Genomic DNA, 56018 nt, shown 5'->3' on the forward strand with positions numbered 1-56018 from the left:
ATCCCCGTCGTCACCCTGCCGGGTCCCATCGTCACGGGCCCGGTGGTGACGGGTCCCATCCTCGAGGGGCCGGGCCGCGTCTTCCCGGTGCTGTGATTTCGCCGGTGAAGGCTGACCGCGTGGGCCGTTGAGGCTCATGCAGGGGGGCGCGGGCCGCCTGGAAACGGGCCCGCGTCGTCCTTCCTCTTCTTTTTTCCGATGTGGCGGCCCTCATGACGCAGCCTTCGCGTGACGACCTGGTGGACCTCCTGGGTGTGGACCTGGGCCAGCTGTTGGCGCTCGAGTCCCTGACGCCCGCGCTGGAGGCCGCGGTGTTCCTGTCCGGCTCCCTGGTGGAGGGCATGGGCAACGCCTTCTCCGACATCGACGTGTTCATCGTCGGCGGGGGGGAGCCGAAGGGCACCAGCCTGCACAAGGCGGGGGAGGCGCTCTTCTCCGTGCACATGCTCGGCAAGCGGCGCGTGGACTTCGAGTACTGGAGTGACGCGGCCGTGGAGCGGCTCGCCGCGAAGCTGGCCTCGCTCGACCTGAAGGAGGGGGGGCCGGACAACGTGATGATGGAGCGGCGGATGACGGAGGACGAAATCGTCTTCCTCCACCGCGTGCGCACGGGCGTCGCGCTGATGCACGACAGCCGCCTGGAGCGGCTCCGCGCCCGCTTCGACTTCCCTCGGCTGTCGCGGTGGTTGCAGGAGGTGAAGATTCGCGAGGTCGACGACGCGCTCGAGGACCTCTACGGGATGATGGAGCAGCCGGATGTGGCGCTGATGCGCGCGCGGGAGCTGCTCAACTCCACCTGCGACGCCTTCTGCCACGCGCGGGGCAGCACGAACATCCGCCGCAAGTGGCGCACCAGAATCCTGGGGCAGCTCGCCGCGAGCGGTGACGCGGAGGCACGCACGTTCGAGCAGCGCTTCTGGGAGCTCCAGTTCCCCGACGGCGCGCGGCTGAGGGCGCAACCGGAGGCGCTCAAGGCCTATCTGGAGACGTGCATCCGGCTGTGCAACCAGCTCACGGATGTCATCGAGGGATGAGCGCCATGGACCTGCTCGTTCCCGTCACCCATCTGCGCGTGCGGCGGCGCCGCGCGGAGGGCCAGGTGCACCTCATCCTGGACAACTACTACTTCGACCTGGACGAGGGCACCGATGCCGTCTGGCGCGCCTGTGACGGCGTGAGGACGGTGGTCCAGGTGGCCGAGGTGCTGCATCGCGAGCGGGGCTGGGACCTGGAGCTCGCGCTTGCCGTCACGCGCCACACGTTGGGCGCCTTCGTTCAGCAGGAGCTCGTCTCGCTCGTGGCTCCTGCTTCTTCTTCCAACCCTTCAGCAGGCGGTGAGAACCATGAGTGACAGCAACGGCCACCTTCCCATCATCGGACGTGCCTGGCATCCCTCGACGCGTGAGCCCGGGCCGCTGCATCCCGCGATGCGGCTGTCCCTGGCGAGCTGGGTCCGTCCCGACGGGCTCGCGCGGCGCGAGCTGGTGCTCGGTGGGGCGCAGGGCGAGCCCTGGGAGGTGATGACCATCGACAGCGAGAGCGCGGAGAAGGCCTGGCGCGTGATTCCGCTGTTCGACGGGCAGCGCACGCTCTCGGAGCTGGCGCGGGAGACGAAGCTGGGGCTGGAGCTGGTGTCGTCGGTGGCGCAGGACCTGTATCACCGCGCGGTGCTGGTGCAGACGAGCGCGTTCGAGGTGGACGCGCTGGCGTACTACGAGCACCTGCGCTCGCTGGCGGGCATCGCGCAGCAGCGCTGGGGGCCGTCGGCGATGTTGCACCGGTTCTGGACGGGGCCGGTGTCGCGGCGCCTGGCGGTGGGGTACCTGCTGGAGAACTACCACTTCGCGCTGGCGGCCTCGTCGCACCAGAGCGCGGCGGTGGCGTCGCAGCCGACGGAGCGGCTGAAGACCATCCTGAGCGAGCACCTGTCGTTCGAGTACTGGCACCACGCGTGGTTGAAGCGCGGGTTGCTCGCGGCGGGGTTGACGGAGGTGGATTTGGAGCGGGCGTCTCCGCTCATCTCGATGCAGGCGCTCATCAACCACCTGCGGTGGTTGGGCATGGCGGATCCGCTGTCGTACTCGGCCTGTATCGGCGTGGGGGAGGGAGACCCGACGGCGCTGGCCACGGTGGGGAAGTTCTGGGAGCGCTTCACCGAGCACGGGGTGTTGCCGGTGGAGGCGTACGGGCCCTTCCGGGACCATGACGTGGGGGACTGCAGTGATGACCACGACCAGTTCGGGCGGGAGCCGTTCGCGGACTCGGGGCCGTTGACCGCGGCGGACCAGGCGCGCATCCGTCGCAGGCTCATCACGTTCTGCAGATTGACGATGGCGTACCACCGCGAGCTGCTCGACTTCTACGGTCCGGACGAGGGGCCGCTCGTCTTCACCGTGGAGGATTGAGTGGCGGCGCCATGAGCGTGCTCGCGGACAGCGTCGAGACGTTCGCCCTGGATGCGCGACGTGTGTCCGGGGTGCTGCGCATCCTGCCGGAAGAGGTCCGTCGACATCTGGAGCGCGCGGGGCGCATCCGTGTCTTCGCGCCGCAGGAGTTGGTGGCGACGCACGGACAGCCGTGTGACTCGGTGCTCCTGGTGCTCGAGGGGATGCTCGTGATGGGGCACCTGGGCGCGAGCCACGGTGCGTTCCTCCGGGTGACCCATGTGGCGGCGGGGGAGCTGTACGGCACGCACGCGCGTGACGTGGGGGCGACGCACGGGTTCGATGTGGTGGCGAGCGGCGGCGCGCGGGTGCTGGAGGTCCCGGGTGCTGCGTTCACGGAGGCGCTGGCCCTCGACGAGACGGGTGGACTGAAGGCGCTGCTGTGTCCCGCGCTGCGACGGGCGTTGCTGGACCTGTTCGTGGAGGACGTGGAGCCGGAGGGCGCGCTGCGGCTCGCGGCGTGCTTCCGGGAGAGCACGGTGCCGGAGGGCACGGTGCTCATGCCCGCGGGGGCCACGGCGGCGGAGTGGTGGGTGCTGCGCCAGGGCTCGGTGCGCTACGGCGAGCGGGCCCTCGGGCCGGGCGAGGACTTCGCGCTGGATGCGCTGCTCCTGGATGCGCCCGTCTTCGCCGCGGCGACGGCGCTGGAGCCGAGCACGCTCTTGTCCGCGCCCCGAGGTGCCACGGCCGAGGTGCTGCTGCGCTACCCGGGAGTCCGCCGGGCGCTGGGGCGGCGGGTGGCTCGCAGCAGCGCGCAGTTCAACCGGTGGCCGCACGTGGTGCTCACGGACGTGAGCGCGGCACCCGAGCTGCCCGCGGAGGAGGAGTCCTCCCTGGAACTCCCCGAGCGACCCGGCTCCGCGCCGAGCTGGAAGCCCGTGCCGTTCTACCGACAGCAGGAGCACATGGACTGTGGGGCCGCGTGCCTGCGCATGGTGGCGCGGTACCACGGCCACGAGCTGGACTACCCCTCGCTGATGAAGCTGGCGGGCGTGAGCCGCTACGGCACCAGCCTGTTGGACCTGTCGCGCACGGGGGAGCAGCTCGGGTTCATCACCACGGGCATCCAGGCGGATTGGGAGCTGTTGCGCTCGGTGGACCTGCCGGCCATCGCGCACCTGCAGGACCGGCACCACTTCGTCGTGGTGTGGCGGGTGACGCGCAAGGGTGTCGTGGTGGGGGACCCCTCGTTCGCGACGCGCACGATTCCGCGAGAGGCGTTCGAGCGTTCGTGGAAGGGGATGTTGCTGCTGCTCAAGCCGTCGGACCGGATGACGACAGCGGTGGCGCCGCTGGCCCCGAAGCAGCGCGAGCAGTCCGCGCTCGGGCGCTTCTCGGTGCTGCTGCGTCCCTATCGCTGGGCCATCGCGGAGCTGGTGGGGCTGTCGCTGCTGTTGCAGGTGCTGGCGCTGGCGTTCCCGTTGGGGAGCCAGGTCGTCATCGACCGGGTGTTGATGCGCGCGGACACGGCGCTGCTCGACGTGCTGCTCGTGGGGTTGCTGGGGACGGCGGTGGTGTCCGGGGTGTTGTCCTATGCGCGCAGCTACCTGGTGCTGGAGGCGTCCACGCGCATCGAGCGCGACGTGGTGGAGACGCTGTACCGGCGCATCCTGGATGGGGCCTCGGGCCTGTTCCAGCGCTTCACGACGAGCGACATCCTCAACCGGTTCCTCGAGGTGGGGTTGGTGCGCGGGTTCATCGTCGACAACGCCATCGCCATCACCATTGACGTGGCGTTGGTGTTGAGCACGGCGGCGGTGCTGACGCTGTACTCGCCGGTGCTGGCGGTGCTGGCGTTGGCGTTGATGCCGTTGCACCTGTTGGTGTCGGCGGTGGTGGGGCGGCAGGTGCGCAACCACACGGTGGCGTACCTGTCACAGCATGACCTGTACCAGACGCACCTGATGGACTCGTTCAAGGGCTTCGAGTCGCTCAAGGCGCACGCTTTGGAGCTGCCCTTCCTGCGCACGATGCAGCGCCTGTTGGCGCCGTCGCTGCAGCACGGCTTCAAGGCGGCGATGCACGGGGCGATTGGCGCGAGTGTGTCGCAGACGTTGGACCTGATGGGCAGCGCGCTGGTGCTGTGGGTGGGCTCGAAGGCGGTGCTGCGAGGAGAGCTGACGGTGGGAGCGCTCATCGCGGCGACGCTGTTCGCGCGGCAGATGAGCGGGCCGTTGGTGCGACTGGCGACGCAGTGGCGGGACTACCAGCGGGTGCGAGCGCATCTGGAGCGGGTGGGGGCGGTGCAGGACGTGGCGGGGGAGGGGGACAAGCGGGCCTCGGCGGTGTTGGAGCTGCCGAGGGTGAAGGGGCACCTGCGGTTTCGCGGGGTGAGCTTCCGCTATGGGAGTGGCAGGGAGTCCAACACGTTGGAGCGGTTGGACTTGGAGTTCGCGCCGGGCGAGGTGGTGGCGCTGGTGGGGCCCTCGGGGTGTGGGAAGAGCACGCTGGTGCGGCTGCTGTTGCGGTTGCATGACCCGAGCGAGGGGACGGTCTCGATTGACGGCTACAACCTGCGGGACGTGACGCCCGAGTCGGTGCGTGGGCAGATAGGGATGGTGACGCAGGAGACGCAGCTGTTCTCCGGCACGGTGTTCGACAACATCGCCTGTGGGCGTCCGGTGACGGAGCAGGCGGTGGTGAGGGCGGCGCAGCTCGCGGGGGCGTACGACTTCGTCACGGAGCTGCCGTACGGGTTCCAGACGTTGGTGGGGGAGCGCGGGTTGACGTTGTCGGGAGGGCAGCGGCAGCGGGTCATCATCGCGAGGGCGTTGGTGACGGACCCGCGCATCCTCATCTTCGACGAGGCGACGGCGGCGTTGGACCCGCTGGCGGAGCAGGCGATTCACGACCGGCTGCGAGACATCGTGCGAGGGCGGACGACGCTCATCATCAGCCATCGGCTCCAGACGTTGCAGCACGCGGACCGCATCGTGGTGATGAACGAGGGGCGCATCTCGCAGATGGGGACGCACGAGTCGCTGATGTCGGCGCAGGGCAAGCTGTACAGCGCGCTCGCGCAGGCGACGCCGAACTGGAAGCGCCATGGCACGGAGGTGGGGCATGGCGGTGAGTGAGGACACCTATCGCGAGCTGCTTCCCGTGCTCGACTTCCCGAGGACGCGGCAGGTGTTGCGGACGCTGTACCTGGTGTGCGCGGGGCTGGCGTTGCTGGGCTTCGGCGCGTTGTGCTTCATCGAGCTGGACGTGGTGGTGCGAGCGCAGGCGGTGGTGGCGCCGGTGGGGGAGACAGCGCGAGTGCAGGCACAGCGCTCGGGGGTGGTGGCGGACATCTCGGTGCGCGAGGGGCAGCCGGTGGAGCAGGGAGCGGTGCTGCTGCGCCTGGATGACGCGCAGGTGCGGACGCGCTTGAAGCTGCTGGAGCAGCAGGTGGCGGAGGCGCGAGGACGGGTGTCGATGTTGGAGGCGCTGGTGGCCTCGCGAGCGGACGCGTACGGGGTGCAGGTTCGCGTGCGGAAGGCGACGGCTGTGGAGACGGTGGCGAGGCTGGAGGCGGCGCGAGCGCAGGTGAGCGCGAAGGAGCGGGAGGCGGAGGCGCGAGCGAGGGATGCGCGGCAGGCCGAGCAGCTGAAGGCGAAGGAGTTCGTGGCGCCGGTGGAGGCGGAGAACGCGGCGACGGAGGCGGAGGTCGCGCGCTCCCAGGTGGAAGCGGCGAGAGCGGCGGCGCGCGAGCTGGAGGCGAGCCTGGAGCGGCTGGAGTTGGAGCAGCGGGGGTTGGAGGGGGACGCGAGGGTGGCGTCGTTGGCGGATGGGGCCGCGTTGGCGGCGGCGAAGGTGGAGTTGGAGCGGTACGAGGGGGAGCTGGAAGAGACGCGGCTGGAGGTGGCGAGGTGGGAGGTGGTGGCGCCGCGAGCGGGGACGGTGCAGGGGCTGACGGTGTTCGACCGGGGAGACGTGGTGCAGGCAGGGAGTGTGTTGGGGTTGGTGGTGCCGTCGGAGGATGCGTTGGTGGTGCGCGCGGCGGTGACGTCGGAGGGAATCACGTTCCTGCGAGAGGGGCAGGCGGTGCGCATCAAGCTGGACGGCTATCCGTTCCAGGATTTCGGTGTGTTGTTGGGGGAGCTGTCACGCGTCGCGGGGGACACGACGCGGAGGCAGGACGACACGCTGGGGGCCTCGCCCTATCGAGTGGACGTGAGGGTGCCGGAGGCGCCGCGTTCCACGGCGGGAGTGCCCGTGAAGCTGCGTCCAGGGATGACGGGCACAGCCGAGTTCGTGGTGCGCCGCGAGCGACTCGTCTCCGCGTTGATGCGCCCGCTGCGGGGCGTGGACAGCCTGGGGCACTGACGGGTTTGACAGATGTCATACGGCTGTTTAAATCAGGTTGGCGAATTTAGCGATTTTGAATCGAGTCGAGTGATTCAAACCCCTGAATAAACAGGGATTCCTTTGCTGCTGTAGCGGAGTGCCCGCATGCTGACCAACCTCGACGACCCCGTCGCGCTTCCTCCCGAGAAGCGCCCTATCGCCGAGCAGATCCATCGGCAGCTCACCCAGGGAAAGGCCGCGTCAGGGGCTCGCCCGAAGTCGCCGGTCCTGCTCTTCCCGAACGGCGCTCAGGTCGAACTGCCGCCAGAGGCCGCGGAGTTGCTGCGCACGCTCTTCGCCGCGCTTGCCAAGGGAGAGCCGGTGAGCATCGTGCCTTCGAGGAAAGCGCTGACCACGCAGCAAGCAGCGGACTTTCTCAACATCTCACGCCAGGGACTCGTCAATCTGTGTGAGTCCGGGAAAATCAAATACACCCGAAGCGTCAAGCATCGACGCATCCTTTTCGAGGACCTCCTGCGCTATAAGCAGCAGCGGGACGAGGCAAGGGCGAGTGGTCTTCGAGAGCTCACGCAGCTCAGTGAAGACGACGAGGATTACTACAGCTAGGGCCGGTCGAAGCACGCCGGCCCGCTGCGGGGTGGGGGCGTGTTCCCAGCGGTCTTTCGGGTGTTCATCGACGCGAACGTGTTCTTCTCGGGAGCGACGCGCGACACCCTGTTGCGCGTCGCTTCGGCCGGTCTCATCCAACCGTATTGGAGTGACCGCGTCCTTGAAGAGTTCCGACGGAACCTGATAGCGAAGAGGAACCGCACCCCGGAGTCGATCGACAGGACACTCGCCCTGTTGGGGGTGCATTTTCCCGACTCGAAAGTGACCGGCTACGAGCACCTGGAGTCCAGCATGAGAAATCATCTGGGGGACAGGCATGTCGCCGCCGCTGCCTTCAAGGCGCAGGCGCAGGTCCTGGTGACCAACAATCTGAAGCACTTCCAGAAGGAAGACCTGCCCGACTTCATGGAGGCGCAGTCCGCTGACGGCTTCCTGCGGAATCTCTTCGACCTTGATAGTGAGACGCTGCTCCAGATTCTCCGACAGCACGCCGAGGAGAAGAAAAAACCTCCGCAGACCTTCGAGCAGCACCTCAATGCGCTGTCGAAGCCGCTCCCGGGTTTCGTTCAGGACGTGCGCGACTATCTGCGCTTGCTCGACTCCGACCCGGATGGAAGCGCATAGCGCGCTGCCTCAATCCCTCGCCCTGCGAGCCTCCTCGAGCAGGCTCAAGTCCACCAGCCCGCTGATGTCCGAGGCGGGGATGAAGTGCAGCTCCTGCGCATGCCGCGCGGCCGCCGCCAGCGCGGAGCCCACCGGGTCCAGACTCGGCTCCAGCCGTGAGAACGCCCCCTGCAGAATCGGCGGCTTCAACGGCTTCTGCGTCAACTGCCCGAACGCCGCGTTCACCGCCGTGGCGAACGCCTCCGGCTCCTGCTCCCACCGCTCCGTCAGCTTCACGTGCGCGCGCAACAGCGCGACGATGCGCGGCCGCTGCGTCTCGATGGCCTTCCGCGTCGTCACCACCACCGTCGTCGGATACCGCCCACCCGGCCACAGCGACTTCTCATCCACCAGAACCTGCCCGCCACCCCCCGGCTCCAGCAGCATGCGCGTGCCCCACGGCTCGGGCACCCACGCACCCTCGATTCCCCCGCGCAGGTACTGCACCAGGATGTCCGAGTTGCTCAGCGGCACGATCTGCAAATCCCCCGTGCCGTCCAGGTTCGTCTCGATGCCCTGCTGCTTCAGCCAGTAGCGCAGCGCGATGTCCTGCGTGTTCCCCAACTGCGGCGTGGCCAGCTTCTTCCCCTTCAGCTCCGCCGCGCTCTTCGCCGTGCGCGTCACCAACACCGCGCCCCCGTTCACCGCGCCCGCGATGACCCGCAGCTCGCGCCCCGCCTTGAGGAACGTGTTGATGGACGGCCCCGTGCCCACGTAGGACACATCCAACGAGCCCGCCACCAACGCCTCCATCGCCGCGGGCCCCGCGTTGAACTGCTTCACCTCCAGCTTCCCCACCCCAGGCTCCGACGCGAACGCCCCCTCCGCGTTCCCCACCAGCGCCTGCGCATGCGTGATGTTCGGGAAGAACCCCAGCCGCAGCGCATCGTCAGGCCCGCGCGCCGACTCGCGCTTGCACCCGACGCCCATCAACACCACGACCGCCAGGAAACGAAGAAGACGCATAGGCACCCAGCAGAAGGACGCGAAGCCAGCACTGGCAACACGTGTCACGACACGAGCGTCGGGCGCTTCACATCGCCGGCTGCAAACCCCAGCGCCGGCGCAGCCGCCCCTCCACCGTCTGGAAGAAGACACGGTCCACCGTCACGCCGATGAGCACGATGGCCACCATCACCGCCATCACCTGCGGCACGTCCATCAGCTCGCGCCCCACCGTGAGCAGCTGCCCCAATCCCCCGGACACGAACAGCAGCTCCCCCGCGAGCAGCGCGCGCCACGCGAAGCTCCACCCCAGCTTCAACCCCGTCACGATGCCCGGCAGCGCCGCCGGCAGCAGCACCCCGAACTGGAAGCGCAGCCCGCGCACCCCCAACGTGCTCGCCACACGCAACAGCTGCGGGTCCACTCCCTGGATGCTGTCCTCCGTCGCGATGGCGATGCCCAGCACGCTGCCCATCACCACCACGAACAGGATGGCCCCGTCCGTCAGCCCGAACCACAGGAGCGCCAAGGGCAACCAGCAGATGGACGGCAGCGCCTGCAGCCCCATCACCACCGGCTTCACCGCGTTGCGGAAGAACGCCAGCCTGGCCATCAGCAGGCCCAGCGGCACGCCGATGCCCACCGACATCACGTACGCGCGCCCCAACCGTCCCAATGAGCGCAGCGTCGCGCCCCACAGCTGCCCGCCGGACGCCAGCCGCCAGAGGCTCTCGGCCACCGTCATCGGCCCGGGGAACAGGTACGAGGACCAGATGCCCATCCGGGCCACGCCCTCCCACACGCCGAGCAGCAACAACACCAGCCCCAGCTTCTGGGAGTAGTTCTTGAGCGCCGAATCACGCTTCATGGCTCACCTCACCGGACGAGGCAGTCCCGCCACGGGCAGCGCGGCGGAAGGCTCCTGGGCGCGCGGGGGCTCGGGCTCGGGCTCGCTCTCGCGCTCCACCTCGCGCAAGAGCCCCTGGATGTGGCGCACCATCTCCGTGAGGGCCGCGTCGTCCGGATGACGCGGCATGGGCAGGTGGACCTCCAAATCCCTCACGATGCGCCCGGGCCGCGGAGCCATGAGCACCACGCGCGAGCCCAGCATCAGGGCCTCGTGCACGTCGTGCGTCACGAACACCACCGTCTTGTGCGTGCGCATCCAGATGGACTGCAACAGCTCCTGCATGTGGATGCGCGTCTGCGCGTCCAGCGAGCCGAACGGCTCGTCCATCAGCAGCACCGTCGGGTCCACCGCGAGCGCCCGCGCCAGGCTCGCGCGCATCTTCATGCCGCCGGAGAGCTGGTGGGGCAGCGTGTCCTCGAACCCCTGGAGCTGCACGCGGCGGATGTACTGGTCCGCGCGCTCCTTGCGCTCGGCGCGAGGCACCCCCCGGGCCGCCAGGGCGAAGGTGATGTTCCCCCGCACCGTGAGCCACGGGAACAGCGCCGCCTCCTGGAACATCAGGAGCCGGTCCGGCCCTGGCCCGCCGATGCTCTGTCCATCAATGGACACCGTGCCGCCAGTGGGGCGCACGTGGCCCGCGAGCGCGTAGAGCAGCGTGGACTTGCCGCAGCCGGACGGGCCCAGGAGGCAGACGAACTCACCCGAGCGGACGTTCAGGTCCACGTCCTTCAAGGCCACGACCTTGTTGCCGTAGCGATGCCCCAGCTGGGTGACGGAAATCTTCGCGCGCGCGGCGCTGACGTCGGCCGGACGCAAGAAGCGCAGCGAGCTTCGCCATCGGCCGAGGAGGGCACGCAGCATCGGCCACAAGCTAGGCACATGTACGCAAGACGGAAGGGGGTGTGGGCTGCCTCGGGGGCACCCGTCACCCTGCTTCCTCGCTCGCCGGGAGGGGAGTGTCGTCTCCTCCACACTCCGTCATCGGCCTCCGGACCTCTTCGCCGGACGTCCGAAAACTAGGGATGCCTCCGCCGCTTGCTTTCCGCGCCTGCTCGACCGCCTTAGACCCGGGGGCATGCTGAGTGTCGTGACCGATGTGCTGGGGGACCTGGTGGTCGGGGTGCTGTCGGTCTTCGCGAAGGACAAGCGCGGCGGCGCGTGGGCCCTGGTGCTCTACCTGCTCCTGGGGTTGGGGCTGGGGGGCCTCAGCGCGATGTTCTGGCCGGAGCCGCTCGTCGACGACTTCGAGGGCGCGCTGCTGCTGGGGTTGGCGTCACCCATCCTGGCGGGCGCGCTGGTGGCGGGCTTTGGGGGCGTGAGCGTCTGGGATTGGCGCTATGCGTTCGACCGGGCGCGGTTCGGCCTGGGCTTCGGCGTGACGCTGGGCGTGGGGCTGGGGCGCGTCATCGGGTTGCTGGTGTCCTAGCGTCCGGAACGAGGGGGGTTCCTTTCCCGGGGGAAGCTGGGGGAACCTGCGCGCAATGCACGTGGGGAGATATCAGCTCGTCCGCAAGCTGGCGACGGGCGGCATGGCGGAGGTGTTCCTGGCGAAGGTGGCCGGGCCCGGGGGCTTCGAGAAGACGCTGGTGCTCAAGCGCATCCTCCCGCACCTGGTGGAGGACCCGTCCTTCGTGGAGATGTTCCTGGAGGAGGCGCGGCTGGTCGCGCAGCTCAACCATCCCCACATCGTCCAGATCTTCGACTTCGGTGAGGCCGAGGGCAGCTACTTCCTGGCGATGGAGCTCATCGACGGGCCGAACCTGCGCCGCTGGCAGCGACAGGCCGCGTCGAGAGGACGCCCGCTGGCGCCCAACATCTGCGCGAAGGTGGTGGCGCTCGCGGCGGAGGGGCTCGCGTACGCGCATGACTTCGCGGACCCGGGCACGGGGCAGCCGCTCGGGTTGATTCACCGGGACGTGAGCCCGGACAACATCCTGGTGTCGCGGCAGGGCGCGGTGAAGGTGGTGGACTTCGGCATCGCGAAGGTGGCGGGGCAGAAGCACCGCACGCAGACGGGCATCGTGAAGGGCAAGGTGGCGTACATGCCACCCGAGCAATGTCAGGCGGACCCGCTGGACCGGCGCGTGGATGTGTATGCGCTGGGGGTCGTCCTGTATGAGCTGCTCACGGGGCGGCTGCCCTTCGAGGGGGCCACGGAGCTGGCGATGATGCAGGCCATCGTCTCGCGTCCGCCGGTGCCGGTGAGTCGCCACCGCGCCGATGTCCCGAGCGCCTTGCAGGCCATCATCTCCACCGCGCTCGAGAAGGACCGGGAGAAGCGCTATCCCGACTGTCGCGCGCTCCAGGCGGACCTCGAGCGCTTCGTGTTGTCGACGGGCGAGCCCGTGGGCGCGTATCAGATTGCGCGGTCCGTGGAGCAGGTGGTGGAGGAGCGCGCCACCGCGACGCCCGCGCCCATCACGAACCGCGAGGCCGAGCGCACCGCGCCCTCGGGCCCCGCGCGCGAGAAGCGGGCCGAGGCGAGAGACGCGGCCGTGTTCGAGCAGACGACCCAGCGGCGGCCTCACAAGGACGTGGGTGCGACGCGCGGGAAGAAGCGCGTGCCGGCGGCTGTCGCGGGCGCGGTGCTGCTCGTCGCCGGTGGTGGCTATGCGCTGCTCGGGAGAGCGCCGTCCGGGCCCGTGGTGCCCGAGGTGTCGGTGAACAGGGGTGTCACGACGGAGGCACTGCCCGTTCCCTCCGACGCGAGGCTCGCCGAGACGACGCCCACGGAGGGAGCGCGACCCGTGCCTTCCGAGGTGAAGCCCACGCAAGGAGAACAGCCCGCGCCCTCCGGCGTGGAACTCTCCCAAGCCGAGGAGGCCGCGCCACGGCCGACAGAGCCCTCCGCGCCCGATGCGGACGATGGCCTCCTCGCACCCGTGACAGGCAACACCGAGGGCACGGAGCGCAAGGGCGGCTCCGCGCGAGCGGTGACAGGGACGGTGGAGTTCCGCATCCGCCCCTATGCCGTCGTGTATCTCGACGGGAAGAAGCTGGGCGAGACGCCACTCGGCATCATCGACGTGGCCGAAGGCAACCACACCATCACCGCCGTGAACTCACGGCTGGGCAAGCGCGTGACGCGCAGCTTCGAGGTGAAGGCGGGGACCGCGAACGTCTTCAAGCTGAACCTGACGCAGGAGTGAGCGACGTCGAGGCCTGTCGAGTGCTCGGGCGAAGTCCCCGCTCGTGGACCCGCCGTGGAAGGTCTCGACGCGCGCCGGAGTCGCGCATGGCCCTCCCGCCGGCGCACGCCACCCCGCGCTACGGCTCGTCCTTCTTCGCCGCATCCGGGGACGCGGGAGGAGGCTCCTCGGGCTTCTTCTTCGAGCCCATCACCGAGTCGAGCGCCGAGCCCAGCGCGTTGCCGACGTTCTTCCCCAGCGTGGACCCGGCGGCGCCCAGCTTCGAGCGCAGGTCCTTCTTCTGCGGCGCCTCCGGCTCCGGCTCGGGCGCGACGGGGGTGGGGGCTGGCGCCTCCTGGACCGCGACGGCTGGGGGCACCTCGTTTTTCGCAGGGGCCTCGGGCTCCTCCACCTTCGCGGGAGGCGCGGCCGCGGAGGCCATGCCCCGCTGTTGCCGCACCTGCTTGCGCACCGACTCGAAGTCCCGCTCCACCTTGGGACCCGTGGCGGCGGGCAGCACGGCATCGGGCTTCAGGGACAGGCCCGCGCGGAACTCCTCCAGCGCCTGCTTCCTGCGTCCCAGGTCCGACAGGACCAGACCCCGGTAGAGCGCCACCTCGACCTGCTCGTCGGGGGTGGAGGCCACCTGCCTCGCCTGGGTCAGCCAGTGGAGGGCCTTCTCGTACTCCAGCGCCTCGTACTGCGCGCCCGCGCGCTCCATGCGGCGGCGGAACGGGCTCACGTCCTCCGCCAGGGCCAGCCCTGGCGCGAACCAGGCCCACAGCACCATCACCCATGCCCCCCAGCTTCTCAGGGTTCTAGACGCTTCCATGTCTGGCAACGCTAACACGGAGTCCCCGGACAGGAACCGGCCCGCCCCCGGGGCGATGTCCACCCGTGCTCACGTCATTCCGAGACGCGGGCCGCTTCCAGGCGCCGGTGCATCCGCGTGCGCCACGCGAGCCACAGGCTGAACACGAGCAACCCCACGCCCACGCCGGTGAAGGCGCCGCCCACGCGCAGCGAGGAGCGCCGGTCATCCCGCGTCACCTCCAGCGACTGCGTGGCGGGCGAGGCGAGGTAGCGCTCCACCTGCTCCTTCACCGCGGTGGCCTCGCTCTCGACGGTGGCCCACTGGGCGAACAGGGGCAGCTTGCCCTGCGTCGTCATCAGCTCCGGCCGGAAGATGGGCACGGACTTGCGACGGGCGCTCTTGGTGCGCTCCACCTTCACGGACTGAATCGCGTCCAGCGGCAGCGTGGCCACCGGCTCGCGCGTGAGCCAACCGGACTTCGTGAGCGTGCAGGGGCCGCCCGGCGCGCAGCGCAAATCCATCCGCGACTTCCCATCCAGCAGCCACAGGCCGAGCACCAGGAACGGCAGCGCGAGGATGAGGAACGCCACCGTCCCAATCGCCGTGGAGCGGCTGGCCAGGGGCTTGTCGTCGTCGATGGGGATGGCGGGGGTGGGCTCGCTCACAAGCTCCACTCATAGACCCGCGGGCCTCCGGCCCGCAGCGGTTTCGTGCACCCCTCGCGTCGGAAAGAAGCCCCCAGGCGGCGAGCGAGCGGGCGCACCGCGCCTTCCACCCCGAGCCCCCTGGTGTCACGGCCTCCGGGTGAACACCTCAGACAGGATTCCGCACCCGCCTGTCGCAGGAGCCGCGCATGAAGGCCGTCGCCGTCTTTCCCGGGAAGCGAGCGGTGCGCGTCATCAACGACGCGCCCGAGCCCCAGCTCCAATCGCCGACACAGGTGAAGGTGCGCACCCACGAAGTGGGCGTGTGCGGCACGGACAAGGACATCGTCTCCTTCACCTACGGCTCGCCGCCGCCCGGCCTGGACTACCTCATCCTCGGCCACGAGTGCCTGGGCGAGGTCATCGAGGTCGGCTCCGCCGTGAAGGGCGTACAGAAGGGCGACCTGGTGGTGCCCCGCGTGCGCAGGCCCTGTCCCCACGCCATCTGCACCGCCTGCCGTGGCGGCCACCCCGACTACTGCATCACCGGCGACTTCACCGAGCGCGGCATCAAGGAGGCGCACGGCTTCTGCTCGGAGTTCTTCGTCGAGGACGTGGCCTACGTGCACCGGGTCCCCTCGGAGCTGCGTCAAATCGCGGTCCTCACCGAGCCCCTCACCATCGCCCAGAAGGGCCTGCGCCAGCTGGGTCACATCCAGGAGCGCCTGCCCTGGAGGCCCGCGCCGGGGCGCGCGGTGGTGCTCGGCGGCGGACCGGTGGGCCTCTTGGGCATGCTGGCCCTGATACGGCGGGGCTTCGCCACCACGGTGTACTCGCACAAGCGGCCGCCCAACCCGAAGGAGGCCATCGCGGGCGAGGTGGGCGCGCCCTACCTGTCCACGCAGGACGTGTCCGCCCAGGAGCTGGTCCGCCGTGTCGGCGCCGCGGACGTCATCTACGAGGCCACGGGCGTGGCGAAGGCCACCGTGGACGTGCTCGGGGCGCTGGCGCCCAACGGCGTGCTCATCCTCACCGGCGTGCCGTCGCACGGCGAGGAGCTGACGGTGGATGGGGCCGCGCTGCTCAAGCAGCTGGTGCTCCACAACCAGGTGGTGTCCGGCACGGTGAACGCGGCGGCGCTGGACTTCGACATGGCGCTCGAGGACCTGAGCCACTTCCGGGCGACTTGGCCCGGGGCGGTGGAGCGGCTGCTCACCGGACGGCATCCTCCCGAGGCCTTCGTCGACGTGGTGAACGGCAAGGTGTCGGGTGGCATCAAGAACGTCATTTCCTTCCGTTGAAGCGAGGTGCGCATGGGGGTGGGAAGAAAGGCGGTGGCGGGGGATTCGGTTCCCATCGAGGACCACGGCGTCATCGGCGACCTGCGCACGGTGGCGTTGATTGGGAACGAGGGCACCATCGACTGGCTGTGCTACCCGCACTTCGACAGTCCCAGCATCTTCGCGTCGCTGCTGGACCCGAAGAAGGGCGGCCACTGGAGCATCCGCCCCGAGCGGGACGGCGTGCTGCGCAAGCAGTTCTACTGGCCGGACACCAACGTGCTGGTGACGCGCTTCTACACGGCGGAGGGCGTGGGGGAGCTGGTCGACTTCATGCCCATGGAGCACAAGGGCATCAAGCAGGTGCGCGAGGTCATCCGCCGCGTGCGCGTGGTGCGCGGTGAGCTGTCGTTCGAGATGGAGTGCTTTCCGGCCTTCAACTACGCCCGGGACTCGCACCAGACGCACCTCATCGGCGGAGGGGCGGCCTTCGAGTCGAGCTCGCTGCAGATGACGCTGTCGTCCTCGGTGAAGCTCGAGCGGGCGGAGCGGGGCGTCACCGCGCGCTTCAAGCTCAAGGAGAACCAGTCCGCGGTCTTCTCGTTGCGCGAGGGCCTGCGCAAGTCGTGCGAGGACCTGGTGCACGACCACGCGTCCTCGGAGTCGCTGTTCCGCGACACGGTGGACTACTGGCGCCACTGGCTGTCGAGCTGTCAGTACACGGGCCGCTGGCGGGAGACGGTGCAGCGCTCGGCGCTGGCGCTCAAGCTGATGACCTTCGAGCCGACGGGGGCCATCGTCGCGGCGCCCACGTGCAGCCTGCCCGAGTCACCCGGTGGCAGTCGCAACTGGGACTACCGTTTCTGCTGGCTGCGCGACGCGGCCTTCACCGTCTACGCGTTCCTGCGCATCGGCTTCAAGAAGGAGGCGGCGGCCTTCATGCGGTGGGTGGAGGCGCGGTGCGCGGAGCACGGGGACGGGCCCCTGCCGCTGATGTTCTCGCTGGACGGCAGCCCGGTGCCCCAGGAAGAGGAGCTGTCGCACCTGGAGGGCTACGGCGGCGCCAGGCCGGTGCGCATCGGCAACGCGGCGGCGGACCAGCTCCAGCTGGACATCTACGGCGAGCTGATGGACTCGGTGTACCTGTCCAACAAGTACGCGGCGCCCATCTCCTACGACTTCTGGATGCACCTGCGCCGGTTGGTGGATTGGGTGTGCGAGCACTGGAACCAGCCGGACGAGGGCATCTGGGAGATACGCGGAGGCCGGCGGCACTTCGTGTACTCGAAGCTGATGTGCTGGGTGGCGCTGGACCGGGCCATCCGGCTGGCGGACAAGCGCAGCTTCCCGGCGGACCGGGCGCGGTGGCTCGCGACGCGTGACGCCATCTTCGAGGAGATCATGGTCCAGGGCTGGAGCGAGAAGCGCGGCTCCTTCATCCAGGCCTATGGGAAGGACACGCTGGACGCGGCGAACCTCTTGATGCCGCTGGTCTTCTTCCTGTCGCCGGTGGACCCCCGGATGTTGTCCATGCTGGACCACCTGCGTCAGCCGCCGTCGCAGGGGGGCCTCGCGTCGGACGGGCTGGTGTACCGCTACGACGTGGAGGCGACGCTGGACGGCATCCCCGGCAGCGAGGGGACGTTCAACCTGTGCAGCTTCTGGTTGGTGGAGGCGATGACGCGGGCGAACTCGGCGCGGCCGGACCTGCTGGAGGAGGCGCGGCTGATGTTCGAGCGGATGCTCGGCTACGCCAACCACGTGGGGCTGTACGCGGAGCAGACGGGCATGGGGGGCGAGTCGCTCGGCAACTTCCCCCAGGCGCTCACCCACCTGTCGCTCATCAGCGCCGCCTACAACCTGGACCGGACGCTGGGGCGCAAGGACTGACGGCGAAGAGAACCACTCGTCGTCGGCCTCCGTATTGAGGGAGAGTGACCCCCCACCGCGTCTGGTGGGTGTCCCTCTCCCCAATCCCGCTCATGGCCGAACCGACCGTCTCCGCTCCCTCGTCGTCCCCCGCACCTCGCGCGCTCGTCGCCCGGGGGCTCAAGGCCGTCATCGCCGTGGTGGGCCTGGTGGCGCTCGCGCTGGTCGGGGTGCGGCTGCGCTACGGGGGAGGCGAACCGTACCCGGACGTGACGGGCATGCCCCTGCTCCCGGACAGCGCGCTGGAGGAGGTGGTGCGCAGCCCCGAGCCCATCGGCAACGTCGCGGTCTCCTCCACGGGCCGCGTCTTCTACACACTGCATCCGGAGAGCCGGCCCCAGGGCGCGAAGCTGTTCGAGTGGGTGGACGGCAAGGCGGTGCCTTTCCCCTCGGAGGCGGTGCAGGCGCGGCTGTTCGACACGGTGCTCGGCATCACCATCGACCGGCGCGGCTGGCTGTGGACCATCGACCACGGCAACCACGGGCTCGGTGTCCCCCGGCTGCTCGCCTTCGAGCTGGCCACCGGCCACCTGGCGCACGAGTACGACGTCCCGCCGCAAATCGCCCCGCCGGGCTCGTTCCTCCAGGACCTGCGCGTGGACGCGCGCGGCCAGACGGTGTTCATCGCGGACGTGGGCTTCTGGCGGCGCTCCCCGGCGCTCATCGTCCACGACGTGGCGACGAAGGAGTCGCGCCGCGTGCTGGAGAAGCACGACGCCGTGTTCCCCAAGGACTTCATCATCCGAAACCCCATCAAGGACATGGTGTTCTTCGGGGGGCTCGCCGCGCTCAAGTGCGGCGTGGACGGCATCGCGCTGGACCCCAGCGACGAATGGCTGTGGTTCGCCGCGATGAACCACGACACGATGTACCGCGTGCGCACCGCGGACCTGAAGGACCGCGCGCTCGATGACGAGGCCCTCGGCACGCGCCTCCAAGCCGTGGGCAGAAAGCCGCTCAACGACGGGCTCAGCGCGGACACCGAGGGCAACGCGCTGGTGACGGACGTGGAGCACGGCGCGGTGCTGCGCATGAGCCCGGATGGACGCCTGGAGACGCTGGTGAAGTCCCCGCGCCTGCGCTGGGCGGACGCGCTCAACCACGGGCCGGACGGCTGGCTCTACGTGGCCGACAGCGCCATCCCCCACCACATGCTCCAGTCCAAGGCACACATCGCCGCGAACGCGCCGTACTTCATCTACCGCTTCAAGCCCGGCATCGGCGGCATCGCGGGCATGTGAGCCGCCAGGCAAGGCGGGCCCGGAGCTCGCGCGGCCTCCGGGCCCCCTCGCGAATCACTGCACGTTGAAGTGGTAGTTGTTGCCGAAGTTGGAGTCCCACGCCTGGCAGCCCCAGCGGCTGGTGTTCTCGAACCAGATGGCCAGGTCTCCGCGCGTGTTGAGCGGGATGGACGGCGCGGGCGGGTTGGGCGTGGAGGAGAACCCCGCCACCCAGAAGCTCTGCACCGGCCCGTTGTTGAACTGGTAGTGGCCCGTAATGGTCCACCCCGGCGTGGTGGCGTTGATGTTGCCCCGGCACTGCGTCAGGCGCGACACGTCGAAGACGATGCTCGCCGTGGCGCCGAAGGGCAGGGGGTTGGATGACGCGAACACGTTCCAGCCCTGCGAGGGCGACTGGAAGGTGATGCTCGGCGTGGACTGCGACCAGGCCACCGAGGCGACGAGCAGGGAAGCGGCGGCCAGCAACCAGCGGACATGACGACGCAGCAAGGCGTGACTCCTTGTCGAGTGGGGGACGGCACCTGGGATACGGAGCGCGCCCGCGACCTGGCGCGCGGCTTTGCTCCGCCTCGGGCCCCGGAGTCTTCTACAGTCCCCCCTCCCACTCCTTACGCTCCGCGCCATGGCCGACTTCAGACCCGCCTTCTACCGACTCGCCGTCCGCGTCGACGCCCGCTATGACGCAATGAGCCGGAGCCTCCGCCGCTCGCTGGGCATCGCCCCGCCGCTGCGCATCCTCCCGTACCGGGGCCACGGCACCCCCGAGCGCGCGGTCATCAAGGCGCGCGTGCTGGAGGACCGCCACATCCAGCCGCAGCAGCGACGCCACACGGTGTGGAGCAGCGCGGTGGCCTCCTACAAGCGCTACATGACGCGCGAAATCGCCGGCGCGAAGGTGGCGGTGCGCTGGGGCGACAAGCGCTGGGAGGGCACCACCGACGAGGAGGGCTTCCTGGAGCTGTGGGTGCCCCCGCCCGAGGGCGTGCGCTCGGGCTGGCACATGGTGGAGCTGGAGCTGCTGTCGCCCGAGCCGGAGGGCGTGCCGCGCGTGGCCGCCCCCGTGCGCGTGGCCGGGACGAGCGCGCGCTACGGCGTCATCAGCGACATCGACGACACCGTCATCGTCACCGGCGTGACGGACCTGCTCAAGCGCGCCTGGGCCCTGTTCCTCACCGAGCACCGCGTGCGCCTGCCCTTCCCGGGCGTGGACGCCTTCTACGCGGCGCTCCAGGCGGGCGCGGACGGCCAGGGCGACAACCCCATCTTCTACGTCTCCAGCAGCCCCTGGAACCTGTACGAGCACCTGGACGAGTTCCTCGCCCTGCACCACATCCCCACCGGGCCGCTGCTCCTGCGCGACTGGGGCCTGTCCAGCACGGGCTTCGCCCCCGGCGGCGGCCACGGCCACAAGCTGGAGAAGATTCGCGGGCTGCTCACGGACCTGGACCACCTGCCCTTCATCCTCATCGGCGACAGCGGCCAGGAGGACGCCGAGCACTACCGCACCATCGTCCGCGAGTTCCCCGGCCGCATCCTCGGCGTCTACATCCGCAACGTGCCCGGCCACCCCCGCCGCGCCCGGGAGCTGGAGGCCATCGCCGCCGACATCCGCGACGCGGGCAGCCAGATGCTCGCCGTGGACGACACCACCAGCGCGGCGCGTCACGCCGCCCGCTCCGGGTGGATTCAGTGGAAGGAGGTCCTCGAGGTGGAGGCCCACCGCCGCGAGGACTCCGAGCGGGACCCGGGGTGAGTCAATTTCAGCTCTGGCGGTAAATTATCGTTAAGGCTTGAATTCGGACCTGCAACTGTGGCAGAGGCGCGCCTGATTCTCCGGTCTTTCCTCTGTTTCCACACCCCTGAAGGAAGCGAGGCCCCCGTGGCCAGCAGGTCCATTCGTTTCGCCGGACGCTCCCCGCGTTGGTACCGGGTGCGCGCCATCGCCCGGAGTCCGAAGCCCCCCAGGCTCCTCTCCTGCGCCCCGCGCGCGCGCCCACGCCCTCCGGCGCGCCCTCCGCGCGGCAAGGCCCGGTGCTCCTGGTGGACGGCGAGGTCCACCTCGGCGCGCTGAGTCGGGGCCTCAGGGCAGGGGACGGGCCCCGGGGAACTGGGCGGCCCGCGTGGCGCGCTCCATGATTTCGCCCTGGGCCCAGCGCTTCTCGCCGCCGGCCGGTGGCACCAGGCGCTTCCAGGTGCCATCGGCTTGCAGCTCCCACGCGTGGGTGTTGTCCGCGAGGCTGCGCTCCAGCGAGTCGCGCACCTGTGCGGCCAGCGTGGGGTCCTCCACCGGCGCGAGAATCTCCACCCGGTGGTCCAGGTTTCGAGGCATCAGGTCCGCGGAGCCGATGTAGCAGCGCAATTCCTGTCCCCGCTCGAAGAGGTACAGGCGCGCGTGCTCCAGGAAGCGGCCCAGCGTGGACACCACGCGGATGTTCTCGGAGACGCCGGGCACGCCCGGGCGCAGGCAGCAGATGCCGCGCACGTTGAGGTCCACCTTCACGCCCGCGCGGGACGCGTCGTAGAGCGCGCGGATGATGATGGGGTCCACCAGCGCGTTCATCTTCATCTGGATGCGCGCGGGGCGCTCCAGCGTGTGCGCGACGACGGTGGCCTTGATGTGCTCGAGCAGCCCCTCGCGCATGGTGAGCGGCGCCACCAGGAGCTTGCGGAAGCTCTTGGGCCGGCCGAAGCCGGTGAGGTAGTTGAACAGGTCCGCCACGTCCGCGCCGATGTCCGGGTCCGTGGTGAACAGGCCCATGTCCGTGTAGAGCCGGGCCGTCTTCGGGTTGTAGTTGCCCGTGCCCACGTGCACGTAGTGCCGCACCCGCTCGCCCTCGCGCCGCACGATGAGGATGGCCTTCGCGTGCGTCTTGAGCGACGGAATCCCATACACCACGTGCACGCCCGCCTCTTCCAGCGCGTTGGCCCACTTGATGTTGGTGCGCTCGTCGAAGCGCGCCTTGAGCTCCACCATGCACACGGCCTGCTTGCCGTTCTCCGTCGCGGTAATCAGCGCGGGCACCAGCGGGGAGCTGTCCGACGTGCGGTACACCGTCTGCTTGATGGCGAGCACGTCCGGGTCCGCCACCGCCTCCGTGACGAAGCGCTCCACCGACGAGCCGAACGAGTCGTAGGGGTGGTGCACCAGCAAATCCCCCCGCCGCATCGCCGCCATCACCGTCGTCCCCTCGGGCGCGTCCGAGTCCGGGCGCAGCCGGGGCTGGGTGACGGGCGTCCACGGCGGGTCCTTCAGCTCCGGGAAGCCGGGCGCGAAGGCGATGGCCTGCAGGTCCCCCAGGCCCAACAGCCCCTGCTCCTCGTACACCTGCCGCGACTCCAGCCCCAGCGCCTCCACCAGCGGCTCCAGCAGCTTGGGGCTCATCCCCGCCTGCACCTCCAGCCGGATGACGTCCCCGAAGCGCCGCTGCCGCAGCTCCGTCTCCACCGCCTTGAGCAGGTCCTCCGCGTCCTCGGACACGGTGAAGTCCGCGTCGCGGGTGACGCGGAACAGGCTCCAGCTGAGCACCTCCATGCCCGGGAACAAATCTCCCAGGTGCTGGGCGATGACCTCCTCCAGCGGCACGAAGACGTTGTTCTTCAGGGGCAGGAAGCGCGGCAGCAGCTCCTTGGGCACCTTCACCCGCGCCACGCTCTCCTCGCCCGCGTCCGGGTCCCTCAGGAGCACCGCGAGGCTGAGCGACAGGTTGGAGATGTACGGGAAGTGTCGGCCCAGGCCGATGGCCAGCGGCGTGAGCACGGGAAAAATCTGTTCCTTGAAGCGCTGGTCCACCTGCGCGCGCTGCTCGGCGTCCAGGTCCTTGGCGGAGAGGATGCGCAGGCCCTTCTCCGCGAGCGCGGGCCGCAGGAGCTTCTCGAAGATGGCGCTGTGGCGCTTGCTCTGCTCGAAGATGCCCTCGTGCAGCTTGTCCAGCGTCTGGCCCGGGGACGCGCCGTCGGGGACCAGCCGGGCCACGTTGCCGCGCACCTGCTCGTGCAGGCGGGCGACGCGAATCATGAAGAACTCATCCAGGTTGCGCGCGTAGATGGCCACGAACTTCAGCCGCTCGAGCAGCGGCTCGTCCGCCGACTCGGCCAGTTGGAGCACCCGGTCGTTGAAGGCCAACCAGGACAGCTCGCGGTTGAAGAAGAGCCCCTCCTCCGGGTCGGTCCCCGCGGGCAGGACGTCTCGCTCCAACGGCTTCTGGGTGCTGCGTCCGGCGGCCCCTCGCTTCGCCATCTCTCACGGCTCCTGGGTTCCTACCTCGGCGGGGGATGTAGCAGGACGGCAACCCCCGGATTGTGAACTTCCGTGTCACGAAGGGCAGCCCCTCCACCCCCGATGTAAGGCCTGGGAAGGCGCCGGGCAGGCGTTACCGGACAGGACGCGTGGAGTTTCTTGCATCCGGGCTGTTGGAACGGCATGTCAGTCGACGTGAGCCCGACAGAGAACCCGCCGAACGCCGCCCTGGTTGCCGAGCCAACGGATTCGAGCAACCTCTTCACGGCCTTCCAGAAGGAAGGCAAGGCCTCCACGGGCCGCTGGGCCGTGGCGCTCGTCGCGGCCCTCATCCCCGTCACGCTGGCGGTGGGCTTCTGGGGGCTGGCCCGCGAGCAGGAGAACACCTTCCGCGTCGTCACGCCCCATGGCTTCAAGTCCATGCATGGGGGCATGACGTCGGACCAGGTGGTGGCGCTCCTGGGCCGGCCCATGACGCGCGAGCAGGACGCCACGGGCGCGGACTGCTACCGCCACGGCACGCCGTCGATGGAGAAGGAGTTCTTCCTCGTCTATTCCGTCTGCTACCAGGACGGGAAGCTGAAGGACGTGAAGCAGCAGAAGTTCTCCGCCTGGTCCGTGGACCCGGAGACGGGCAGCTTCGAGGCGCCCTCCGGTGGCGAGGCCCCGTCCTCCCCCGCGCAGGCGCCCGCCGCCCCGGGGACGACCCAGGGCTGAGCGCCCACGCCCGGGGTGTCGCCTGACTGGACGTGAAGTGCGACCCAGTCGCATGATGCGGCCATGCGTCGGGCGTCTCATCCATCCATGCTGGGCCCCGAGGGGCTGAACCGTGCGCTGGAGCATCTTCGCGCCTTCGTGCGGCGCAAGGGGCTCAAGAGCTCGCTGGTGCGCGAGTCGGTGGCTCGCGCGGCGTTGGAGCACGTGGGGCACTTCACGGCGGAGGAGCTGGTGCGCTCCGTGCGGGAGCGGGGCGCGGAGGACGTGCACCCGGCCACCGTCTACCGGGTGCTGCCGCTGCTGGTGGAGGCGGAGCTCATCCACCAGACGCTGGTCTCCGGCGGCGAGGGCCAGCGCTACGAGCGCGCCTTCGAGCGCGAGCACCACGACCACATCATCTGCTCCTCGTGCGGCAAGGTGGTGGAGTTCCACTTCGAGGCCATCGAGCTGCTCCAGAACGACGTGGCGAAGAGCCTCGGCTTCCGGCTCACCGGGCACATCCACGAGCTGTTCGGGGTGTGCTCGGCTTGCGAGCCCCTCGCCAGGACGTGAGCCGGCGCCTCCCGGATGGACGGCCCCGGGCTTCTGTGCGACTGATTCGCAAGATTGTCCCCAGCATCGATGCTGACGCTCCGTTCATGGATGGGCTCTCCCACGTGAGTGATATCCGGAGCCGCTGAGACTGTTCACGCGTGAGCGCGTCGGCGCTCCTCGGGTGGGGGTGTAGGCGCGACCTGCGTGTCCTCACCTTAGGGCCTGTCCGGAGGGGGGCGGGTGTGGGGCGGCCGTGGACGTTCTTCCAGCGCGTGGGCGCTGGTTTCATCGCGGCCCTGCTCGTCGCGCTGGTGCTGACGTGCACGTTGGCCGTGGAGCTCGTGTCCGCGCGCTCCAATCGCAGGGCGAACCTCCTGGCGATGTCGATGGACCGGCTGGAGGTGGAGCGCCTGCGCAGGGCCTTCACCGACAAGGTCTCCAGCGAGCGGAGCGTCGTCCTGTCCGATGACGCGTTCTTCGCCGAGGACCGGGTGCGCTCTCGCGAGCGCTTCATCGTCACGCACGAGCGGCTGGTGTCTCGAGGGGTGACCCCGCCCGCCGCGGCGCTGCTCGCGTCGGTGCTGCGAGCGGAGCAGGAGCACGAGCAGGCCGTGCGGGAGTGGGTCGCCATCCACGCCACGCGCGCCGCGCACTCACGACGCGAGGCCCTGTTCGAGGAGCGGGCCCGGGACACACGGCTAGCCACCTACGCGACGCTCCAGCAACTCTCGACCCGGATGGAGTCGCAGGTGGGCACGAGCCTCCAGTCCGTGGTGGAGACGGACGAGCAGGTCCTGCTGCTCTCCCTGGTGACGATGAGCCTGGTCCTCGTGCTGGCCGCGACCTCGGGGGGACTGTTGCTGTCCCGGCTGCCACCGCCACGTGTCGAGGCCAGCCCCCCGCGAATCAAGCCGCGCGCCGAGAGCGTGCAGGCCGCGAATGGCGTCTCGGAGAGAGTCGACGAGGCCGCGCGTCCACGCACCAGGGCCGGCACCTTCTTCTTCGCGGAGGCGCTCATCGACTCATTGCTCGACGAAGACAGTCCCTCGCGCGGTGAGGCCGCTAGACCCGGCGATGGCTCCAAGACCCCACCGCGCGGAAGCCCGGAGGTGGACCCCCGGGCCGCGCTGACGGTGGAAGAGGCCACGCTCCGCAGCGACGCGCACGAGATGATGGCGCGCATCGGCGTGAGGGCGCACGACCTGGGCATCCCGTTCGACACCTTGCAGTGGCTCCTGCGCGGCCTGGAGCGGGTGGACCCCTCCTCGGAGCCGGACCGCGTGAGGGACGGAGTCGGCCGTGCGCTCGAACAATCCCGCCGCCTGGGTCAGTTGCTCTTGAACCTGTGGGACGTGTCGAGCCAGCTCACGGGTCGCCAGGTCGCGGAGCCGGTGGACCTGTCACACCTGGCGCGCGAGGTGATGGAGCGCTTCACCGAGTCCGCGACACGGGCAGGCAGCCCGCTCCTCTTCGACGCGGAGCCGGGGCTCGTGGGGCGATGGGACCGACTGGGCTTGGAGCAGGTGCTGACCCACCTCATCTCCCACGCGCTGGAGCTCGGAGCGGGGCACCCGGTGCGGCTCCGTGTCGAGCGCGTGGGGCGCACCCGCGCGCGAATCGTGGTTGAGGGCATGCCCCTTCCCGACGGTGGCGCCGGGCTGGGCCGCCACCTGGTCCAACAGTGGGTGGACGCCCACGGAGGCACCCTGCGCATGGAGGGCACCGCCACCTGCACGGTGGAGCTGCCGCTGCTCGAACAGCCCCTGGAATCGACCCCCGCCTGAGTCCCCTCAGAACGGGTGGACCTGCTGCTCGGGCGGCGTGACGAACGCGCGGAAGGCGGAGGTCTCCGTGTGCTTCTCGCGCGACTCCAGCCGCTCGAACTCCAGCGAGTCGTGCGCGCAGAACACCGTCACCTCGTCCCCGTGCAGGCGCTTGAGCTGACGCAGCCGTCGCTGGTTGTGCAGCCGCATGGGCCGGTCCTTCTCCATGAGCCGTTGATACGCGCGCAGCCCCGGCGTGCAGCGATAGCGCCCCGAGTCCATCTCCCCGTGGAAGAAGTACGCGTCGCCCGCGTGCAACAGCCACCCGCTCCCCGAGCGCACCGCCACACCCGCGTGCCCCAGCGTGTGCCCCACCAGCGGCACCAGCAGGATTTCGGGCGGCAGCCCCTTCAGGTCGCGCACGCAGTCGAACCCGAACCACCGCTCACCCACCTGTCCCGTGGGGTACGTCACCCAGTGCGACTCGTGCATCCACTGCTCGGGGCGGTAGCGCTGCCGGTCCAGCGGTGACGTCCGCGCGGTGGCCGCCAGGTACTCGTCCGCGAGCAGGTGCACGCGCGCATGCGGGAAGTCATCGAGCCCACCCGCATGGTCGAAGTCGAGGTGGGTGAGGACGATGTCGCGCACGTCCTGCGCCTTGAAGCCCATCCGCTCGATTTGCCGGATGGCCGTGGCGCCCTCGTGCAGCTGGGGCCGACACAGCATGTCCAGGAAGAGCGGGCTCTGACGGACCTGGGGATGGAGCACGTCCTGCAGGCCGAAGCCGGTGTCCACGAGGATGAGCCCGTTCGCTCCCTCCACCAGCAGGCAATGGCAGGTCAGCGCCGCGGGACCTCGGAAGCCCCGGCGCCCGTCCATGAGGCGGCCCCCGGGTGGACACAGGGTGGTGCAGTTCAGGTGATGGATGCGCATGCCGACACGTCCCAGGCCGCGAGGCCGCTCGAGTCCGTGTCTAAGGTGGGACGTGCTTCACGGACGAGGAGCCCGGGCTGCTCGCCGCCTGGAGCGCTCGCTCGTCCGGGAGACCTGCGGCCATGAGCCCGGCGCACCTCACGGGCGACCGGCCCCTACAGGTGCTCCAGTGGGTCCGCCGTGCGCTCCTCGCGCACGTTGCCCGTGTGGAGCGTGGAGGCGGGCTCGAAGAGCAGCACGTGGACCTCCTCCTCCGCCACGGGCCGATGCTCCACGCCGCGCGGGATGATGATGAGCTCGCCGGGCGCCACCTCCACCGTGCGCTCGCGCAGCTCCATGCGCAGCTGGCCCTGCAGCACGAGGAACAACACGTCCTCGTGCTCATGGTGGCGCCACGCACACGGGCCCGACAGCTTCGCCAGCCGAACGTGCCGCCCGTTGAGCTCACCGATGGGCCCGTGCTCGGAGAACAGCGCCAGCTGCTGCGCCAGGTTCACCTTGTCGACGGACGGCAGCGAGGGCGCGTCGCCCACCTGCTCACCGTCCGCCACGTTGGCGGGCTCCACGCGGCGGCGCGAGTCCCACCGGGGCGGGCGGGCAACGGGGACGGTGGGGCTTCGGGTGGGCGCGCTCATGAGGACGAAACCTTTGCATCCTCCCCATGGGATGTCTGTCTTCATCCCCGGGCATTGCCTCTCACGGACACCCCGCGCCCGCTGGGGTTGGGTATCCGACGAAGCGAGGCCGCCGCTTCAGTCGGGATAGAACATCGGGTCGCGCGTGGTGACGAACGAGGAGATGACGGACGCGACCTCCTCGGGCAGGCCGGTGAACTGCACGCCCACGCCCGGCATCAGCTCCGGCATCTTCGGGTTGGCCTCGCGCACCCAGCGCACCACGCCCGTCACCTTCATGGGGCGTCCACCGGGCAGCGTGAAGTCCAGCTCCACCTGCGTGCCGCGCGGCACCGCGTCCACCGTGGCGATGAAGACGCCGCCCTCGCTGATGTCCATCGAGAAGCCGGTGAAGAAGTTGGAGTCGCTGCGCATGTCGATGGACGTGTGCATGCGCACCCGACCGTTGCGCCGCGCGTCCGCGCCCTCCGAGCCGGAGGTCCTCGAGGGCGCCGAGGGCAGCGGCTGTCCCTTCTCGCGCGCGGCCTGGGCCGCCTTCGCCAGCTCCGCCTGCCGGGCCTTCGCGGCCTCCTGCTGACGTGCCTTCTCCCGCGCCTGGGTGGCCTCCTGCTGCTTCAGCGCGGCCTCCGCGTCCGTCACCGCGCGCGCCACCCGGGCCGTCTGCTCCTGCTGGATGCGCAGCGCCGCCTGCACCTCCACGCCCATCCGCTTGCGCGCCTCCAGCGCCTTCTCCCGCGCCTCCAGCGCCTTCTCCCGCGCCTCCAGCGCCTTCTCCCGCGCGGCCTCCACGTCGAGTGAGGGCACGGAGGATGCCTGGAGCCTGGACGCCTGCTCGCCCAGCTGGGGGTCGGCGTCGGGCTCCTGGTGGGCGCGGGCCAGCGCGGCGCGCACGGCGTCCAGACGGCTGGAGAGCAGGGCCGCGTCGGCCAGGGCGCGCGTCACCTGCTCGGCGAGTCGGGACTCCTGGGTGGACAGCTCGCTCTCGGCGCGAGCCAGCTCGGCCTCACGGAGGCCCGAGGCGGGCGCGCGGGAGGCAGGGGACGACGAGGTCATGTCGTGGGACTCCGGAGGGGGGCCACTGTAGCAGGCCCCCCGGAAAGTCCACGTGCCACGGCGTGTGGGTCAATCCGCGCCCTTGATGCAGGCGACCGGCTTGAGTCGGTGCGCCACCCGGGCGAGCCCCGCCATCTCCACCGTCTCCAGCACGTCATCCAGGTTCTTGTAGCAGGGGCCGGACTCGTCCAGCGGTGTCTGCCGGGTGTTGAGGATGATGCCGGCCTCGGCCATGCGCGCGTCGGTGGCGTCCTGCTTCAGCACCCGCCGCGCCTCGCCTCGGGACAGCCGCCGCCCCGAGCCGTGGTTCACCGAGTAGATGGACTTGGACGCGCCCTCCTCGGCGAAGAGGATGGCGCTGCCGGTCTCCATGGAGCCGGGAATCAGGATGGGGTGGCCGGTGCCCTCCCAGGCCGTGCGCTTGAGCGCGGGGTGGCCGGCGGGGAACGCGCGCGTGGCGCCCTTGCGGGCCACGAACCTGCCGGCCTCCTTCTGGATGAGGTTGTGCGAAATCTCGTAGTAGACGCTCGCCGTCCCGCCGAACACGTCCTCGAGCGCGGCGCACACGGCCTCGCCGATGATGAGCCGGTTGGCCACGGCGAAGTTGGCCGCCATGTTGTGCAGGTTCCAGTACTCGCGGCCCAGCGCGCTGTCGGCGTCCAGCCACACGAAGTCCTCGCTGCGGCTCTTGAGGCCCAGGTGCGCGGCGCCCTGCACGAAGAAGTGCTTGGCGATGTTCCAGCCGAAGCCGCGGCTGCCGGTGTGGAGCATCACCCAGACGCGGCCGCTCTCGTCCACCTGCATCTCGGTGAAGTGGTTGCCGCCGCCCAGGCTGCCCAACTGCCCGCGCTTCTCGTAGGCGCGGTCGGGGATGTCCACCCGGTCATCCTCCACGGGGATGAAGTCGCGCTCGGTGACGGCGGAGCCCCGGCCCAGGGCCTTGGCGCCGTGGCGCACCACCTCCGCGAACGAGCGGTCCGACACCCGGCGCTGGTGCTGCACGCGGCTGGCGCCCACGCCCACGGCGATGCGGCGGGTGACCTGGTCGATCCACTGGCGGCGCTTGACGGGGTCGGCGACGTCCTCGGCCATGAGGGAGGTCTGCAGCTGCACCATGCCGCAGCCGATGTCATAGCCGGCGGCGGTGGGGAGCAGGACGCCGTCGGTCTCCACGACGGTGCCGATGGGCACGCCGTAGCCCACGTGACAGTCGGGGGTGACGGCGACGCGGGTGACGCCGGGGAACGACGCGGCGTTGACCACCTGGTCGAAGACGGTGTCCTCCAGCCCGGGGACCTCGGGGCCCTCGCCCCACAGCAGCTTGTCCGAGAGGAACAGGTCCGCGTCGACCCGCATGCTCTTGGTCTTGGGCAGGACGTAATGGCCCTCGGCGGCCTTCTCCAGACGTTGCTTCCAACTCATGGCTTTCCTCCCCGGACAGGGGTGAACACGCGCGAGCGACGCAAACGTCCGGAACAAGCTGACCGTCCGGACCGGGTACGCCAGGGACCACCGAGGATGCGGGTGGAGCGGGCGGGAAGGCGAGCGAAATCCGGGGGTTTCCCTCGGGAGGAGCGGGGCGCGACGCGGCGCGTGGGATGGGCCTGCCCCGGACCTGGGGACGAGGTGAGGGGGGTGGTGTTGTTGCCGTGCGGACGCCCTGGACGCATCCTGGTGGGGTGGTGCGGCGGGTGCGCGCACACGCGGACGTCCGAGCGAAAGTCGGCTCGCGTGCGAAGCGCGGCGATTGGATCGGCTCGGGGCTTGCCGCATTCCCTCGCCAGTCCCATCCATTTCCCATCCAGGTAGGGGGTGGGTGATGGGTTTCCTCGGCGGGGTTTTCCTGGCGATGGCGTTGCAGGCGGTGCCGGCGGATACGGTGGCGGGTCCGGTGTTCAATCCGTCGATTTGCGCCAAGAAGCGGGTGGACGCGTGTGGTTGTCACCACGTGTATGGGATTCGGCACTGCCACCCGAACCGGAAGGGTGAGCACTGCGAGGCGCCGGTGAAGGCGCAGGTGTCGGAGGAGAAGGCGGAGGCGCAGGCGGCGGTGGAGGGCCGCGAGCCGGAAGCCACGCCGACGGAGCAGGTCCAGCCTGTCCAGGTGCAGCCGGCTCCCGAGAAGAAGCGCTTCGACCCGAAGAAGTCCGTGCCGATGTGAGGCGGGACGGGCAGGGCCTCCGGACGTGAGGCCCTCCCCCGCGTCCAGTGACGGTGAGCCAGGAGGCTCGGGCCCGTGGGGCTCGAGCGGTCCGGCGCGGCTGTGCGCGTACTCGGGGTGGGACGGGAGCTCGGGCGGTGGAGTGCTCCAGTGAGTCCGACTCGTGAAGGGGCTCCGGAGTGCGCCGAGGTCCAGGTCCGCCCGATGTGGAGAACTTGTGGAGCGCGAGCGGACCTGAAGCCGCGATGTCGCGAGCGTGCGCATCCGCATGCGTGATGCGAGAGCCCGCGCGAGGCTGTGCATGCACGCGTCCACGACAGGCGTGAGGCCGCGTCAGCGCATGGGCGCCACGGAGGTCAAGGCCAGGTCCGAGCATGCGTGAGGCCGCGTCGGCGCATGGGCGCCACGGAGTTCACGGAGGTCGCGGCCAGGTCCGACCAGGCGTGGGGCCGCGTCAGCGCGTGGGCGCTACGGAGGCCACGGCCAGGTCCGACGCGGTCAGACGGGAGTCCTCGAGTGACTCGGTCGCGAGGGTCTCCGCGCGGCTCAAGGACAACGGACCCTCGGAGCGGATGATGACCCAGCGGGACTGAGGCGAGACCCTCAGCGCCACCGCGTTGGGACTGAGCCAGCGCAGCTCGGGTCGATACGCCGTCACGGGATTCACCGTCACCGGTCCCCCCGTGGTCCACAGGCTCGCGCTCACCTCGACCCGCTGTGGCTCGCGAGAATCCCGCGCGCTCAGCGCCTGCGCCGGAGGCGAGACCCGTGCCGTTGCCTGAAGCGCCTGCGCGGGTGACGCGGTCGAGGGCGACTTCGCCCGAGCGCATGAAGGGTCGGGAGCCCCGGCCGTGCGAGGCGCGGTGCCCGTCTGCGTCCACCGAGGCTCGAGCGTGAGCGGGGCCTTCGTCGTGCTTTCGTGACCGTCGGGCTGACGCGGAGCAGACGCAGCCTGGGGAGCCGAATGCGCACCGGCCTGCCGTGAAGCGGTACCCGCGCCCATCGGCCGCGCCTGATTGCGTTCCGTGGACGGAGCACGAACAGCGCCGCCCGTGTTCTGCGCCGCGCCGCGCGAAGGCGTCACAGGCGCGGGAACAGTCCGCGGAGCCTCCACCTGCCGAGGCGCCACGGCACCCCGAGGAGGAAACGACGTCAGCGTCCGCGCGGGAGCCGCGGGCACGGGCAACCGCTCCCCCACGAGGGCGAGCTCATATCCACGCGGCGAGGAGACCTCGGGAGCCCGTGTCTCCGCAACAGGGGGAGACGACTTCGGCGACCGTGACGCGGGTACCTGGATGGGCGTCGACGCCAGCAGCTCCGCGAGGAAGTCCGCGGTAGGCACCTCATCGAGCAGAATCCCCATCACGGTGGTGGGCGCGGGCGTCGCCACGGGCTCCACGTCGATGTCGATGGACACCTCGTCGACCAGGTCGAGAACAGACGACTCATCGTCATCGGGCACCGGCGGAGCGCTGGGCGCCACCAGGGCGCGCACGCTCACCGGAGCGATGGAAGGAACCGAAGGCAGCGGTCCCCGGACCCGAGCCTCCTCCGCCGCGCGCAACACGAACGCGGGAGGAGGCGGCGGCGGCGTGCGCGTCCTCGACTCCACCCGAGGCGCCTCCTTCTCCACGGCGAGCCCGGCCACGTCCCGATAGAGCCGCTCATCCTCCAGCGCCGTCGAGGGAGGCACCGGCGCCTGTCCCAACCGCGCGAAGTCCGAGGTCAGCTCCGCATCCCGAGGGTCCAGCTCCAGCGCGGCGCGCAGGGCCGCGCGGGCCCGGGCCTCACATCCCTGCGCGAGCAGCAGCGACGCCGCTGTCCGATAGGAGGCGATGGCCGCGCGCAGGTTCCCCGCGCGACGACACGTCTCCGCGTGTTGCACGCGCGCATTCGGGTCCTTGGGCACCAGGCGGAGGATGCGCTCCAGCTCCTGTGCACACTCGCCATACCGTTCCTGGAGGAACAACGACCGCGCGGATTCCTTCAACGCTCTCAACTGGGCCCGCGCGTGCTCGCTCATCGTCCTGTCCTCCGGAACGGATGCCCTGCGGGGGAAAGCAGGGCCCATGCCGAGGCGCGCGCACGGCCGCGTTGAATCCACTGCTCATCGGAGACACTGGCCCATGGCGCGAAAGCCCGTCTTCGGGCGAGCATCACCCCCGGACTCCAGGCAGGCCCGTCAGGCATGGAGACGCGCGAGGACTCCGAGCGAGCCTGTAGAAAAGGCGCCCCGCGCTGTAACAAGGAAAGCCACCGCACCGGTGGGTGTTCATCCCGAGGCGTGCATGTCGAAGCAGCCGAGTCGCTCCCACCTCTTCCTCCAGCACCTGCCGCCCCAGGCGCGGTGCTACGCGGAGGTGCCCGGGCTCGACGCGCTGTTGGACTCCTGGCTGTCCATCGCGAGACAGGCGTGGCCGGACGTCATGCTTCCGGAAGAGGACTTCCTGCGCCACGTCGCGACCCGGCTGGGCCCCAGCGACGAGCCCGCCGCGACACTCGCCGCGCTGCCCGTGGCGGACCTCTATCTGGCCTGCGCGTGTGCACGAGGACTGCCCACCGCGCACGCCGCGCTGGAGCGACATCTGCTCCCTCGTGCGGCCAGCGCGCTGACGCGGGTGCGAGGTGGCGGCCTGGACACCGCGGAGGTCCTCCAGCAATTGCGTCAGCGGCTCCTCGTCCCCCAGGGTGACGCCGAGCCGAGAATCGCCGAGTACCAGGGCACGGGCCCGCTGGCCGCGTGGCTGCGCGCGGCGGTGGTGCGCACGGCCTTCAACCTCCAGCGCGCGGAGGGCCGACGCGCCAGGGCCGAGGAGGACGCGGAGGCGGAGGGCTCCGCGTGGGTGGAGCGAGGCGGAGCGGGCGGTGACGTCGAGCTCGACTACCTGCGCCGCCGCCACCAGCAGGACTTCCGCGAGGCCCTGGCGGGAGCGCTGGGGAGCCTGTCCCCGCGCGAGCGCACCGTGCTGCGGCTGCACGTGGTGGAGGGCGTGAGCCTGGAGCGCATCGGCGCGATGTACCAGACGCACAAGTCCACGGTGTCGCGCTGGATTTCACAGACGCGGAGGACGGTGCTGGAGGGCGCGCGCGAGCGGCTGGCCGAGCGCCTCCAGCTGTCCGCGGACGAGCTGCGAAGCCTGATGCGGGTGGTGCACAGTCAGCTCGACGTGAGCCTCCTGGGGCTGTTGAAGGAACCCGGTTAGCCCCCCGCGAACTTTTTCGCGGCCCGCGTGCAACACGTCCTGGTGGCCGGTGTCACCCCGATGAAGGCAGGCGAGGACGCCTCGCTCTCATCCTGAAAGGACCCGAATCATGCGGAACGCACTGAAGAAGCTGGCCCTGGTGGCGCTGACGGTGGTGGGCACGACGGCGCTGGCGGAGGAGCGCATCGAGCTGAAGGTGGGGGACAAGCACGTCATCACCGTGAAGGACCTGACCCGCGTGGCGCTGGGGAACAGGGAGACGGCGGAGGTGAAGACGCTGGGGGGCGGGAAGCTCGAAATCACGGGGCTGGAGGCGGGCACCACGCGGCTGCTGACCTGGACGCGCGGTGGGCAGCAGGGTGACTACGCCGTGGTGGTGACGGACCCCGAGCAGGCGGCCGCGAAGTAGCCCGAGGGACCCGCTGCCTTCCCACCAATGAGGGCAGCGGGGATGATGTGACACGCGCCCATGAACCCACCGGCCTCTCCCATGCCCGAGGTGTGCCCGGACGAGAACGTGCTCGCCGGCTTCGTGAGCGGTGTGCTGTCGGGCGCGCGGGTGCCGGAGGTGGCGGCGCACCTGGACTCGTGTGAGGACTGTCGGGCCCTGGTCGCGGTGGTCGCGGCCGAGGCCTCCTCACCGGGCGCGGGCCCGCTCACGCGTCCAGACTCGGAGGGGATGTCGACCCGGGGAGCACGCCCGTCCCCAGCAGAGCGATTGCCGGAGGGCACGAAGCTGGGGAGCTACGTGCTGCGCGAGCTGTTGGGCGAGGGCGGCATGGGCGTGGTGTACGCGGCGGAGGACCCGAGGCTGGGGCGCAAGGTGGCGGTGAAGCTGCTGCGTCCCATGCGCGAGGGTGTCGAGACGGAGAGCCGCGCCCGACTGCTGCGCGAGGCGCAGGCGATGGCGCGCCTGTCCCATCCCAATGTGTTGCCCATCTTCGAGCTCGGCTCCGCGGAGGGGCGGGACTTCCTTGCGATGGAGTGGGTGGAGGGCCCGACGCTCGCGGGCTGGCTGCGCGAGCAGGAGCGTCCCTGGCGCGAGGTGCTGGAGATGTTCCACGCGGCGGGCCTGGGGCTCGCGGCCGCGCATCAGCGAGGGCTGGTGCACCGGGACTTCAAGCCCGCCAACGTGCTGGTGGGCCGGGACGGACGTCCACGCGTCACGGACTTCGGGCTCGCGAGGAGGTGGCGGGAGCCAGCGGCGTCGAACCCCACGACGGACGACCTCACCACCGCGCCGCTCGGCGTGGACGCGGAGGAGACCGCGCTCACCCGCGAGGGCACCGCGCTGGGAACCCCCGCGTACATGTCACCCGAGCAGCGGCGCGGGCAGCCCGTGGACGCGAGGAGCGACCAGTACAGCTTCTGCGTCGCGCTGCACGAAGCGCTGTATGGCGAGCGGCCCGGACAACCGACGAAGCACGGCGCATCGGTGAAGAAGCCACCCCGACTGCCAGGCCACGTGCGCGCGGCCGTGGCGAAGGGGCTCGCGAGTGAGCCCGAGGCCCGTCATCCCTCGATGGAGGCACTGCTCCAGGCGCTCTCGAAACAGACACCTCGCGAGAGGGTGTGGCTGGGCTGGGTCGCGGTGCTGGGCGTGGGGGTGCTGGGCGGGGCCGGGGCCCTCTGGTGGAAGCCGGGCACAAAGCCGCCACCATCGGTGCAGGACGCGACCTTCATGGCGCAGGTCGAGGAGGCGAGGAGGACGGGCGGCAACACGTTCTTCCCCATGGTGATGGGCACGCCGCGCGAGCTGAGAATCGAGGGACTCTCGCGCATCGCCATCGGTCGCATGGACCTGGTCGACATCAAGTCGGAGCCCGGCGTGTTGCTGCTCACACCGCTCGATGTCGGCGCGGGCCAACTGCTGGTGTGGACCCGCGACGGAGAGCGAAAGCTCTACACCGTGTCCGTCACCCGCGACTGAAGCACGGTGTCACTCAGCGCGCGCCGCGAGGGGCCTGCCTCGCCTGACGCGGCGTCTCCTGTCCGAGCAGCCGGTACGCGGCCTGACGATGTTGCTGGAGCTGGGGCAGCAGGTTGTCGAGCAGCGCCTTCAGCGACGTGTTGCTCGCGAACTGCTGCTGCGCGGCCATCACCTTGGCGATGTCCATGTCGTGGTCCCCGACCATGTCGGCCAGGTACGCGCGGTCGAACGGGGTGCCCTGGAGCGCCTCCAGCTTCTTCATCGTCGCGTGCTCGGCTTCCTGCATCGCCTGGGCGAGCGTGGAGTCCGCCTTGGGCTCCTCGAGCGTGAGGTTCTTCGACTTCGCATACGCCAGCAGGTTCTCGTCCGCCTGGCCGTGCTCGCGCTCCATGCGCGCGCCGAAGTCCTTCACCGCCTGGGACTCGCCGTTCTTCTGGGCGAGCCGTCCCATCTGGACCTCCATCTGGTTCGCGTGGTGCAGCTCCGCCAGGAACGCCTTCTCCTCGGTGGGCACGGGCAACAGGCCCCGCTGCATCCACTTCGCCGCCTGGGCGTCGCCCTGCCCCGAGCCGCCCGTGCCGGGCTGTTCATCCCCCAGCTTCTGGAGGTCCTCACCGTGGTCGATGGCCTCCGATTCGCCCATGCGAATCATTCCCTGACTGTCACCGGTGCCATTCTGGGTGGCGACATCGTCATCCTGTGCGCCCGCGGCGCCGCCCAGCACCAGCGAGCCGACCAGCATCCAACCGCTCCATCGCTTCATCGCCTGCCTCCGAGAAGTGTGAATCCGAACCTCTCGAAGGTGGCGACGGCGAAGCAGGCGCGGCCAGGGCACGACGGCCGGACGGACGAAGGCTGGGGTCAGGGCTCGGCGAGCAGGAACAGGGCGTGCGCGCTGGCGATGGGGCGGGTGCGGTCGTCCTGCCAGGCGTCGACGCGCACGTTGGCCACGCGGCGGCCCTGTCGGGTGATGATGGCGCGCGCGAAGGTGTCCTGCGGCTTGCCCGAGCGCAGGAAGTCCACCGTGAGCGAGATGACCTTGGGCACGCGCGGCGTCTCCGTCTTCAGGAGCAGCTCGAAGATGGAGGCGGACTCCAGCAGCGCGCCCAGGGTGCCGCCGTGCAGCGCGGGCAGGAAGCTGTTGCCGATGAGCATGGGCTGGTAGCGCATGCGGCACATCATCTCGCCGGCCAGGTTCTCCACGCCGATGCCCATGAAGCGCGTGTAGGGGATGGCGTCGGTGAGGCGGCTGTACTCGCGCGTCTTGCGCACCTCGAGGACCAGCTCGGCGATGGCGGAGGAGGGCTTGGTGTCATTCATGGAAGTCATTCCTCCGTCAGCATGAAGGTGCCCTGCGCGGAGGCCACCGGGTGGTTCTTGTCGCCCTGATGCACCAGCGCGCGGACGAAGGCGACCTGGCGCGTGGTGCGGTAGCACTCGGCCACGGCGGTGAGGGTGACCCCGGGGCGCGCGGGGCGCAGGTAGTCGATGCGCAAATCCAGCGTCACCATGGGGGTCATGCGTCCCAGCCGGAGCATGACGGAGGTGCCGCACGTCGCGTCGATGAGCGTCGTCACCGGGCCGCCGGCGATGACGCCCGTCTCCGGGTTGCCGACGAGGAAGTCCGCGTAGGGCAGCTCGACGGTGGCCTCGGTGGGGGCCACGTCCACGAGCTTCAGACCCAGCGCGTGGTTGTGGGGAACGATGTCCGAGTAGAACAGGGAGCAGCGCTCCATCCGCCCGGCCTTGTCTTCGGGAAGCTTGAAGTCGTCCGACATGGGGATGCGGATAACAGAAACGTCCCGGGATGGCGCGTGACGAATCGCGTCGAGCCCTCCGCGGCCGCTCAGGAAGAGGCCTGGCTGTCCCCCTGTTCACGTCGCGCCGGGCGTGTCCCCGGGGAGCCGGATAGTGTGGCGCCCCGCAAGGCCGTGTCTCGCACAGTCCCCCCACACGAGGACCTCTGGTGAAACGACTGACCTCCGCTCTCTGCGCCCTGCTGCTCGTCCCGGGCGCGCTCGTCGCCGCGCAGCCCGCGCAGACGCCTCCCGCCGCCCGGCAGGACCCCACGCCCCCCATCCCGGTGAAGAAGGATGACGCCGCCCGTGAGGCCGGCCGCGCCGTGGAGGTGGACCCCAACGCCCCGTCCGACACCGAGTCCGCCAAGGCCGACAAGGACAAGGACGCGTGGAAGGTGGACGCTCCCGGGTTCCCGGCGAAGCAGGTGTCCATCGACGTCTCCGAGGGGACGTGGATGAACGTGGACGTGAGCCCCAGCGGGGACGAGCTCGTCTTCGATTTGCTGGGGGACATCTACGTGCTGCCGCTGGCGGGCGGCGAGGCGCGGGCGCTGACCTCCGGCGTGTCCTGGGACATGCAGCCGCGCTTCAGCCCGGATGGGAAGTCCATCGCCTTCACGAGTGACAGGGGCGGGGGCGACAACATCTGGGTGATGAAGCGGGATGGCTCGGACGTGAAGGCGGTGACGCAGGAGAAGTTCCGCCTGCTCAACAGCCCCGCGTGGAGCCCGGATGGCCAGTTCATCGTCGCGCGCAAGCACTTCACGGCGCGCCGCTCGCTGGGCGCGGGCGAGGTGTGGATGTATCACCGCTCCGGCGGCGAGGGCGTGCAGCTCACCGAGCGCGCCAACGAGCAGAAGGATTTGGGCGAGCCGGCGTTCTCCCCGGATGGCCGCTACGTCTACTTCAGCCAGGACGTCACGCCGGGCCGGACGTTCGAATACAACAAGGACCCCAACGGCGAGATTTACGCCATCCAGCGGCTGGATGTGGAGACGAAGGAGATCGACCCCTTCGTCACCGGGCCGGGAGGCTCCATCCGTCCGACGCCGTCTCGCGACGGCAAGCAGCTGGCGTTCGTCCGTCGGGTGCGGACGAAGACGGTGCTCTACGTCACGGATGTGGCGTCGGGGGCGGAGCGCCCGCTGTACGACGGGCTCGACCGGGACATGCAGGAGACGTGGGCCATCCACGGCGTGTACCCGACGCTGGCGTGGACGCGTGACGACAAGGCGATTGTCTTCTGGGCGGGCGGCAAGCTGCAGCGCATCGACGTGGCGACGAAGCAGGTGACGCCCATCCCGTTCCGGGTGAAGGGCACGCGCACGATTTTCGAGGCGGTGCGCTCGCCGCGGGCGGTGGCGCCGGAGCGCTTCAACACGAAGATGCTGCGCTGGGTGCAGGTGTCTCCGAAGGGGGACCGGGTGGTGTTCCAGACGCTGGGCAAGCTCTACGTGAAGGAGCTGCCGGGTGGCACGCCGAAGCGGCTGACGAAGCAGGAGGACCACCTGGAGTTCTACCCGTCGTTCTCACGGGACGGGCGCTCCATCGTCTACACGACGTGGGACGACGAGAAGCTGGGCGCCATCCGCATGGTATCGGCCACGGGCGGTGAGGGCAAGGTGGTGTCGACGCGGCCGGGCTACTACGTGGAGCCGGCGCTGAGCCCGGATGGCAAGTCGCTGGTGTATCGCGCGTCGGGGGATGGCTACCTGATGCCGGGGCAGTGGAGCCGGGAGACGGGCCTGTTCGTGCAGCCGGTGGCGGGAGGCACGCCGCGCAGGCTGGCTCGGGATGGAGAGCAGCCGCACTTCGGTGTGCGCTCGGACCGCGTGTACTTCCTGCATGTGGAGTCGAAGGAGAAGGAGGACGTGCGCTCGTTGAAGAGCGTGGGTCTGGACGGGAGCCAGGAGCGCACGCACGTGACGAGCGCGGAGGCGACGGAGCTGAAGGTGTCTCCGGACGAGCGGTGGGTGGCGTTCCGGGAGAACTTCAACGCGTTCATCACGCCGTTCCCGAAGGGGGCGAAGGCGGCGGTGGTGGGGCCGGACGCGAAGGCGTTGCCGGTGGCGAAGGTGAGCCGCGACGCGGGTGAGTACCTGCACTGGGCGGGCAACAGCCAGGGGCTGCACTGGGCGCTGGGGCCGGAGCTGTTCACGCGGGAGCTGAAGCAGGCGTTCACGTTCGTGGACGGGGCGCCGGAGAAGCTGCCGCCGGTGCCGGAGAAGGGCGTGGACCTGTCGTTCCTGGTGAAGGCGGACGTGCCGGAGGGGACGCTGGCGCTGGTGGGTGGGCGCGTCATCACGATGAAGGGTGACGAGGTGCTCGAGCAGGGCGTGGTGGTGGTGAAGGGCAACCGCATCGTCGCGGTGGGGCCGGTGGGCAAGGTGCAGGTGCCGGCGGGGGCGAAGGTGGTCGACGTGAAGGGCAAGACGTTGATGCCGGGCCTGGTGGACGTGCACTGGCATGGGGCCATGGGGGTGGATGGGCTGATGCCGGAGCAGAGCTGGGTGCAGGCGGCGTCGCTGGCGTATGGGGTGACGACGTTGCATGACCCGTCGAACTCGTCGGAGGAGGTGTTCGCGGCGAGTGAGCTGGGGAGGGCGGGGGCGTTGGTGTCGCCGCGCATCTTCTCGACGGGGACCATCCTGTATGGCGCGGCGGGGGTGGGGTATCGCGCGCCGATTGAGACGCTGGACGATGCGCGCTCGCACCTGCGGCGGATGAAGGCGATGGGAGCCTTCAGCGTGAAGAGCTACAACCAGCCGAGGCGGGACCAGCGGCAGAAGGTGCTCCAGGCGGCGCGGGAGCTGGAGATGCTGGTGGTGCCCGAGGGTGGCTCGTTGCTGCAGCACAACCTGACGATGGTGGTGGATGGGCACACGGGCGTGGAGCACGCGATTCCGGTGGCGCGCATCTACGCGGACGTGAAGCAGCTGTGGGGGAAGAGCGGGACGGGCTACACGCCGACGTTGGGGGTGGCGTATGGCGGCAACTGGGGTGAGAACTACTGGTACCAGAAGACGAACGTCTGGGAGGACCCGCGGCTGTTGTCCTTCGTGCCGAGGCGGGTGGTGGATTCACGCAGCCGCCGGCGGACGATGGTGCCGGACGACGAGATGAATCATTTCGACGCGGCGCGGACGGCGAGGGAGCTGAATGAGGCGGGGGTGAACGTGCAGCTCGGCGCGCATGGACAGCGCGAGGGGCTGGCGGCGCACTGGGAGCTGTCGATGTTCGGCCAGGGCGGGATGAAGCCGTTGCAGGCGCTGCGCGCGGGGACGCTCGGTGGGGCGCGTTATCTGGGCATGGATGGGGAGATTGGCTCGCTGGAGGAGGGGAAGCTGGCGGACCTCATCGTGTTGGACAGGAACCCGCTGGAGGATCTGATGAACAGCCGCTCCGTGCGCTACACGATGGTGAACGGGCGGCTGTACGACGCGGCCACGCTGAACGAAGTGGGCACGCGGCAGCGCCAGCGCGCGAAGTTCTTCTTCGAGAAGGACGGCAACGAGGGCTGGAGCCCCAAGGCCAGCGCGCATACGCACACGCACTCGTGTGACTGAGTGAGGCGTGGCGTCACGGTGAGCCTCGGTGCGGGAGCTGCGTGGACCCGCACCGGATTCCTCCTCGAGGGTGAACGACTGGAGCCCGGTGGACATGACTCGGGACCGGGGCTCACTGGGATGCACTGCCGTGAACTGGGACGCTCCGGGTTGCAACACAGGAGGCGTCACCATGCTGAATCTGATGAAGCGGTTGGCGGGAACGTTCGTGCTGATGATGGCCGTGGGCTGCGGACCCATGGACCCTGCCGAGGAGACGGCGGCTCCCGAGCCTTCACCTCCCGCCGAGGCCCCGACTGTCGAGGCCGCCGGTCTCCCTGAGTTCCTCGCGTGTCTCAATCCGGCGACGGAGCAGGCTCGCGCGTGCATCGTGACCTGCGTGGAGTTCTCGCCCGTGTTGAGCCTCGTCCCCTGTCTGGGGAGCTGTGGGCTGCAGCTCACCGCCATCACGACGTGTCTGCCCGCGCTGGCCCTCTAGCGCACGGCTTCTCGCGCGCATGACCCACGACGGGCTCCGGAACGAACCTCCGGAGCCCGTCCCTCACGTCAGGGGATGAGCGTCAGCACCAGCGTCTGCGTGCTGGTGTACTGGGCGAGCCCCTCCGGAGAGGCGCAGGCGTTCTCCAGGTCCGCGACCACGAACACCAGCGTCCGCACCGCCGTGGCCCCCGCGTACTTGCCGGACACCACGGTGCCAATCTGCTGCGTGGTCCGCGTCGTGGTGCCACCTTGAACGACGACCTGGGTGAGCGAGAGCTGCGACGTCTCGCCCGTGTTCCACGTCACCGTCACCGAGCCTCCACTGATGCCGAGCAGCGAGTCGCAGGTGTAGTTCCTGCGCAGCGCCGGAGCGAAGCCGGTGGTGCCCGAAATCACCGGGTCCGCCAGCACCGCGACGCAGTTGGTGAGCGTCCCGCTGCCGGACACCGTCGTGTCCCGGGGCTCGTTGGTGATGGGCGGCGAGAAGGAGATGGTCGTCGTCCCGAGCAGACAGGTGACGGTGCCGAGCAGCGGCGCCTCACTCGACTCCAGCGCGGACTCCTCTTCGAGCACCGGGCTGCCCTCCGTGCCGCAAGCGGAGAGCGCGCCGGAGACCACGATGAATGCCATGAACCACAGCCAACGAATGTGCGTGTGCATGTCCACCTCGGGGTTGAAGGTGGAACCACGGTAGTGACGGCCGGTGCCGCGCCGCCGCCCCGTGCGTCGACCGTGATGGCTGTCGAGCAATGGACGTGTACCCAGGTCCAACGGGCGATGCGCGCCCCGCTCCGGTGCGGGCCCGTCGTGCGGGCCCAACTCGAGCCACATCGCCGAGTCCTGCGCTGAGCTGCCTTCTAAAGGCCGTCTGGAGACGCTGCTCCCAGACCTGTACGTTCGAGCCACGCCCGAATCGTTTCCAGCGCTTCATCGAGCGTCTTCCTCGAGCCCCAGAACATCCGACCGATGGCCTCGTGTGCTGCTCGGATGTCGTCCGTCCTCTTACAGGGAGGCAGCTGAAGAGCAGGCGCATCGGGTCGTGGCGGCTCGATGATTTGCTTCTGTGCCACCATCTCCGACGCGAGCGCGTGCACGCTGGGATAGTCAGGAAGCGTCGGCAGCCGTGACTCCGCTTCAATGATTCGTGCGGCGTCTTCGTAGTGCCTGACGAAGGATGCTGGCTCTTTCTCGTCGTGAAGAGCCTTCCGCTGAAGTGCGTCGAGTTTTTCGAGCAGTGTGACGAGCGGGTGTACGCAGCGCACAGCCTTCGGCCGATTGTCGTCGTAGTCCCCGAGTTGGCCTCTTGCTTCGAGCGCTTCATGCACGAAGGACGTCATGTCCCGATGCACGAAGGGTGTGACCCGAGCGCTGCCAATCTCGAGCAGGACGAATGGGCGGAGCACATCCGCGAGGTCACCGAGGTGCCGAGCAGGATAGCTCACCTGGATGTTCCCGGAGCGCCAGCGCTTTGTGTCCGTCGACCGCAGGTCGAGCGTGGCGCTCGTCCCTGGAATCTTGACGAGGGTCGGGAGGGCCTCGAAGTAGGCCTTCCTCTGTCCTGTCACCTTCGTCCCATCCTTGGTCCAACTCGAGACCTCGGGCAGAGAGACAGTTCCGGGCTCGAGCTTGAGGTCCAGGTCCTCGGAGAATCGACGGATGAGGTCGAAGCCCTTGGAGAGCGATGTTCCCCCTTTGAACCAGACCTGGAATCCCGTCGCATGGAGAGCCCACAGCGTGTGGGTGACCCAACAATCCTTCTCGACCAGCGCGACCGAGAGGCCTCGGTCTTTCGCGACGATTCGGAGCAGGTCGTCGAAATCGGAGTCGTCGTGAATGAAGTTCAAACGAAGTCAGCTCGGAGCGCCGTGTTGATCAGGTCTCGCGTCGGTCTTGTTCCGTAGCGCCGGGCCATGGTGCTCAGCAGCTCGCGGTCGAAGTCGCCGCGCGAAAGCGCATGCGTCAGCGCCTCGGCCATCTTCGCACGCGAGGCGCCAGCCTGCTCCGCGTTCTCGAAGAGGTCCACCACGAACCACTCCTTGGGCGCCGGCTGGGGGAAGGCAATGCGCCGCAATTCGAAGCGGCGAAGACCGAACTCGACGCGCCCGGAGCGCTTCGTGTTGTAGACGAGCGGCACCGCGAACACGGCTGTCGCTCCCAGCCCCAGTGCGTTCCAACGCTCGGGACCGGTGAACACGAAGGGGCTGTCCTTGAGGAACGCCCGCATGAGCGCATCGTCGGTAGGTGGCACCACACCGAACTTGCCGCGCTTGGGGACGGCGAACAGACCATGCGCGACCGGGACCAAGACCCCCTTGTCGACCAGCGCCTTCGCATACCTAGGAGGGTTGGAGGTCCAAGGCTCGAAGTCCTGTGTACGGTAGACCCGACCTTCTTCGAGCTGTGGGAGAACCATGGTCGCCATTGTACTTTTTCTCCGGAGAAAAAGTACAAATGACAGCTCAGGCCCGCAAGGCCTCGTTCTAAGTCACTGGAATCCTTGAAACGGGGTTCCACCGCAGGGTGGAATGGCTGAAGCGGAGGTTCACTCGCCGCCTGCCTGCTCCTCTGCTGGGGTGGGGCAAGTCACGGATCCTCAGCGAGGCCCGAACTTCACGGCACTGGCTTGGACACCGCCGCCCCGCACTTCGCCTCGTAGCGCTGGAGCCGCTCGCGCAAGTCCTTGCGGAACTCGGCCGTGTACGCCTCGTGCAGCATGTCCACGGCGCGGCGCTGGAAGCCGACGGCCTCCGCGCACCGGTCCAGCTGGAAGAACAGCGCGGCCTGGACCGCGAGCCCGAACGGATTGCCCGGGGAGAGCTCCACCGCGCGCCTCGCCGAGGGCAGACCCTTCTGCGGCTGGAGCGTCATCATGTAGTGCTGGGCCAGGCTGGTGAGCATGCGCACGTCGTGCGGCAGCAGCCGCGCGGCCGACTCGCGCGCCTGCTCCAGCGCCTGGGGCTCGTCCTGGTCGCTCAGCATCTCCGCCAACAGGTCCCACCCGCGTCCGTCCTCCGGGTGCGCCTTCACCAGCTCCCGAGCCCGCGCCAGGTGCTCCTGGCGGTTCGAGGACAGCTGCGTGGCGAGCACTGCGGCGCTCACGTTGGTCGGGTCCTCCGTCAGGGCCTGTGCCAGCTCGGCGCCGGCCTTCTCCTTGCGCTGCGCCTGGGTCAGCTCGCCCGGGGCGCGCAGGAACATGAGCCCGCGGTTGGCGTGCACCTCGGCGCTGCCCAGCTCCCGCACCGCCACCTGGGTGGACACCGCCGGCAGCGGCAGCGTGAGGTACGCCGAGCGCCCGCTCATCAGGTACGTGCGCAAGTCACCGCCCAAATCACTCACGCCCTGGAAGGACTGCGCGAAGGCGCGCTGCGGGTCCTCCGCGCGGGCCAGCCGCGTCTGGAACGCGTCGAAGCGCTCCGGGTGCATGTTGATGAGGTAGTGCACCCAGAGCCACGCGGAGGCGTAGTGCTGCTGGCTCTCCGCGTCGCTGAGCAGCTCCTTCTGGTCCCACTCCCACAGCTCGTCGATGCCGAGCCAGCCGTTGCGCGTCACATAGTTGCGGCTGTTCGCGTTCACCCGGCCGAGCACCGCCTCGCCCGTGCTGGGCTTGATGTGCGTGGTCTCCAGGTACTGCGCCAGTCCCTCGGCCAGCCAGCGCGGCTGCCGCAGCAGGACATGCTGGCTCAGGTAGTGCGCCAGCTCATGTGTCTGCAGTTGCAGCTCGGGGCCGTTGTCCAGCAGGTAGCCCTCGCCCGACATGACGAGCAGCGGGCCACGCTCCGTGGTGGACACGAAGCCGATGTAGCGGCCCTGGGTGAACTCCGCCAGCTCACTCGTGTTGCGCAGCAGGATGACGTCGAGCGAGCCCGGGGGATTGAAGTCCGTGCCCCACGCCAACAGCAGCGCCCGGCGCAGCTTCTCCAACTCGATGGCCGACTTCGCCGCGACCTCCGGCGACAGGTCCGTGTGCATGCGGAAGTGCTCGCTCCTCACCTCCGACCAGGCCCGGCCCCCCTCGCGCGGACACAGCGCCCGCGAGCCCGCGCAGCCCGAGAACACCAGGAGCCCCAGCAATCCCACCCACACCTTTGACATTGGCATGCGGGGCTTCTGGCACATCCTCTCCACGATTCCCACGGACCCCGGGGAGGGTTCATCCCTCTCTCATGATGAGTCCTTGGAGCCCATACAGAGACGTCAGGGGATGGGAGGCTTCGGGCTCAGCGAGGAGGCCGGTTGGCGTTGCACTTGCGCTCGAAGGTGCGCAGCCGCTCTTCCATCGCCTCGCGGAAGTCGGCGGTGGTGGACCCGTCGAGCAGGTCCCGGACCCGGTACTGCAGGCGCTTCGCCTTGGAGCAGCCATCGGAGCGGAAGGACAGGAAGGCCAGGGACGTCAGCGCGGCGGGGCTGCGAGGGTCCAGCTCCAGGGCGCGGCGGGCCGTGGGCAGGCCTTCCTCCAGGTTGCCCGTCTCGTTGTAGCTGTCGGCGACGCGGACGAGGGTGGAGACGTCATCGCGGGCCAGGCTGGTCGCGCGCCGTCGCGCATCCGCCTGCGCGCCCGGCTCGAGGGACGGGTCCAGCAGCTCCGCCAGCAGCATCCAGGCGCGCGCATCGTCGGGATGGTCCCGCACCAACGCATGGGCTCGCTGGAGATGCTCTGGCGTGTCCTCCGACAAGCGCGGCGAGCGTCGCCGCGTCGACATGGGTCGGCGCTTCGCCCAGGGCCCGCTGGACCTCTGCGAGCGCCTCCGCCCGCGCGTCCTTCCCTGGCGCATGCATCAGGACCCGCGCGCGCAGGACGTGGACATCGGCGGAGCCGAGTGCGCGCACGGTGACCTCCTCCGGGATGGCGGGGAGCGGTGACGCGCGAGGGACATACCGCTCGCGAGAGGCGTGCCGGCGCACACCGCTCCGCAGCGCGTCCAGGTCTCCGAAGGTCGTCTCCCACGTGGCGCGTGAGTCCTCGCCCTGGGCCAGCAACGCGAGCCACTTGCCGAAGCGCGCCGGCTGCTCCTGCGCGAGGAAGTGCACCCAGAGCCACGCGGAGGCATCGCGCCACTGCTGCTCCTCGGGGCTCGGCTTCAGCACATGCTCCTGTTCCCAGAGCGCGTCGATGTCGAGCCACCCCTTCTCGCGGACCCGCTCCAGGCTGGACGCATCCTCCCGCCCCAGCACGGCCTCGCGGGTGCCGTGCTCGACGCGCACGGTCTCCAGGGAGCGGGCGAGCCCCTCCGCGAGCCACCGGGGGCGGCTCTGCAACACGCGACGGCTCAGCTCGTAGCCCAGCGCGCGGGCCCGCGTCCTTGCTCCTCGCTCCGAGTCCTCCTGGGTGATGACGAGCAGCGCCCCTTCGGCGGACCTCGCGGAGAAGCCACCGGAAGTCCCAGGGACGAGCGCCTCCAGCTCGGCGGCGTCGCGCAGGAGCACGACGTCCATCGCGCCGGGGATGTCCTCGTCCCCGCCCCACAGCCGCGACACGGCGCCGCGGAGCGTCTCCAACTCGAGCGCGGCTCGCGTGGCCGCCTCACGCTCCACGTTCGTCAGGACGCGGAAGTGTCGGCTGCGGACCTCGGTCCAGACCGCGTCATCCTCGCGAGGAGACGGCGCGCGCGTGCTCGCGCAGCCCGACACCATCGCCAGCATCCACCCCACCCAGAGAACCCGGAATGCCATCCCGGATTCTTGTCACGGCCGCGAGGTGGGACGCGAATCATTCCTTCGCGGGGCCACCCAGGATGCGCGGCGCGGCGGCGCGGTGGAAGCCCTCGTAGGGCTTGGAGGCGCTGGTCTCCTCCAGCGGAAAAATCTTGGTGTTGCAGGACGCGCCACCGTCAATCTTGATGACCTCGCCGGTGATGAACGCGGCCACGTCCGACAGCAGGAACACAATCGCGCCGCTCACCTCGGCCTCGGTGGCGAGCCGGTGCAGGGGCACCTCCTGCTTGAGCATGGGGATGAGCGCCTTGACGCCCTCGTCCTGGTAGCTGTCCATGCCGCTGGAGGCCACCCACCCGGGCGCCACCGCGTTGACGCGCACCCCGGCGAAGGCCCACTCCACCGCCGCCGTCTGCGTCAGGTTGAGCATGCCCATGCGCGCCGCGCCCGAGTGCCCCATTCCCGGCATGCCGCCCCACGCGTCCGCGAGCATGTTGACGATGGAGCCTCCCGTCTGGCTCATCGACTGGTTGAACACCTCGCGCGCCACCAGGAAGCCTCCCGTGAGGTTGGTGGCCACCACCGCCTCGAAGCCCTTCTTCGAGATGGCCGACAGCGGCGAGGGGAACTGCCCGCCCGCGTTGTTCACCAGCCCGTGGATGCGCCCGCGCGCCGCGACGATGCGCGCCACCGTGGCCTTCACGCCCTCCTCGTCGCGGATGTCCACCGTCTCCAGCGAGCACTCGCCGCCGTCCTCGCGCAGCTCCGCCGCCACCTTCTCCAGCTTGTCCGGCTTGCGGCCCACCAGGATGACGTGCGCGCCGAGCGCCGCCAGCTCGTGCGCCGTACAGCGGCCGATGCCGCTGCCGCCTCCGGTGACGATGATGTTCTGTCCCTTGAACAACCCCGGCGCGAATACGGAGCGGTAGCCCATGTGCTCTCCCGATGTGGCCCCGCCCGAGTGTCGTCGGGGCGTGTTGTCGCGAACGTCGCGGCCCGTCAGTCCTCCGCCTTGCGCCCGGACCGGGGACGCAGCGCGTCCTCCAGCGTGAGCGCCCAGCGGTGGAGAATCTTCTTTCGCCGCGCGCTGTCGTCGCGCAGCAGGTTCGCCAGCCCCAGGCCGCGCACCAGGTCCAGCGTCGCCTGCACCAGCTCGCGCACGCCCGGCTCGCGCTCGTCCACGCCGAGCAGCGACACCGTCAGCCGGTGCACCTCCCGCCCCACCTTCGTCTCCACCGGCACCAACTGCGAGCGCAGCTCCTCGTCCGTGCTCGCCGCCACCCACAGCTGCACGGCCGCGACGAACAGCGGGTGCGTGTAGAAGCCCGCCAGCATGTGGAGGATGCTCTCCGTGCGCCGCTGGTCCGCTGGCAGCCGGGCCGCCCGCCGACCGAGCTCCTCCATCTGCTGATGGCCCACGTACTCGACCGCGGCCGCCACCAAATCACCGCGCGTGGGGAAGTGGTGCTGACAGGCGCCGCGGGACACGCCGGCCCGCTCGGCGATGACCGTCATCGTCGCGCCCGCCCACCCCAGCTCCGACAGGGCGCTGATGGCCGCCTCCATCAGTCGCTGCCGGGTGACGCGGCTGCGCTCCTGCTCCTGTCGTCCTGTCGCGGCCGGTGCCTCGCTCACGAGGTCAGCTTGGAAGCCGCCCTGGAAAAAAGCAAGCGCGCTTGCTTTTTTAGGCATGGCCTCCCACACTGCTCCGCATTCAGGCAGGACGTGGAGAGCGCATGAGCGAGTCCCCCCTCCGTATCGGCAACGCGTCGGGTTTCTACGGTGACCGGTTCTCGGCCGTCCGGGAGATGCTCGAGGGCGGCCAGCTGGACGTCCTCACGGGCGACTACCTGGCGGAGCTGACGATGTTGATTCTCGGTCGGGACCGGATGAAGGACCCGGCCACCGGCTACGCCAAGACCTTCCTGCGGCAGATGGAGCAGTGTCTGGGATTGGCGCTGGAGAAGAAGGTGCGCATCGTCGCCAACGCGGGAGGCCTGAATCCGGCCGGGCTCGCCGAGGCGCTGCGAGCGCTCAATGACAAGCTGGGACTCGAGGCCCGCATCGCGCACGTGGAGGGGGACGACCTCTCCGGCAGCGCGGACGCGCTGGGTCTGGGCTCGCCCATCACCGCGAACGCGTACCTGGGCGGCTGGGGCATCGCCGAGTGCCTGCGCGCGGGCGCGGACATCGTCGTCACCGGCCGCGTGACGGACGCGTCCCTGGTGGTGGGGCCGGCGGCCGCGCACTTCGGCTGGAAGAAGGATGACTGGGACAAGCTCGCGGGCGCGATGGTCGCGGGCCACGTGCTGGAGTGCGGCACGCAGGCCACGGGCGGCAACTACTCCTTCTTCAAGGAGATCGACGTGCGCCGTCCGGGCTTCCCGCTGGCGGAGGTGTTCGCGGACGGCTCGTCCGTCATCTCCAAGCACGCGGGCACGGGCGGCGCGGTGACGGTGGACACGGTGCTCGCGCAGCTGCTCTATGAAGTCACGGGCGCGCGCTACGCGGGGCCGGACGCCACGGCCCGCTTCGACTCGATTGCCCTGACGGCGGACGGCAAGGACCGGGTGCGCATCAGCGGCGTGCGCGGCGAGCCGCCTCCGCCCACGGTGAAGGTGTGCCTCAACCACCTGGGGGGCTACAAGAACGAGGCGACGTTCGTCCTCGTGGGCCTGGACATCGAGGACAAGGCGCGGCTCATCCGCGAGCAGATGGAGGCGGCGCTCACGCGCAAGCCGAGCGAGGCGCACTGGACGCTGGTGCGCACGGACCGCGAGGACGCGGCCACGGAGGAGCAGGCCGCCGCGTTCCTGCGCGTGGTGGTGAAGGACCAGGACCAGAGACTGGTGGGCCGAGCGTTCAGCGGCGCCGCGGTGGAGCTGGCGCTGGGCACCTACCCGGGCTTCACCATGACGGCGCCGCCCTCGGATGGCGCGCCGTATGGTGTCTACACGCCGGCCTATGTCGACGCGAGCAAGGTGGAGCACGTGGCGGTGCTGCCCGACGGCACGCGCACCGCCATCACGCCGCCCGCGCAATCTCAGGCGCTGGCGCCGGTGGAGCCGCTCCCGTTGACGGAGCCGCTGTCCTCGGGGCCCACGCGCCGGGTGCCGCTGGGTCGGCTGGTGGCGACTCGCAGCGGTGACAAGGGCGGCATGGCGAACATCGGCGTGTGGGCGCGCTCGGATGAGGCGTGGCGCTGGCTGTCGCGCTTCCTCACGGCGGAGAAGCTGAAGGAGCTGCTCCCGGAGGCCGCGGCCTTCCCGGTGGAGCGGCACGTGTTCCCGAAGCTGCGCGGGTTGAACTTCGTGGTCGATGGAATCCTGGGCGAGGGCGTGTCGTCGTCGACGCGCTTCGACCCGCAGGGCAAGGCGCTGGGCGAGTGGCTGCGCTCGCGTCACGTGGACATTCCCGAGTCGCTGCTGCGCGAAGGAGAGGGGTGAGGCCGATGCCGAGAATCACTTCCAAGGTCAACCCGGGCTCGGAGACGTTCCAGGCGCAGCGCGCGGACATGCTCGCGAGGCTGGGCGAGCTGCGCGGCGTCGAGGCCAAGGTGCGCGCCACCGAGGAGAAGGCGCGCGAGAAGTTCCACAAGCGAGGCCAGCTGCTGCCTCGCGAGCGGCTGATGATGCTGCTGGACCGGGGCTCGCCGTTCCTGGAGCTGTCCACGCTGTGCGGCTACGGCTACCACGACGACAGTGACGGCTCGCTGGCGGGCGGCAACAGCATCGCGGGCATCGGCTACGTGTCCGGGGTGCGGTGCTTCGTCTTCGTGAACAACTCCGCCATCAAGGGCGGCACCGCGTCGCCGTGGGGTGTGCAGAAGGCGCTGCGCGGGCAGGCCATCGCGCTGCAGAACAAGCTGCCCATGGTGTCGCTGGTGGAGAGCGGCGGCGCGAATCTGATGTACCAGCAGGAGATCTTCATCCCGGGCGGAGAGACCTTCTACAACCAGGCGAGGATGTCCGCGGCGGGCATTCCGCAGGTCACCGTGGTCCACGGCTCCAGCACGGCGGGCGGCGCGTACCTGCCGGGCCTGTCCGACTACGTGGTGATGGTGAAGAAGAAGGCGAAGGTGTTCCTCGCGGGCCCGCCCTTGCTCAAGGCGGCCACGGGCGAGGTGGCCACGGACGAGGACCTGGGCGGCGCGGAGATGCACGCCACCGTCGCGGGCACCGCGGACTACCTGGCCGAGGACGACGCCGACGCCATCCGCATGGCGCGCGAAATCGTGTCCAAGCTCGGCTGGAACGAGCGGCTGGCGGCCCAGTCGAAGGCGCCCTACGCGGAGCCGCTGTACTCGCCGGACGAGCTGGCGGGCGCGATTCCGGCGGACTACCGCAGGCCGTATGACTGCCGGGAAATCATCGCGCGCATCGTGGACGGCTCGGAGTTCACGGGCTTCAAGGACGCGTACGACGCGCACACGGTCTGCGGCTGGGCGAGCCTGTTCGGCGGGCCCATCGGCATCATCGGCAACAACGGGCCCATCAGCCCGAAGGGCGCGACGAAGGCGGCGCAGTTCATCCAGCTGTGCTGCCAGTCGAACACGCCCATCGTGTACCTGCAGAACACCACGGGGTACCTGGTGGGAACGCAGCCGGAGCAGGGCGGCATCGTCAAGCACGGCTCGAAGATGATTCAGGCGGTGGCCAACGCCACGGTGCCGCAGGTGACGCTGCTGGTGGGGGGCTCGTTCGGCGCGGGCAACTATGGGATGTGCGGACGTCCGTTCCACCCGCGCTTCATCTTCGCGTGGCCCAACGCGCGCACGGCGGTGATGGGCGGCGAGCAGGCGGCGAAGGTGATGTCCATCGTCTTCGGCGAGAAGCTGGCGCGCGGGGGCGAGGTGGTGGACGAGGAGGCCCTCCGCGCCTTCACGCAGCCCATCGTCGACCAGTTCGACAAGGAGTCGCACCCCTTCAACGCCTCGGCGCGGCTGTTCGACGACGGCATCATCGACCCGCGCGACACGCGGCGGGTGCTCGGGTTCGTGCTGTCCATCTGCCGTGAGGCGGAGGCGCGGCAGGTGAACCCCAACAGCTTCGGCGTCGCACGCCTGTGAGAGGAGCGGACGGGATGGAGCGTTTCAACAAGGTCCTCATCGCGAACCGGGGTGAAATCGCGGTGCGGGTGATTCGCACCTGCAAGCGGCTCGGCTTCCGGACGGTGGCGGTGTTCTCGGAGGCGGACCGGGGCGCGCCGCACGTGCTCGCCGCGGACGAGGCGGTGCCCATCGGCCCGTCGCCCGCGAAGGAGTCGTACCTGGTCATCGAGAAGCTCATCGGCGCGGCGAAGGCGTCGGGGGCACAGGCCATCCACCCGGGCTACGGCTTCCTCTCCGAGAACGCGGCCTTCGCGTGCGCGTGCAAGGACGCGGGGCTGGTGTTCATCGGCCCGGACGCGGAGGCCATCACGCTGATGGGCAACAAGCGTCAGGCCAAGCTGAGGATGATTGCGGCGGGCGTGCCGTGCATCCCGGGTTACGAGGCCTCGGACGCGGACGACGAGGCACTGGCGAAGGAGGGCGAGCGCATCGGCTTCCCGCTGATGGTGAAGGCGGCCGCGGGCGGCGGTGGTCGCGGCATGCGACTGGTGCACGAGGCGTCGCAGCTGAAGGCCGCGCTGAAGGGCGCCCGCTCCGAGGCGGCGAACGCGTTCGGCAGCGGTGAGCTCATCCTGGAGCGCGCGGTCATCAACGCGAGGCACGTGGAGATTCAAGTCTTCGCGGACGAGCACGGCAACGCGGTGCACCTGGGCGAGCGCGACTGCTCGGTGCAGCGGCGTCACCAGAAGGTCGTCGAGGAGAGCCCGTCACCCGCGGTGCACCCGCTGCTGCGCGAGAAGATGGGGCAGGTGGCCGTGACGGCGGCCAGGGCGATTGCCTACAAGGGCGCGGGCACCATCGAGTTCCTGCTGGCGCCGAACGGCGAGTTCTACTTCATGGAGATGAACACGCGTCTCCAGGTGGAGCACCCCGTCACCGAGCAGATTACCGGGCTGGATTTGGTGGAGTGGCAGCTGCGGGTCGCCTCCGGTGAGAAGCTGCCGCGCGCGCAGGAGGACATCACCTGGACGGGCCACGCCATCGAGGTGCGGCTGTGCGCCGAGGACCCGGCGAACCAGTACGCGCCGCAGGCGGGGAGGCTGCTCACGTGGCGGCTGCCTTCTCGTGAAGGCGTGCGCATCGACCACGGCGTGCGCGAGGGGCAGGACATCCCGCCCTTCTACGACTCCATGCAGGCGAAGGTGATTGCGTACGGCGCGGACCGAGAGATGGCGCGGCGGCGGCTCGTGGAGGCGCTGCACGAACTCACCGTGTTCGGTGTCACGACGAACAAGGACCTGCTGCTGCATGTGCTGGAGGATGGCGCGTTCCGCTCGGGGGCATACGATACGGGCTTCATCGGCAAGCACGCGGACGGCGCGACGCTGGAGCGGCTGTACCGCACGAGCACTCGCGAGCGGGCGCTGGCGGCGGTGGCGCTGTTCCATGACGAGGCGCTGCGGCTCTCCAGGACGAGCGGAGTGGATGCCTCGCTGGTGAACTGGAACACGGCGTATTCGCACGCGGTGACGATGACGCTCGAGGACCGGAGCGGCGAGGCGAAGGTCTCCGTGCGCCCGTTGACGTCGGAGCAGTACGAGGTCATCACGGGCGAGGAGAAGCTGGAGGTCTCCGTGCTGGGCCTCGCGGAGGGCGTATTCGACTACGCCGTCGCGGGGGCTCGGGGGCGAGGGCGGTATCTGCGCGCTGGGGACTCGCTGTGGCTGGACCTGGGCTCGGGGGCGCGGTGCCTCGCGGACGTGACGTTCCGTCCGCCGAAGTCGGCGGAGGGCGCGGGGACGGGACGGCTGCTCGCGCCGATGGACGGCCGCATCCTGCGCGTGGAGACGAAGCCCGGGGCCACGGTGAAGCCGGGGGACGTGCTCGTCGTCCTGGAGGCGATGAAGATGGAGTTCCAGCTCGTCGCGGACATCCCGGGCACGGTCGAGGCGGTGAACGCCTCGGTGGGTGGTCAGGTGAGCGCCAAGGCGTTGTTGGTGGTGCTGACCCCGGAGGCGAAGCCGAAGGAAGCGTGAGGTCGCGAGCAGCGGGGTGCTCGCATCGTCGAGACATGGACGCTCGCCGGGTGTCCGTGTTGCGAGGGCGTGGGGTGGGCGGCTACTCCGCCCGTCCATGCGCGCAATGGTGCTTCCCCGCTTCGGCGGTCCTGAGCTGTTCGAGGTTCGTGATGTCCCCGCTCCGACGCCGGGTCCCGGACAGCTCGTCGTCCGTGTCCTGGTGTCGGGCACCAACCCCGTGGACGCGAAGCTGCGGCACGACGGCTCCTGGGCGGGGCTGAAGCCGCCCGTGGTCCTGGGCTACGACGTGTCGGGCGTCGTCGAGCAGGTGGGCCCGGGCGTCACCGACTTCAAGTCGGGGGACGAGGTCTTCTACACGCCCGAGATTTTCGGCAACCCGCATGGCTCCTACGCGGAGCTGAACCTGGTGAGCGCGAGCATCGTGGCGCGCAAGCCGGCGAGCATCTCGCATGAGGAGGCCGCGGCGATTCCGCTGGCGGGAGGCACCGCGTGGGACGCGCTGGTGCGAAGGCTCCAGGTGCAGGTGGGTGAGACGGTGCTCATCCACGGCGGCGCGGGGGGCGTGGGCACGTTCGCGGTGCAGATTGCGAAGGCGGCGGGCGCGCGGGTGCTGGCGACGTCGGGCCCGGGGAACCTGGAGCTGCTGCGCGAGCTCGGCGCGGACCTGGCCATCGACTACCGCAAGGAGGATGTGGCGCAGGTGGCGCTGCGGGAGACGGGTGGGAAGGGCGTGGACGCGGTGTTCGACACGGTGGGCAGCAACATCGTCCCGAGCATCCCCGCGACGCGGGCCTTCGGGAGGCTTGCGACCATCCTGGATGTGAAGGGGGATGTGTCGGGGATGTACCCTCGCAACCAGACGTTGCACGGGGTGTTCCTCACGCGCGAGCGGCGTCGGCTGGAGGAGATGACGGCGCTCATCGAGCGCAAGCAGCTGCGCCCGGTGGTGGACCAGGTGCTGCCGCTGGAGAAGGTGGGGGACGCGCACCGCCGGCTCGATTCAGGACACGGGCGGGGCAAGGTGGTGCTGACGGTGGCGAACAAGTAGTCGCCTGTCACGAGGGGCCTGGGTGGAAGCTCAGGCCTCGCGCCGGTGGCTCAGCGCGAGGATGGCGAGGCCGATGACACAGAGCGCGGCGCCCGCGGCGCAGACGCCCGTCCAGCCGGCGTGGGTCCACGCGGTGGTGCCGAGCCAGGAGCCGGCCGCGCCGCCGGCGAAGTAGGTCACCATGTAGAGCGTGTTGAGGCGGCTGCGAGCCTCGGGGCGCAGGGCGTAGACGCGGGTCTGGTTGGAGATGTGGTTGCCCTGAACGCCCAGGTCGAGCAGCACCACGCCCAGGGCGATGCCCCACAGCCAGCGCCCCAGGGG

At 69.8% G+C, this 56018-nt stretch carries 51 protein-coding genes (2 of these 51 only partly in view); 27 read left to right on the forward strand and 24 right to left on the reverse strand.

The genetic code is table 11. The features are described 5' to 3' along the window. From AC6JA9_RS00225 to AC6JA9_RS00260, 8 genes are all read left to right on the forward strand, one after another. Window positions 1-96: the 3' portion of a hypothetical protein gene (locus AC6JA9_RS00225; RefSeq protein ID WP_141326135.1), read on the forward strand. The gene continues 84 nt to the left of window position 1, outside the view; only the last 96 of its 180 coding nucleotides appear in the window; its start codon lies off the left edge, out of view; its stop codon occupies window positions 94-96. A 116-nt stretch (window positions 97-212) separates the two neighbouring features. Next, window positions 213-1034 (forward strand): hypothetical protein, encoded by an 822-nt coding sequence (locus tag AC6JA9_RS00230; RefSeq protein WP_223749467.1) that lies wholly within the window; start codon window positions 213-215, stop codon window positions 1032-1034. Between the two features lie 5 nt (window positions 1035-1039). Then, complete coding sequence (locus tag AC6JA9_RS00235) at window positions 1040-1351, forward strand: hypothetical protein (protein WP_223784233.1); 312 nt, start codon at window positions 1040-1042, stop codon at window positions 1349-1351. Then, entirely contained in the window at window positions 1344-2405 is a 1062-nt protein-coding gene (locus AC6JA9_RS00240; RefSeq protein ID WP_223749465.1) for a heme oxygenase-like domain-containing protein, read from the forward strand. Before AC6JA9_RS00235 ends, AC6JA9_RS00240 begins: the two co-directional genes overlap by 8 nt. 11 nt (window positions 2406-2416) lie before the next feature. Next, entirely contained in the window at window positions 2417-5521 is a 3105-nt protein-coding gene (locus AC6JA9_RS00245; RefSeq protein ID WP_497958900.1) for a peptidase domain-containing ABC transporter, read from the forward strand. Continuing rightward, window positions 5508-6752, forward strand: a complete 1245-nt coding sequence (locus tag AC6JA9_RS00250) for a beta-barrel domain-containing protein (protein ID WP_497958901.1) — start codon at window positions 5508-5510, stop codon at window positions 6750-6752. The genes AC6JA9_RS00245 and AC6JA9_RS00250 overlap by 14 nt, the downstream gene beginning before the upstream one ends. Before the next feature lie 126 nt (window positions 6753-6878). Beyond that, window positions 6879-7340, forward strand: coding sequence for a helix-turn-helix domain-containing protein (locus AC6JA9_RS00255; RefSeq protein ID WP_223749463.1), 462 nt, complete (start codon window positions 6879-6881; stop codon window positions 7338-7340). A 39-nt stretch (window positions 7341-7379) separates the two neighbouring features. Next, window positions 7380-7967, forward strand: a complete 588-nt coding sequence (locus tag AC6JA9_RS00260; RefSeq protein WP_497958902.1) for a PIN domain-containing protein — start codon at window positions 7380-7382, stop codon at window positions 7965-7967. Window positions 7968-7976: 9 nt separating this feature from the next. Here the strand turns inward: AC6JA9_RS00260 and AC6JA9_RS00265 are convergent, their stop codons facing one another. The 3 genes from AC6JA9_RS00265 to AC6JA9_RS00275 all read right to left on the reverse strand — a co-directional run bounded on the left by AC6JA9_RS00265 (window position 7977) and on the right by AC6JA9_RS00275 (window position 10722). Beyond that, window positions 7977-8972, reverse strand: a complete 996-nt coding sequence (locus AC6JA9_RS00265; RefSeq protein WP_497958903.1) for an ABC transporter substrate-binding protein — start codon at window positions 8970-8972, stop codon at window positions 7977-7979. A gap of 67 nt (window positions 8973-9039) precedes the next feature. Continuing rightward, window positions 9040-9819 carry an ABC transporter permease gene (locus tag AC6JA9_RS00270; protein ID WP_223749460.1) on the reverse strand — a complete coding sequence of 260 codons (780 nt, stop codon included), beginning with the start codon at window positions 9817-9819 and terminating at the stop codon, window positions 9040-9042. Window positions 9820-9822: 3 nt separating this feature from the next. After that, a complete protein-coding gene (locus AC6JA9_RS00275; RefSeq protein WP_223749459.1) occupies window positions 9823-10722 on the reverse strand; it encodes an ABC transporter ATP-binding protein in 900 nt (299 codons plus the stop codon). Window positions 10723-10936: 214 nt separating this feature from the next. Between AC6JA9_RS00275 and AC6JA9_RS00280 the strand changes: the two genes are divergently transcribed. After that, entirely contained in the window at window positions 10937-11287 is a 351-nt protein-coding gene (locus tag AC6JA9_RS00280; protein WP_223749458.1) for a hypothetical protein, read from the forward strand. 55 nt (window positions 11288-11342) lie between these two features. Further along, window positions 11343-13010 (forward strand): protein kinase domain-containing protein, encoded by a 1668-nt coding sequence (locus AC6JA9_RS00285; protein ID WP_497958904.1) that lies wholly within the window; start codon window positions 11343-11345, stop codon window positions 13008-13010. A gap of 118 nt (window positions 13011-13128) precedes the next feature. Here the strand turns inward: AC6JA9_RS00285 and AC6JA9_RS00290 are convergent, their stop codons facing one another. Continuing rightward, window positions 13129-13821, reverse strand: a complete 693-nt coding sequence (locus AC6JA9_RS00290; protein ID WP_223749456.1) for a tetratricopeptide repeat protein — start codon at window positions 13819-13821, stop codon at window positions 13129-13131. Window positions 13822-13895: 74 nt separating this feature from the next. Next, a complete protein-coding gene (locus AC6JA9_RS00295; RefSeq protein ID WP_497958905.1) occupies window positions 13896-14468 on the reverse strand; it encodes a hypothetical protein in 573 nt (190 codons plus the stop codon). Between the two features lie 188 nt (window positions 14469-14656). Between AC6JA9_RS00295 and AC6JA9_RS00300 the strand changes: the two genes are divergently transcribed. The 3 genes from AC6JA9_RS00300 (at window position 14657) to AC6JA9_RS00310 (ending at window position 18897) form a co-directional block, all read left to right on the forward strand. Then, window positions 14657-15748: a glucose 1-dehydrogenase gene (locus AC6JA9_RS00300; RefSeq protein WP_426748628.1), complete on the forward strand. Its 1092-nt coding sequence runs from the start codon at window positions 14657-14659 to the stop codon at window positions 15746-15748. Between the two features lie 12 nt (window positions 15749-15760). Beyond that, entirely contained in the window at window positions 15761-17617 is a 1857-nt protein-coding gene (locus AC6JA9_RS00305; protein ID WP_223749453.1) for a glycoside hydrolase family 15 protein, read from the forward strand. A gap of 92 nt (window positions 17618-17709) precedes the next feature. Further along, window positions 17710-18897, forward strand: a complete 1188-nt coding sequence (locus AC6JA9_RS00310) for an L-dopachrome tautomerase-related protein (RefSeq protein WP_497958906.1) — start codon at window positions 17710-17712, stop codon at window positions 18895-18897. A 54-nt stretch (window positions 18898-18951) separates the two neighbouring features. Here AC6JA9_RS00310 and AC6JA9_RS00315 read toward each other — a convergent pair whose 3' ends face one another. After that, window positions 18952-19386 carry a DUF6209 family protein gene (locus tag AC6JA9_RS00315; protein WP_141327666.1) on the reverse strand — a complete coding sequence of 145 codons (435 nt, stop codon included), beginning with the start codon at window positions 19384-19386 and terminating at the stop codon, window positions 18952-18954. Window positions 19387-19519: 133 nt separating this feature from the next. Here AC6JA9_RS00315 and AC6JA9_RS00320 point away from each other — a divergent pair, with 133 nt between their 5' ends. Next, window positions 19520-20650 carry an App1 family protein phosphatidate phosphatase gene (locus AC6JA9_RS00320; RefSeq protein ID WP_497958907.1) on the forward strand — a complete coding sequence of 377 codons (1131 nt, stop codon included), beginning with the start codon at window positions 19520-19522 and terminating at the stop codon, window positions 20648-20650. A 327-nt stretch (window positions 20651-20977) separates the two neighbouring features. On the opposite strand, the gene ppk1 is transcribed toward AC6JA9_RS00320, so the two are convergent. Next, a complete protein-coding gene (gene ppk1 / locus AC6JA9_RS00325) occupies window positions 20978-23134 on the reverse strand; it encodes a polyphosphate kinase 1 (RefSeq protein WP_223749447.1) in 2157 nt (718 codons plus the stop codon). A 183-nt stretch (window positions 23135-23317) separates the two neighbouring features. On the opposite strand from ppk1, the gene AC6JA9_RS00330 reads away from it, so the two are divergent. The 3 genes from AC6JA9_RS00330 to AC6JA9_RS00340 all read left to right on the forward strand — a co-directional run bounded on the left by AC6JA9_RS00330 (window position 23318) and on the right by AC6JA9_RS00340 (window position 26169). Next, the gene (locus AC6JA9_RS00330) at window positions 23318-23851 is read left to right on the forward strand and encodes a hypothetical protein (protein WP_497958908.1); all 534 of its coding nucleotides are present in this window, start codon (window positions 23318-23320) and stop codon (window positions 23849-23851) included. 63 nt (window positions 23852-23914) lie between these two features. Next, a complete protein-coding gene (locus tag AC6JA9_RS00335; RefSeq protein ID WP_223749445.1) occupies window positions 23915-24403 on the forward strand; it encodes a Fur family transcriptional regulator in 489 nt (162 codons plus the stop codon). A gap of 224 nt (window positions 24404-24627) precedes the next feature. Beyond that, window positions 24628-26169 carry a sensor histidine kinase gene (locus tag AC6JA9_RS00340; protein WP_223749444.1) on the forward strand — a complete coding sequence of 514 codons (1542 nt, stop codon included), beginning with the start codon at window positions 24628-24630 and terminating at the stop codon, window positions 26167-26169. Between the two features lie 6 nt (window positions 26170-26175). On the opposite strand, the gene AC6JA9_RS00345 is transcribed toward AC6JA9_RS00340, so the two are convergent. From AC6JA9_RS00345 to AC6JA9_RS00360, 4 genes are all read right to left on the reverse strand, one after another. Continuing rightward, window positions 26176-27081, reverse strand: a complete 906-nt coding sequence (locus tag AC6JA9_RS00345; RefSeq protein ID WP_497958909.1) for an MBL fold metallo-hydrolase — start codon at window positions 27079-27081, stop codon at window positions 26176-26178. 155 nt (window positions 27082-27236) lie between these two features. Further along, complete coding sequence (locus tag AC6JA9_RS00350; protein WP_223749442.1) at window positions 27237-27716, reverse strand: cupin domain-containing protein; 480 nt, start codon at window positions 27714-27716, stop codon at window positions 27237-27239. 117 nt (window positions 27717-27833) lie between these two features. Further along, window positions 27834-28769, reverse strand: coding sequence for a TIGR02266 family protein (locus AC6JA9_RS00355; RefSeq protein WP_497958910.1), 936 nt, complete (start codon window positions 28767-28769; stop codon window positions 27834-27836). Window positions 28770-28838: 69 nt separating this feature from the next. Next, window positions 28839-30191 (reverse strand): RtcB family protein, encoded by a 1353-nt coding sequence (locus AC6JA9_RS00360; RefSeq protein ID WP_223749440.1) that lies wholly within the window; start codon window positions 30189-30191, stop codon window positions 28839-28841. A gap of 397 nt (window positions 30192-30588) precedes the next feature. On the opposite strand from AC6JA9_RS00360, the gene AC6JA9_RS00365 reads away from it, so the two are divergent. Further along, entirely contained in the window at window positions 30589-30930 is a 342-nt protein-coding gene (locus AC6JA9_RS00365) for a hypothetical protein (protein ID WP_194869587.1), read from the forward strand. Between the two features lie 454 nt (window positions 30931-31384). Here AC6JA9_RS00365 and AC6JA9_RS00370 read toward each other — a convergent pair whose 3' ends face one another. After that, complete coding sequence (locus tag AC6JA9_RS00370; RefSeq protein WP_497958911.1) at window positions 31385-32953, reverse strand: tetratricopeptide repeat protein; 1569 nt, start codon at window positions 32951-32953, stop codon at window positions 31385-31387. A gap of 265 nt (window positions 32954-33218) precedes the next feature. On the opposite strand from AC6JA9_RS00370, the gene AC6JA9_RS00375 reads away from it, so the two are divergent. The 3 genes from AC6JA9_RS00375 (at window position 33219) to AC6JA9_RS00385 (ending at window position 36063) form a co-directional block, all read left to right on the forward strand. Further along, window positions 33219-34133, forward strand: coding sequence for a sigma-70 family RNA polymerase sigma factor (locus AC6JA9_RS00375; RefSeq protein WP_141333044.1), 915 nt, complete (start codon window positions 33219-33221; stop codon window positions 34131-34133). A 109-nt stretch (window positions 34134-34242) separates the two neighbouring features. Next, window positions 34243-34542: a pilus assembly protein N-terminal domain-containing protein gene (locus AC6JA9_RS00380; protein ID WP_141333045.1), complete on the forward strand. Its 300-nt coding sequence runs from the start codon at window positions 34243-34245 to the stop codon at window positions 34540-34542. A gap of 60 nt (window positions 34543-34602) precedes the next feature. Further along, the gene (locus AC6JA9_RS00385) at window positions 34603-36063 is read left to right on the forward strand and encodes a protein kinase domain-containing protein (protein ID WP_497958912.1); all 1461 of its coding nucleotides are present in this window, start codon (window positions 34603-34605) and stop codon (window positions 36061-36063) included. Window positions 36064-36076: 13 nt separating this feature from the next. On the opposite strand, the gene AC6JA9_RS00390 is transcribed toward AC6JA9_RS00385, so the two are convergent. The 3 genes from AC6JA9_RS00390 to AC6JA9_RS00400 all read right to left on the reverse strand — a co-directional run bounded on the left by AC6JA9_RS00390 (window position 36077) and on the right by AC6JA9_RS00400 (window position 37841). Then, complete coding sequence (locus AC6JA9_RS00390) at window positions 36077-36826, reverse strand: DUF4142 domain-containing protein (protein WP_141331893.1); 750 nt, start codon at window positions 36824-36826, stop codon at window positions 36077-36079. 98 nt (window positions 36827-36924) lie between these two features. After that, entirely contained in the window at window positions 36925-37383 is a 459-nt protein-coding gene (locus AC6JA9_RS00395) for a PaaI family thioesterase (protein ID WP_194869471.1), read from the reverse strand. Window positions 37384-37388: 5 nt separating this feature from the next. After that, on the reverse strand, window positions 37389-37841 hold the full coding sequence (locus AC6JA9_RS00400) for a PaaI family thioesterase (protein ID WP_046710288.1): 453 nt from the start codon (window positions 37839-37841) through the stop codon (window positions 37389-37391). A 188-nt stretch (window positions 37842-38029) separates the two neighbouring features. On the opposite strand from AC6JA9_RS00400, the gene AC6JA9_RS00405 reads away from it, so the two are divergent. Both AC6JA9_RS00405 and AC6JA9_RS00410 read left to right on the forward strand, forming a co-directional pair. Then, a complete protein-coding gene (locus AC6JA9_RS00405) occupies window positions 38030-41428 on the forward strand; it encodes an amidohydrolase family protein (protein WP_497958913.1) in 3399 nt (1132 codons plus the stop codon). A 172-nt stretch (window positions 41429-41600) separates the two neighbouring features. Beyond that, window positions 41601-41906, forward strand: a complete 306-nt coding sequence (locus AC6JA9_RS00410) for a hypothetical protein (protein WP_223749434.1) — start codon at window positions 41601-41603, stop codon at window positions 41904-41906. Between the two features lie 68 nt (window positions 41907-41974). Here the strand turns inward: AC6JA9_RS00410 and AC6JA9_RS00415 are convergent, their stop codons facing one another. The 8 genes from AC6JA9_RS00415 to AC6JA9_RS00450 form a co-directional block, all read right to left on the reverse strand. Continuing rightward, window positions 41975-42538 carry a hypothetical protein gene (locus AC6JA9_RS00415; protein WP_223749433.1) on the reverse strand — a complete coding sequence of 188 codons (564 nt, stop codon included), beginning with the start codon at window positions 42536-42538 and terminating at the stop codon, window positions 41975-41977. Window positions 42539-42765: 227 nt separating this feature from the next. Next, on the reverse strand, window positions 42766-43752 hold the full coding sequence (locus AC6JA9_RS00420) for a nucleotidyl transferase AbiEii/AbiGii toxin family protein (protein ID WP_497958914.1): 987 nt from the start codon (window positions 43750-43752) through the stop codon (window positions 42766-42768). Then, a complete protein-coding gene (locus tag AC6JA9_RS00425; protein WP_223749431.1) occupies window positions 43749-44330 on the reverse strand; it encodes a hypothetical protein in 582 nt (193 codons plus the stop codon). The genes AC6JA9_RS00420 and AC6JA9_RS00425 overlap by 4 nt, the downstream gene beginning before the upstream one ends. Window positions 44331-44518: 188 nt before the next feature. Further along, window positions 44519-46006, reverse strand: a complete 1488-nt coding sequence (locus tag AC6JA9_RS00430; protein ID WP_497958915.1) for a DUF1570 domain-containing protein — start codon at window positions 46004-46006, stop codon at window positions 44519-44521. A gap of 119 nt (window positions 46007-46125) precedes the next feature. Further along, complete coding sequence (locus tag AC6JA9_RS00435; protein WP_497958916.1) at window positions 46126-46503, reverse strand: hypothetical protein; 378 nt, start codon at window positions 46501-46503, stop codon at window positions 46126-46128. Beyond that, on the reverse strand, window positions 46415-47578 hold the full coding sequence (locus AC6JA9_RS00440) for a hypothetical protein (RefSeq protein ID WP_497958917.1): 1164 nt from the start codon (window positions 47576-47578) through the stop codon (window positions 46415-46417). Before AC6JA9_RS00440 ends, AC6JA9_RS00435 begins: the two co-directional genes overlap by 89 nt. 37 nt (window positions 47579-47615) lie before the next feature. Next, window positions 47616-48494, reverse strand: a complete 879-nt coding sequence (locus AC6JA9_RS00445; protein ID WP_483579264.1) for an SDR family oxidoreductase — start codon at window positions 48492-48494, stop codon at window positions 47616-47618. A 65-nt stretch (window positions 48495-48559) separates the two neighbouring features. Next, the gene (locus AC6JA9_RS00450) at window positions 48560-49195 is read right to left on the reverse strand and encodes a TetR/AcrR family transcriptional regulator (RefSeq protein WP_223749425.1); all 636 of its coding nucleotides are present in this window, start codon (window positions 49193-49195) and stop codon (window positions 48560-48562) included. Window positions 49196-49296: 101 nt separating this feature from the next. Between AC6JA9_RS00450 and AC6JA9_RS00455 the strand changes: the two genes are divergently transcribed. The 4 genes from AC6JA9_RS00455 to AC6JA9_RS00470 all read left to right on the forward strand — a co-directional run bounded on the left by AC6JA9_RS00455 (window position 49297) and on the right by AC6JA9_RS00470 (window position 55697). Then, complete coding sequence (locus tag AC6JA9_RS00455) at window positions 49297-51006, forward strand: acyclic terpene utilization AtuA family protein (protein ID WP_497958918.1); 1710 nt, start codon at window positions 49297-49299, stop codon at window positions 51004-51006. A 5-nt stretch (window positions 51007-51011) separates the two neighbouring features. Continuing rightward, a complete protein-coding gene (locus AC6JA9_RS00460; RefSeq protein WP_497958919.1) occupies window positions 51012-52628 on the forward strand; it encodes an acyl-CoA carboxylase subunit beta in 1617 nt (538 codons plus the stop codon). Window positions 52629-52642: 14 nt separating this feature from the next. Further along, complete coding sequence (locus AC6JA9_RS00465) at window positions 52643-54646, forward strand: acetyl/propionyl/methylcrotonyl-CoA carboxylase subunit alpha (RefSeq protein ID WP_497958920.1); 2004 nt, start codon at window positions 52643-52645, stop codon at window positions 54644-54646. A gap of 106 nt (window positions 54647-54752) precedes the next feature. After that, window positions 54753-55697: a zinc-dependent alcohol dehydrogenase family protein gene (locus tag AC6JA9_RS00470; RefSeq protein WP_497958921.1), complete on the forward strand. Its 945-nt coding sequence runs from the start codon at window positions 54753-54755 to the stop codon at window positions 55695-55697. 30 nt (window positions 55698-55727) lie between these two features. Here the strand turns inward: AC6JA9_RS00470 and AC6JA9_RS00475 are convergent, their stop codons facing one another. After that, a protein-coding gene (locus tag AC6JA9_RS00475; RefSeq protein WP_497958922.1) for an MFS transporter crosses the window boundary here: on the reverse strand, window positions 55728-56018 show its final stretch. The gene runs 903 nt beyond the window's last position; 291 of the gene's 1194 nt are visible here — the last part of the coding sequence; the start codon falls outside the window, past its right edge; it ends in the stop codon at window positions 55728-55730.

This window comes from Myxococcus sp. MH1, from assembly GCF_059738865.1.

What these genes read in the sequence shown, in the direction of transcription:
- AC6JA9_RS00230 (WP_223749467.1), top strand. Translation starts at nt 213, where the DNA reads ATGACGCAGCCTTCGCGTGACGACCTGGTGGACCTCCTGGGTGTGGAC.
- AC6JA9_RS00235 (WP_223784233.1), top strand. Translation starts at nt 1,040, where the DNA reads ATGGACCTGCTCGTTCCCGTCACCCATCTGCGCGTGCGGCGGCGCCGC.
- AC6JA9_RS00240 (WP_223749465.1), top strand. Translation starts at nt 1,344, where the DNA reads ATGAGTGACAGCAACGGCCACCTTCCCATCATCGGACGTGCCTGGCAT.
- AC6JA9_RS00245 (WP_497958900.1), top strand. Translation starts at nt 2,417, where the DNA reads ATGAGCGTGCTCGCGGACAGCGTCGAGACGTTCGCCCTGGATGCGCGA.
- AC6JA9_RS00250 (WP_497958901.1), top strand. Translation starts at nt 5,508, where the DNA reads ATGGCGGTGAGTGAGGACACCTATCGCGAGCTGCTTCCCGTGCTCGAC.
- AC6JA9_RS00255 (WP_223749463.1), top strand. Translation starts at nt 6,879, where the DNA reads ATGCTGACCAACCTCGACGACCCCGTCGCGCTTCCTCCCGAGAAGCGC.
- AC6JA9_RS00265 (WP_497958903.1), bottom strand. Translation starts at nt 8,972, where the DNA reads ATGCGTCTTCTTCGTTTCCTGGCGGTCGTGGTGTTGATGGGCGTCGGG.
- AC6JA9_RS00270 (WP_223749460.1), bottom strand. Translation starts at nt 9,819, where the DNA reads ATGAAGCGTGATTCGGCGCTCAAGAACTACTCCCAGAAGCTGGGGCTG.
- AC6JA9_RS00275 (WP_223749459.1), bottom strand. Translation starts at nt 10,722, where the DNA reads ATGCTGCGTGCCCTCCTCGGCCGATGGCGAAGCTCGCTGCGCTTCTTG.
- AC6JA9_RS00280 (WP_223749458.1), top strand. Translation starts at nt 10,937, where the DNA reads ATGCTGAGTGTCGTGACCGATGTGCTGGGGGACCTGGTGGTCGGGGTG.
- AC6JA9_RS00285 (WP_497958904.1), top strand. Translation starts at nt 11,343, where the DNA reads ATGCACGTGGGGAGATATCAGCTCGTCCGCAAGCTGGCGACGGGCGGC.
- AC6JA9_RS00290 (WP_223749456.1), bottom strand. Translation starts at nt 13,821, where the DNA reads ATGGAAGCGTCTAGAACCCTGAGAAGCTGGGGGGCATGGGTGATGGTG.
- AC6JA9_RS00300 (WP_426748628.1), top strand. Translation starts at nt 14,657, where the DNA reads ATGAAGGCCGTCGCCGTCTTTCCCGGGAAGCGAGCGGTGCGCGTCATC.
- AC6JA9_RS00305 (WP_223749453.1), top strand. Translation starts at nt 15,761, where the DNA reads ATGGGGGTGGGAAGAAAGGCGGTGGCGGGGGATTCGGTTCCCATCGAG.
- AC6JA9_RS00310 (WP_497958906.1), top strand. Translation starts at nt 17,710, where the DNA reads ATGGCCGAACCGACCGTCTCCGCTCCCTCGTCGTCCCCCGCACCTCGC.
- AC6JA9_RS00320 (WP_497958907.1), top strand. Translation starts at nt 19,520, where the DNA reads ATGGCCGACTTCAGACCCGCCTTCTACCGACTCGCCGTCCGCGTCGAC.
- ppk1 (WP_223749447.1), bottom strand. Translation starts at nt 23,134, where the DNA reads ATGGCGAAGCGAGGGGCCGCCGGACGCAGCACCCAGAAGCCGTTGGAG.
- AC6JA9_RS00330 (WP_497958908.1), top strand. Translation starts at nt 23,318, where the DNA reads ATGTCAGTCGACGTGAGCCCGACAGAGAACCCGCCGAACGCCGCCCTG.
- AC6JA9_RS00335 (WP_223749445.1), top strand. Translation starts at nt 23,915, where the DNA reads ATGCGTCGGGCGTCTCATCCATCCATGCTGGGCCCCGAGGGGCTGAAC.
- AC6JA9_RS00345 (WP_497958909.1), bottom strand. Translation starts at nt 27,081, where the DNA reads ATGCGCATCCATCACCTGAACTGCACCACCCTGTGTCCACCCGGGGGC.
- AC6JA9_RS00350 (WP_223749442.1), bottom strand. Translation starts at nt 27,716, where the DNA reads ATGAGCGCGCCCACCCGAAGCCCCACCGTCCCCGTTGCCCGCCCGCCC.
- AC6JA9_RS00355 (WP_497958910.1), bottom strand. Translation starts at nt 28,769, where the DNA reads ATGACCTCGTCGTCCCCTGCCTCCCGCGCGCCCGCCTCGGGCCTCCGT.
- AC6JA9_RS00360 (WP_223749440.1), bottom strand. Translation starts at nt 30,191, where the DNA reads ATGAGTTGGAAGCAACGTCTGGAGAAGGCCGCCGAGGGCCATTACGTC.
- AC6JA9_RS00365 (WP_194869587.1), top strand. Translation starts at nt 30,589, where the DNA reads ATGGGTTTCCTCGGCGGGGTTTTCCTGGCGATGGCGTTGCAGGCGGTG.
- AC6JA9_RS00370 (WP_497958911.1), bottom strand. Translation starts at nt 32,953, where the DNA reads ATGAGCGAGCACGCGCGGGCCCAGTTGAGAGCGTTGAAGGAATCCGCG.
- AC6JA9_RS00375 (WP_141333044.1), top strand. Translation starts at nt 33,219, where the DNA reads ATGTCGAAGCAGCCGAGTCGCTCCCACCTCTTCCTCCAGCACCTGCCG.
- AC6JA9_RS00380 (WP_141333045.1), top strand. Translation starts at nt 34,243, where the DNA reads ATGCGGAACGCACTGAAGAAGCTGGCCCTGGTGGCGCTGACGGTGGTG.
- AC6JA9_RS00385 (WP_497958912.1), top strand. Translation starts at nt 34,603, where the DNA reads ATGAACCCACCGGCCTCTCCCATGCCCGAGGTGTGCCCGGACGAGAAC.
- AC6JA9_RS00390 (WP_141331893.1), bottom strand. Translation starts at nt 36,826, where the DNA reads ATGAAGCGATGGAGCGGTTGGATGCTGGTCGGCTCGCTGGTGCTGGGC.
- AC6JA9_RS00395 (WP_194869471.1), bottom strand. Translation starts at nt 37,383, where the DNA reads ATGAATGACACCAAGCCCTCCTCCGCCATCGCCGAGCTGGTCCTCGAG.
- AC6JA9_RS00400 (WP_046710288.1), bottom strand. Translation starts at nt 37,841, where the DNA reads ATGTCGGACGACTTCAAGCTTCCCGAAGACAAGGCCGGGCGGATGGAG.
- AC6JA9_RS00410 (WP_223749434.1), top strand. Translation starts at nt 41,601, where the DNA reads ATGCTGAATCTGATGAAGCGGTTGGCGGGAACGTTCGTGCTGATGATG.
- AC6JA9_RS00415 (WP_223749433.1), bottom strand. Translation starts at nt 42,538, where the DNA reads ATGGCATTCATCGTGGTCTCCGGCGCGCTCTCCGCTTGCGGCACGGAG.
- AC6JA9_RS00425 (WP_223749431.1), bottom strand. Translation starts at nt 44,330, where the DNA reads ATGGCGACCATGGTTCTCCCACAGCTCGAAGAAGGTCGGGTCTACCGT.
- AC6JA9_RS00430 (WP_497958915.1), bottom strand. Translation starts at nt 46,006, where the DNA reads ATGCCAATGTCAAAGGTGTGGGTGGGATTGCTGGGGCTCCTGGTGTTC.
- AC6JA9_RS00435 (WP_497958916.1), bottom strand. Translation starts at nt 46,503, where the DNA reads ATGCTGCTGGCGGAGCTGCTGGACCCGTCCCTCGAGCCGGGCGCGCAG.
- AC6JA9_RS00440 (WP_497958917.1), bottom strand. Translation starts at nt 47,578, where the DNA reads ATGGCATTCCGGGTTCTCTGGGTGGGGTGGATGCTGGCGATGGTGTCG.
- AC6JA9_RS00445 (WP_483579264.1), bottom strand. Translation starts at nt 48,494, where the DNA reads ATGGGCTACCGCTCCGTATTCGCGCCGGGGTTGTTCAAGGGACAGAAC.
- AC6JA9_RS00455 (WP_497958918.1), top strand. Translation starts at nt 49,297, where the DNA reads ATGAGCGAGTCCCCCCTCCGTATCGGCAACGCGTCGGGTTTCTACGGT.
- AC6JA9_RS00460 (WP_497958919.1), top strand. Translation starts at nt 51,012, where the DNA reads ATGCCGAGAATCACTTCCAAGGTCAACCCGGGCTCGGAGACGTTCCAG.
- AC6JA9_RS00465 (WP_497958920.1), top strand. Translation starts at nt 52,643, where the DNA reads ATGGAGCGTTTCAACAAGGTCCTCATCGCGAACCGGGGTGAAATCGCG.
- AC6JA9_RS00470 (WP_497958921.1), top strand. Translation starts at nt 54,753, where the DNA reads ATGGTGCTTCCCCGCTTCGGCGGTCCTGAGCTGTTCGAGGTTCGTGAT.